This window comes from Pseudomonas flavocrustae, assembly GCF_029872515.1.
Taxonomy (GTDB): domain Bacteria; phylum Pseudomonadota; class Gammaproteobacteria; order Pseudomonadales; family Pseudomonadaceae; genus Chryseomonas; species Chryseomonas aestiva.
Genome location: NZ_JAPDIQ010000013.1, coordinates 1 through 55,082, shown reverse-complemented (window position 1 = coordinate 55,082; position 55,082 = coordinate 1). Strand labels below are relative to the sequence as shown.

At 66.4% G+C, this 55,082-nt stretch carries 54 protein-coding genes, 1 tRNA gene and 1 other RNA gene (1 of these 56 running past the window's edge); 26 read left to right on the top strand and 30 right to left on the bottom strand.

Annotated features, from left to right (window positions below; translation table 11 throughout):
• The 7 genes from OMP44_RS22235 to OMP44_RS22205 form a co-directional block, all read right to left on the bottom strand.
• A protein-coding gene (locus OMP44_RS22235; RefSeq protein WP_133863002.1) for a class I SAM-dependent methyltransferase crosses the window boundary here: on the bottom strand, positions 1–476 show its 5' portion. It extends 211 nt beyond the left edge of the window; only the first 476 of its 687 coding nucleotides appear in the window; the start codon lies at positions 474–476; its stop codon lies off the left edge, out of view.
• A 91-nt stretch (positions 477–567) separates the two neighbouring features.
• Complete coding sequence (locus OMP44_RS22230) at positions 568–1,857, bottom strand: sensor histidine kinase (protein ID WP_273863084.1); 1,290 nt, start codon at positions 1,855–1,857, stop codon at positions 568–570.
• 2 nt (positions 1,858–1,859) lie between these two features.
• Positions 1,860–2,534: a response regulator transcription factor gene (locus OMP44_RS22225; protein ID WP_133863004.1), complete on the bottom strand. Its 675-nt coding sequence runs from the start codon at positions 2,532–2,534 to the stop codon at positions 1,860–1,862.
• 175 nt (positions 2,535–2,709) lie between these two features.
• Positions 2,710–4,350: a chaperonin GroEL gene (gene groL / locus OMP44_RS22220; protein ID WP_133863005.1), complete on the bottom strand. Its 1,641-nt coding sequence runs from the start codon at positions 4,348–4,350 to the stop codon at positions 2,710–2,712.
• Between the two features lie 39 nt (positions 4,351–4,389).
• On the bottom strand, positions 4,390–4,683 hold the full coding sequence (locus OMP44_RS22215) for a co-chaperone GroES (protein ID WP_007161933.1): 294 nt from the start codon (positions 4,681–4,683) through the stop codon (positions 4,390–4,392).
• Positions 4,684–4,872: 189 nt separating this feature from the next.
• Entirely contained in the window at positions 4,873–5,331 is a 459-nt protein-coding gene (locus OMP44_RS22210) for an FxsA family protein (protein WP_133863006.1), read from the bottom strand.
• A gap of 151 nt (positions 5,332–5,482) precedes the next feature.
• Positions 5,483–6,490, bottom strand: coding sequence for a DUF481 domain-containing protein (locus OMP44_RS22205; RefSeq protein ID WP_133863007.1), 1,008 nt, complete (start codon positions 6,488–6,490; stop codon positions 5,483–5,485).
• Positions 6,491–6,730: 240 nt separating this feature from the next.
• Here OMP44_RS22205 and OMP44_RS22200 point away from each other — a divergent pair, with 240 nt between their 5' ends.
• Together OMP44_RS22200 and OMP44_RS22195 are read left to right on the top strand one after the other, a co-directional pair.
• Complete coding sequence (locus OMP44_RS22200) at positions 6,731–7,069, top strand: MGMT family protein (RefSeq protein ID WP_133863008.1); 339 nt, start codon at positions 6,731–6,733, stop codon at positions 7,067–7,069.
• A gap of 28 nt (positions 7,070–7,097) precedes the next feature.
• The gene (locus OMP44_RS22195) at positions 7,098–8,813 is read left to right on the top strand and encodes an AmpG family muropeptide MFS transporter (RefSeq protein WP_158889438.1); all 1,716 of its coding nucleotides are present in this window, start codon (positions 7,098–7,100) and stop codon (positions 8,811–8,813) included.
• Positions 8,814–8,820: 7 nt separating this feature from the next.
• Here the strand turns inward: OMP44_RS22195 and OMP44_RS22190 are convergent, their stop codons facing one another.
• Together OMP44_RS22190 and OMP44_RS22185 are read right to left on the bottom strand one after the other, a co-directional pair.
• Positions 8,821–9,657, bottom strand: coding sequence for a mechanosensitive ion channel family protein (locus OMP44_RS22190; RefSeq protein WP_405046463.1), 837 nt, complete (start codon positions 9,655–9,657; stop codon positions 8,821–8,823).
• A 104-nt stretch (positions 9,658–9,761) separates the two neighbouring features.
• Positions 9,762–10,241 carry a YajQ family cyclic di-GMP-binding protein gene (locus OMP44_RS22185; RefSeq protein ID WP_133863011.1) on the bottom strand — a complete coding sequence of 160 codons (480 nt, stop codon included), beginning with the start codon at positions 10,239–10,241 and terminating at the stop codon, positions 9,762–9,764.
• Between the two features lie 124 nt (positions 10,242–10,365).
• On the opposite strand from OMP44_RS22185, the gene OMP44_RS22180 reads away from it, so the two are divergent.
• The 4 genes from OMP44_RS22180 (at position 10,366) to OMP44_RS22165 (ending at position 15,147) form a co-directional block, all read left to right on the top strand.
• Positions 10,366–11,280 (top strand): putative 2-dehydropantoate 2-reductase, encoded by a 915-nt coding sequence (locus OMP44_RS22180; protein WP_280311309.1) that lies wholly within the window; start codon positions 10,366–10,368, stop codon positions 11,278–11,280.
• Between the two features lie 43 nt (positions 11,281–11,323).
• Complete coding sequence (locus OMP44_RS22175) at positions 11,324–13,345, top strand: sensor histidine kinase (RefSeq protein ID WP_133863013.1); 2,022 nt, start codon at positions 11,324–11,326, stop codon at positions 13,343–13,345.
• Between the two features lie 180 nt (positions 13,346–13,525).
• Positions 13,526–14,086 carry a cob(I)yrinic acid a,c-diamide adenosyltransferase gene (locus OMP44_RS22170; RefSeq protein ID WP_187978453.1) on the top strand — a complete coding sequence of 187 codons (561 nt, stop codon included), beginning with the start codon at positions 13,526–13,528 and terminating at the stop codon, positions 14,084–14,086.
• Positions 14,083–15,147 carry an ion transporter gene (locus OMP44_RS22165; RefSeq protein WP_187978452.1) on the top strand — a complete coding sequence of 355 codons (1,065 nt, stop codon included), beginning with the start codon at positions 14,083–14,085 and terminating at the stop codon, positions 15,145–15,147. Before OMP44_RS22170 ends, OMP44_RS22165 begins: the two co-directional genes overlap by 4 nt.
• On the opposite strand, the gene OMP44_RS22160 is transcribed toward OMP44_RS22165, so the two are convergent.
• From OMP44_RS22160 to OMP44_RS22150, 3 genes are all read right to left on the bottom strand, one after another.
• Positions 15,128–15,982, bottom strand: coding sequence for an ATPase (locus OMP44_RS22160; protein WP_187978451.1), 855 nt, complete (start codon positions 15,980–15,982; stop codon positions 15,128–15,130). The genes OMP44_RS22165 and OMP44_RS22160 overlap by 20 nt on opposite strands.
• 173 nt (positions 15,983–16,155) lie before the next feature.
• The gene (locus OMP44_RS22155) at positions 16,156–17,100 is read right to left on the bottom strand and encodes an NAD-dependent epimerase/dehydratase family protein (RefSeq protein WP_280311303.1); all 945 of its coding nucleotides are present in this window, start codon (positions 17,098–17,100) and stop codon (positions 16,156–16,158) included.
• Between the two features lie 81 nt (positions 17,101–17,181).
• Positions 17,182–18,069, bottom strand: a complete 888-nt coding sequence (locus OMP44_RS22150) for a LysR family transcriptional regulator ArgP (protein ID WP_133863018.1) — start codon at positions 18,067–18,069, stop codon at positions 17,182–17,184.
• Positions 18,070–18,168: 99 nt separating this feature from the next.
• Between OMP44_RS22150 and OMP44_RS22145 the strand changes: the two genes are divergently transcribed.
• Together OMP44_RS22145 and OMP44_RS22140 are read left to right on the top strand one after the other, a co-directional pair.
• Positions 18,169–18,768 carry a LysE/ArgO family amino acid transporter gene (locus OMP44_RS22145; protein WP_158889420.1) on the top strand — a complete coding sequence of 200 codons (600 nt, stop codon included), beginning with the start codon at positions 18,169–18,171 and terminating at the stop codon, positions 18,766–18,768.
• A gap of 62 nt (positions 18,769–18,830) precedes the next feature.
• Positions 18,831–19,796 (top strand): methyl-accepting chemotaxis protein, encoded by a 966-nt coding sequence (locus tag OMP44_RS22140; protein WP_187978449.1) that lies wholly within the window; start codon positions 18,831–18,833, stop codon positions 19,794–19,796.
• A 9-nt stretch (positions 19,797–19,805) separates the two neighbouring features.
• Here the strand turns inward: OMP44_RS22140 and OMP44_RS22135 are convergent, their stop codons facing one another.
• The gene (locus OMP44_RS22135) at positions 19,806–20,420 is read right to left on the bottom strand and encodes a pseudouridine synthase (protein WP_208694119.1); all 615 of its coding nucleotides are present in this window, start codon (positions 20,418–20,420) and stop codon (positions 19,806–19,808) included.
• A gap of 236 nt (positions 20,421–20,656) precedes the next feature.
• On the opposite strand from OMP44_RS22135, the gene OMP44_RS22130 reads away from it, so the two are divergent.
• A complete protein-coding gene (locus tag OMP44_RS22130) occupies positions 20,657–21,688 on the top strand; it encodes an MBL fold metallo-hydrolase (protein ID WP_187978447.1) in 1,032 nt (343 codons plus the stop codon).
• 49 nt (positions 21,689–21,737) lie between these two features.
• On the opposite strand, the gene OMP44_RS22125 is transcribed toward OMP44_RS22130, so the two are convergent.
• Positions 21,738–22,073: a protealysin inhibitor emfourin gene (locus tag OMP44_RS22125; RefSeq protein WP_017640065.1), complete on the bottom strand. Its 336-nt coding sequence runs from the start codon at positions 22,071–22,073 to the stop codon at positions 21,738–21,740.
• 12 nt (positions 22,074–22,085) lie between these two features.
• Positions 22,086–23,147, bottom strand: coding sequence for a M4 family metallopeptidase (locus tag OMP44_RS22120; protein WP_280311295.1), 1,062 nt, complete (start codon positions 23,145–23,147; stop codon positions 22,086–22,088).
• Between the two features lie 134 nt (positions 23,148–23,281).
• Here OMP44_RS22120 and OMP44_RS22115 point away from each other — a divergent pair.
• Positions 23,282–23,355: transfer RNA gene (locus OMP44_RS22115), tRNA-Gly, on the top strand.
• A gap of 94 nt (positions 23,356–23,449) precedes the next feature.
• On the opposite strand, the gene OMP44_RS22110 is transcribed toward OMP44_RS22115, so the two are convergent.
• The gene (locus OMP44_RS22110) at positions 23,450–25,627 is read right to left on the bottom strand and encodes a hybrid sensor histidine kinase/response regulator (RefSeq protein ID WP_348529690.1); all 2,178 of its coding nucleotides are present in this window, start codon (positions 25,625–25,627) and stop codon (positions 23,450–23,452) included.
• 245 nt (positions 25,628–25,872) lie between these two features.
• Between OMP44_RS22110 and cycA the strand changes: the two genes are divergently transcribed.
• Positions 25,873–27,255: a D-serine/D-alanine/glycine transporter gene (gene cycA, locus OMP44_RS22100; RefSeq protein WP_280311293.1), complete on the top strand. Its 1,383-nt coding sequence runs from the start codon at positions 25,873–25,875 to the stop codon at positions 27,253–27,255.
• A 15-nt stretch (positions 27,256–27,270) separates the two neighbouring features.
• On the opposite strand, the gene OMP44_RS22095 is transcribed toward cycA, so the two are convergent.
• From OMP44_RS22095 to OMP44_RS22085, 3 genes are all read right to left on the bottom strand, one after another.
• Positions 27,271–28,542, bottom strand: coding sequence for a Y-family DNA polymerase (locus tag OMP44_RS22095; RefSeq protein WP_280311291.1), 1,272 nt, complete (start codon positions 28,540–28,542; stop codon positions 27,271–27,273).
• Positions 28,535–28,966 (bottom strand): LexA family protein, encoded by a 432-nt coding sequence (locus tag OMP44_RS22090; RefSeq protein ID WP_133862066.1) that lies wholly within the window; start codon positions 28,964–28,966, stop codon positions 28,535–28,537. The genes OMP44_RS22095 and OMP44_RS22090 overlap by 8 nt, the downstream gene beginning before the upstream one ends.
• 96 nt (positions 28,967–29,062) lie before the next feature.
• Positions 29,063–31,081, bottom strand: a complete 2,019-nt coding sequence (locus OMP44_RS22085; RefSeq protein WP_280311288.1) for a methyl-accepting chemotaxis protein — start codon at positions 31,079–31,081, stop codon at positions 29,063–29,065.
• 175 nt (positions 31,082–31,256) lie between these two features.
• Between OMP44_RS22085 and OMP44_RS22080 the strand changes: the two genes are divergently transcribed.
• The 8 genes from OMP44_RS22080 (at position 31,257) to OMP44_RS22045 (ending at position 38,330) form a co-directional block, all read left to right on the top strand.
• A complete protein-coding gene (locus OMP44_RS22080; RefSeq protein ID WP_280311286.1) occupies positions 31,257–32,720 on the top strand; it encodes an N-acyl-D-amino-acid deacylase family protein in 1,464 nt (487 codons plus the stop codon).
• A 265-nt stretch (positions 32,721–32,985) separates the two neighbouring features.
• Entirely contained in the window at positions 32,986–33,765 is a 780-nt protein-coding gene (locus OMP44_RS22075) for a transporter substrate-binding protein (RefSeq protein ID WP_236712125.1), read from the top strand.
• A gap of 48 nt (positions 33,766–33,813) precedes the next feature.
• Positions 33,814–34,476, top strand: a complete 663-nt coding sequence (locus tag OMP44_RS22070) for an amino acid ABC transporter permease (protein WP_133862070.1) — start codon at positions 33,814–33,816, stop codon at positions 34,474–34,476.
• A 10-nt stretch (positions 34,477–34,486) separates the two neighbouring features.
• Positions 34,487–35,149: an amino acid ABC transporter permease gene (locus tag OMP44_RS22065; RefSeq protein WP_273863102.1), complete on the top strand. Its 663-nt coding sequence runs from the start codon at positions 34,487–34,489 to the stop codon at positions 35,147–35,149.
• Positions 35,146–35,922: an amino acid ABC transporter ATP-binding protein gene (locus OMP44_RS22060; protein ID WP_273863103.1), complete on the top strand. Its 777-nt coding sequence runs from the start codon at positions 35,146–35,148 to the stop codon at positions 35,920–35,922. The genes OMP44_RS22065 and OMP44_RS22060 overlap by 4 nt, the downstream gene beginning before the upstream one ends.
• Before the next feature lie 28 nt (positions 35,923–35,950).
• The gene (locus tag OMP44_RS22055; protein ID WP_273863104.1) at positions 35,951–36,337 is read left to right on the top strand and encodes a RidA family protein; all 387 of its coding nucleotides are present in this window, start codon (positions 35,951–35,953) and stop codon (positions 36,335–36,337) included.
• A gap of 14 nt (positions 36,338–36,351) precedes the next feature.
• Entirely contained in the window at positions 36,352–37,125 is a 774-nt protein-coding gene (locus OMP44_RS22050; protein ID WP_280311281.1) for an IclR family transcriptional regulator, read from the top strand.
• Positions 37,122–38,330 (top strand): amino acid deaminase, encoded by a 1,209-nt coding sequence (locus OMP44_RS22045; RefSeq protein WP_280311279.1) that lies wholly within the window; start codon positions 37,122–37,124, stop codon positions 38,328–38,330. Before OMP44_RS22050 ends, OMP44_RS22045 begins: the two co-directional genes overlap by 4 nt.
• Positions 38,331–38,468: 138 nt before the next feature.
• Here OMP44_RS22045 and OMP44_RS22040 read toward each other — a convergent pair whose 3' ends face one another.
• Complete coding sequence (locus tag OMP44_RS22040; protein WP_280311277.1) at positions 38,469–38,897, bottom strand: pyridoxamine 5'-phosphate oxidase family protein; 429 nt, start codon at positions 38,895–38,897, stop codon at positions 38,469–38,471.
• A 351-nt stretch (positions 38,898–39,248) separates the two neighbouring features.
• On the opposite strand from OMP44_RS22040, the gene OMP44_RS22035 reads away from it, so the two are divergent.
• Entirely contained in the window at positions 39,249–39,989 is a 741-nt protein-coding gene (locus OMP44_RS22035; protein WP_187981213.1) for an NPP1 family protein, read from the top strand.
• Between the two features lie 83 nt (positions 39,990–40,072).
• Here the strand turns inward: OMP44_RS22035 and OMP44_RS22030 are convergent, their stop codons facing one another.
• Positions 40,073–41,008, bottom strand: coding sequence for a DMT family transporter (locus OMP44_RS22030; protein ID WP_280311275.1), 936 nt, complete (start codon positions 41,006–41,008; stop codon positions 40,073–40,075).
• 138 nt (positions 41,009–41,146) lie between these two features.
• On the opposite strand from OMP44_RS22030, the gene OMP44_RS22025 reads away from it, so the two are divergent.
• Positions 41,147–41,650 carry an Lrp/AsnC family transcriptional regulator gene (locus tag OMP44_RS22025; RefSeq protein ID WP_133862081.1) on the top strand — a complete coding sequence of 168 codons (504 nt, stop codon included), beginning with the start codon at positions 41,147–41,149 and terminating at the stop codon, positions 41,648–41,650.
• A gap of 66 nt (positions 41,651–41,716) precedes the next feature.
• Here the strand turns inward: OMP44_RS22025 and hrpB are convergent, their stop codons facing one another.
• Both hrpB and OMP44_RS22015 read right to left on the bottom strand, forming a co-directional pair.
• Positions 41,717–44,221 (bottom strand): ATP-dependent helicase HrpB, encoded by a 2,505-nt coding sequence (gene hrpB / locus OMP44_RS22020; protein WP_280311272.1) that lies wholly within the window; start codon positions 44,219–44,221, stop codon positions 41,717–41,719.
• A gap of 43 nt (positions 44,222–44,264) precedes the next feature.
• Positions 44,265–44,340, bottom strand: a non-coding RNA gene (locus OMP44_RS22015) — sX9 sRNA.
• 127 nt (positions 44,341–44,467) lie between these two features.
• Here OMP44_RS22015 and OMP44_RS22010 point away from each other — a divergent pair.
• The 5 genes from OMP44_RS22010 to OMP44_RS21990 all read left to right on the top strand — a co-directional run bounded on the left by OMP44_RS22010 (position 44,468) and on the right by OMP44_RS21990 (position 48,530).
• On the top strand, positions 44,468–44,893 hold the full coding sequence (locus OMP44_RS22010) for a hypothetical protein (RefSeq protein WP_017639149.1): 426 nt from the start codon (positions 44,468–44,470) through the stop codon (positions 44,891–44,893).
• The gene (locus OMP44_RS22005; RefSeq protein WP_280311268.1) at positions 44,893–45,807 is read left to right on the top strand and encodes a cation diffusion facilitator family transporter; all 915 of its coding nucleotides are present in this window, start codon (positions 44,893–44,895) and stop codon (positions 45,805–45,807) included. Before OMP44_RS22010 ends, OMP44_RS22005 begins: the two co-directional genes overlap by 1 nt.
• Positions 45,808–45,888: 81 nt before the next feature.
• Positions 45,889–47,418: an FAD-dependent oxidoreductase gene (locus OMP44_RS22000; protein ID WP_280311266.1), complete on the top strand. Its 1,530-nt coding sequence runs from the start codon at positions 45,889–45,891 to the stop codon at positions 47,416–47,418.
• Positions 47,419–47,428: 10 nt separating this feature from the next.
• On the top strand, positions 47,429–47,899 hold the full coding sequence (locus OMP44_RS21995) for a metallophosphoesterase family protein (RefSeq protein ID WP_280311264.1): 471 nt from the start codon (positions 47,429–47,431) through the stop codon (positions 47,897–47,899).
• A gap of 10 nt (positions 47,900–47,909) precedes the next feature.
• A complete protein-coding gene (locus tag OMP44_RS21990; RefSeq protein WP_273863119.1) occupies positions 47,910–48,530 on the top strand; it encodes a flavin reductase family protein in 621 nt (206 codons plus the stop codon).
• A 59-nt stretch (positions 48,531–48,589) separates the two neighbouring features.
• Here the strand turns inward: OMP44_RS21990 and OMP44_RS21985 are convergent, their stop codons facing one another.
• The 7 genes from OMP44_RS21985 to OMP44_RS21955 all read right to left on the bottom strand — a co-directional run bounded on the left by OMP44_RS21985 (position 48,590) and on the right by OMP44_RS21955 (position 55,000).
• Entirely contained in the window at positions 48,590–49,528 is a 939-nt protein-coding gene (locus tag OMP44_RS21985) for a glutathione S-transferase family protein (protein ID WP_280311260.1), read from the bottom strand.
• Positions 49,516–49,836 carry a GIY-YIG nuclease family protein gene (locus tag OMP44_RS21980; RefSeq protein WP_208694098.1) on the bottom strand — a complete coding sequence of 107 codons (321 nt, stop codon included), beginning with the start codon at positions 49,834–49,836 and terminating at the stop codon, positions 49,516–49,518. The genes OMP44_RS21985 and OMP44_RS21980 overlap by 13 nt, the downstream gene beginning before the upstream one ends.
• A gap of 2 nt (positions 49,837–49,838) precedes the next feature.
• Complete coding sequence (pcsA, locus tag OMP44_RS21975; protein ID WP_280311394.1) at positions 49,839–50,531, bottom strand: phosphatidylcholine synthase; 693 nt, start codon at positions 50,529–50,531, stop codon at positions 49,839–49,841.
• Positions 50,532–50,795: 264 nt separating this feature from the next.
• A complete protein-coding gene (locus tag OMP44_RS21970; RefSeq protein ID WP_039976153.1) occupies positions 50,796–51,563 on the bottom strand; it encodes an amino acid ABC transporter ATP-binding protein in 768 nt (255 codons plus the stop codon).
• Positions 51,564–51,573: 10 nt separating this feature from the next.
• On the bottom strand, positions 51,574–52,674 hold the full coding sequence (locus tag OMP44_RS21965; RefSeq protein ID WP_187981196.1) for an amino acid ABC transporter permease: 1,101 nt from the start codon (positions 52,672–52,674) through the stop codon (positions 51,574–51,576).
• Between the two features lie 9 nt (positions 52,675–52,683).
• The gene (locus OMP44_RS21960) at positions 52,684–53,871 is read right to left on the bottom strand and encodes an amino acid ABC transporter permease (RefSeq protein WP_187981195.1); all 1,188 of its coding nucleotides are present in this window, start codon (positions 53,869–53,871) and stop codon (positions 52,684–52,686) included.
• Positions 53,872–53,971: 100 nt separating this feature from the next.
• Entirely contained in the window at positions 53,972–55,000 is a 1,029-nt protein-coding gene (locus tag OMP44_RS21955) for an amino acid ABC transporter substrate-binding protein (RefSeq protein WP_187981194.1), read from the bottom strand.
• Positions 55,001–55,082: the final 82 nt, after the last annotated feature.

Here is a 55,082-nt window from a genome sequence, read left to right as displayed (position 1 = left end):
TCCACCCACAACGACAGGATGACACTGTCGCGGGTCACCCGGTGGAACTCCTGCAGCAGTGCCAGTCGGTCCGCCGATTCGCCCACATGGTGAAACAAGCGCATACAGAAAATGCAATCTACAGAATTGTCAGACAGGTCGATAGCGAAAGCCGACGTCTGTAGCGTCTTCACTCGGGCCACGACGTCCGCCGGCTGCTGATCGCGGGCGGTGGCCAGCATGTTTTCCGAGTAATCGGCACCGATGATCAGGCGATTGCGCTTTTCCGCCAGCAGCGGCCAGAAGCGCCCTGCCCCACTGGGCAGATCCAGCACCAGATTGGGTTGGCCGGCGATGCTCAGGGCCTGCCGCGCCAGTTGCTGGTCGCGCCAGTTGGACAGACGCCGGGCCAGACCGTCCTGATGCTTCAGGTAATACTGGCGGGCGTGGTCGGCGTCGTACTTTTGCGAAAAGGGCAGGTCGATGGGCGCTTTCACGGAGGCGGCTCCTGAGGGAGTGGAGAAGTGCCGCCACCCTATCCGGGCCCCTGTCAAACCCCGGTCAAGCCTTTGTGAAATTTCTGTAACCTCAGTCCGCTAGTCTGTCGGTGCCGAGTGCTATCTCGAAGCGGCAACCGCCCGCCGTGCTTTCACCCAGGGTCACGTGCCAGCCCTGCAGCTGGCAGATCCTGCGCACCAGCGACAAGCCCAGCCCGAGGCCCTCGCCGCGCCCCTCCGCGCCCCGCACGAAGGGCTGGAACATCGCCTCGCGCTGCTCCTCGGGGATGCCGACGCCGCTGTCTTCCACCACGAAGCCGTCCGTCCCGACATGCAGGCCGATGTAACCCCGCTCGGTGTAATGCAGCGCATTGCGCAACAGATTGCTCATTACCGAGCGCAGAAAGGGCTCGTGCCAGAGCGCCTGGTCAGCCCCCGGCGCCACGCTCAGCCGCCACTGCAGGCCCTTGGCTTCCACCGCCGCCTGCCACTCCTGCGTTTGCCGCCGCGCCACGTCGGCCAGGGTGGCCCGCGGGGCCTGGGTGTCGTTGTCGCCCTGGTTGCGCGCCAGGGCCAGAAAGGTCTGCACCAGCTCCTGCATCTCCCGCGCCGCACGGGTCATCCGTTCCAGCGGACCCTTCGCCCGCGCTGGCAGATCCGGCGTGGCCTCGAGCAATTCGCAGGAGGAATTGATCACCATCAGCGGAGTACGCAATTCGTGGCTGACGTCACTGGTGAACAGCCGTTCCCGGGCCAGGGCAGCACGCAGGCGCTCCAGGGCATCATCGAAGGCCCCGGCCAGCTCGCCGACCTCGTCCTTGGCGTAGTCCGGCGCCAGGGGCGGGGTTACATCGAGCAACTGGTCACGCCGGCGCACCTGACGCGCCAACCGTACGACCGGGGCGATCACCCGCCGCGCCAGGGCCCAGCCCAGCAGCCAGGCCAGGGCCACGCTGATCAGGAAGCCGACCAGCACCACCTTGTAGAGCAGGCGTTCGCGCGCCTCGAAATCGCTCTGGTTCTGCAGCAGGACGAAGTGATTGCCCTCCAGCTCGGCCACATAGGCATAGAAGTACTGTTGATCCTCCTCCACTTCACTGAAGCCGGCCGGCAGCTCGCGCAGGTGCGCTGGCAGCTGTGCCACCTCGGTGAGAGGCACGAAATACAGGCGCATGTCCGGGTCCAGCACCGGCTGGCCGCCGCGCTTCATGTCGCGCTGCACCATGCGCTCCAGTTCATTGTGCAGATCGGTGGAGATCAGGCGTTCCTCGACGGTATGCACCGCGGCGACGATCCCCAGGGCAAAGACGCCACCCACCAGAAAGGTCATCAGCACGAAGGCGATGACGATCCGTCGCGACAGGCTCAGGTGATATTCCATGGCTAGTCCTGCTCGACCAGTTTGTAGCCCACGCCGTGAATGGTGCGCAGCAGCGGCTGCTCGAAGGGCTTGTCGATCACCTGGCGCAACTGGTGGACGTGGCTGCGGAGGCTGTCACTGTCAGGGTAGTCCTCGCCCCATACCGCTTCCTCCAGCACCTCGCGCCGCACCACATGGGGCGACTTCTGCATCAGCAGGGCGAGAATCTTGAGGCCGATGGGATTGAGCTTGAGCGGCTTGCCGGCGCGACTGACCTCCAGGGTATCGAGGTCATAGCTGAGATCGGCGACCTGCAGCTGCCGGCGCCCGCCACCCTTGGCCCGGCGCATGACCGCCTCGACGCGGGCGGCCAATTCGGACAGGGCGAAGGGCTTGACCAGATAGTCGTCGGCGCCGGAGCGAAAGCCTTCCAGACGATCGTCGAGTTGATCGCGGGCGGTGAGCATGATCACCGGGGTGTCGCGGCGGGCATCCTGGCGCAGCCGCTGGCAGAGGGTGTAGCCATCGATGCCGGGCAGCATGATGTCGAGGATCAGCAGGTCATAGTGCTCGGTCGCGGCCAGGTGCAGGCCCGACAGCCCATCCTGGGCGCAATCCACGCTGTAGCCCTTGAGACTGAGGTAGTCCAGCAGATTGCTGAGGATGTCGCGGTTGTCTTCCACCACCAGGATACGCATGTCGCTGACCTCTTGCCCGAGCCCACCGCGGGCCTCGTTGTCGTCTGTTCGGCACAGAGCCTAACCGGCCCCGGCGGCCTCGACCAGCGCGGGCGGGCCGGCGACCGGCCATAAAAAACCCCGGTGTCCGCGAGGAGCACCGGGGTTGGGCTCGGCCCGGGGGCCGGAGCGGGTGTTACATCATGCCGCCCATGCCACCCATGCCGCCCATATCGGGCATGGCCGGAGCGGAGTCGTCTTTCGGCAGCTCAGCCACGATGGCTTCGGTGGTGATCAGCAGACCGGCGATGGAGGAAGCGGCCTGCAGCGCGCTGCGGGTCACCTTGGCCGGGTCGATGATGCCGAATTCCAGCATGTCGCCGTATTCGCCAGTGGCGGCGTTGTAGCCGTAGTTGCCGCTGCCCTGCTTGACCTTGTCCAGCACGACAGAGGCTTCGTCACCGGCGTTGGCCACGATCTGGCGCAGCGGGGCTTCGACGGCGCGACGCAGGATGTTGATACCGGCGTTCTGCTCTTCGTTGATGCCTTTCAGGTCCTTCAGCGCGTCCAGGGCACGCACCAGGGCGACACCGCCGCCAGGCACCACGCCTTCTTCCACGGCAGCGCGGGTAGCGTGCAGGGCGTCTTCAACGCGGGCTTTCTTCTCTTTCATCTCGACTTCGGTGGCAGCGCCAACCTTGATCACGGCAACACCGCCGGCCAGCTTGGCCAGACGCTCTTGCAGCTTCTCTTTGTCGTAGTCGGAAGAGGTTTCTTCGACCTGGGCACGGATCTGCTTGATGCGGGCCTGGATGTCGACTTCCACGCCGGCGCCGTCGATGACGGTGGTGTTTTCCTTGTTCAGGACCACACGCTTGGCTTGACCCAGGTGCTCCAGAGTGGTGCTTTCCAGGCTCAGACCGACTTCTTCGGAGATGACGGTACCGCCGGTCAGGATGGCGATGTCCTGCAGCATGGCCTTGCGACGATCACCGAAGCCCGGCGCCTTGACGGCAGCGACCTTGACGATACCGCGCATGTTGTTGACCACCAGGGTGGCCAGGGCTTCGCCTTCGACGTCTTCGGCGACGATCAGCAGCGGGCGACCGGCCTTGGCGACAGATTCCAGCACCGGCAGCAGTTCGCGGATGTTGGAGATCTTCTTGTCGACCAGCAGCAGCAGCGGGCTGTCCAGCTCGGCCGACATGGTGTCGGGCTTGTTGATGAAGTAGGGCGACAGGTAGCCACGGTCGAACTGCATTCCTTCAACGACGGACAGTTCGTTTTCCAGGCCCGAGCCTTCTTCGACGGTGATGACGCCTTCCTTACCAACCTTCTCCATGGCTTCGGCGATGATGTTGCCGATGCTTTCGTCGGAGTTGGCGGAGATGGTGCCTACCTGGGCGATGGCCTTGCTGTCGGCGCAGGGCTTGGACAGGTTCTTCAGCTCGGCGACGACGGCAGCGGTGGCCTTGTCGATGCCGCGCTTCAGATCCATCGGGTTCAGGCCGGCGGCCACGGACTTCAGGCCTTCGGTGACAATGGCCTGGGCCAGCACGGTGGCGGTGGTGGTGCCGTCGCCGGCAGCGTCGTTGGCCTTGGAGGCCACGTCTTTCACCAGCTGGGCGCCGATGTTCTCGATGCGATCCTTGAGCTCGATCTCCTTGGCGACGGACACGCCGTCCTTGGTGATCAGGGGAGCACCGAAGCTACGCTCCAGAACCACGTTACGGCCTTTCGGGCCCAGGGTGGCCTTGACGGCGTCGGCCAGGGTGTTGACACCGGTCAGCAGCTTCTTGCGCGCGGAGTCACCAAATTTGACGTCTTTTGCAGCCATGTTCTGTTTCCTCTAAGAAATTCGAAAAGTGAGCGGGGATCAGCCTTCGATAACGGCCAGGATTTCGGACTCAGCCATCACCAGCAGTTCTTCGCCATCGACCTTGATGGCGTTGCTGCCGGAATAGGGACCGAAAACCACCTTGTCACCCACTTTCACCGCCGGAGCACGGACGTCGCCGTTGTCCAGCACGCGTCCAGTGCCTACGGCAACCACTTCACCGCGGTTCGGCTTTTCGGCAGCCGAGCCCGGCAGCACGATGCCGCCAGCGGATTTGGTCTCTTCTTCGCTGCGACGAATCACAACGCGATCATGCAGAGGACGAAGCGCCATTGTCGTATCTCCCAAAGTTCTAAGTGTTTCCAGCGCCGATGACTGCATCGGCAGTTTGTTTTTACCGGCTGCGCCGGGTGCGCCCTGTGCATGACAGGACGCGAAACCTGCTCGCCTTGCGGCGACAACCTTGCGGTGTCCGCTACATGAGGTTGTCGCCAGGCATTTCAAGGGCGGAGGACAAAATTTTTAGCGTTTTTGCTCGTCACGGTGCACCACTTCACCCTCGATCACCTCGGGGCGATGAGGCGCGCCCTGACCGGCGCCCGGCTGATAGCCCTGGGCGCCGGGATTGCGCCGGGTCACCCGGCCGATCACCGCGCCCAGCAGGGCCTTGCGGGTCACCGGCAAGAGGCAGACGAGCGCCAGAACGTCGCTGATGAAGCCCGGAAAGATCAGCAGGGCGCCGGCAATCGCCAGGGTCAGGCCCTGGATGACTTCCTGCTCGGGCATCTGCCCCTGGGCCAGGCGCATGCGGATGCGCCAGAGGGTGGTGAAGCCGGCGACGCGCAGCAGGGCGACACCGACCAGAAAGCTCAGCAGCAGCAGGGCGAAGGTGGCGAGCACGCCGATTTCGCTGCCGATCTTGATGAGTACGGCCAGTTCCACAAAGGGGAACAGCAAGAAGAGTAAGGCGGTCACGCGCATCTCAGGTCCTTCACGGTGGAAGCCGGTTGAAAGACAGGAGATGGAGGCGGTCGAGCCGATTTCAAGGTCGCCGCCAGGCGCCCGGCACAAACGACAAGGCCGCGAAAGTCGCGGCCTTGAGGGGGTTGCACAGGGTCAGGGAAATATCGGGTTACCAGGACACGCCGACACCGGCGGTGTACTCGGTCTGGTTGACGTTGCCCTCGGCACCGCTGGTCAGTTCCTTGGACGCCTTGAGGTTCAGCGACGCCCAGTTGGTCACCTTGTATCTCAGGCCGACATCGCCGTCGAAGGTGAAGTTGGCGGTGTTATCCAGCGGACGACCCAGTTCACCCGTGGTGAAGAACTGGATGGTCTGACCGTACAGATAGCGGTTGTAGTCCCACTTCATGCTCGCCGAGAGGAACTGGTCGGAGCCGCCGTCCGCATACTGGTAGCGATTGTGGTTGAGCAGGCCGGTGAGCGAGAAGGCACCCAGTTCGTTGTCCCAGAACTGGTAACCGGGACCGGTACCCAGGGTCCGCTGCTTGGCCAGCGCCTGGATCCAGTCGCGCTTGTATTCGGCGCGGCCCTGCCAGAAGAATTTCTCGTCGAAGAAGCGATCCAGGGCGTATTGCAGATCGTACTTGTTGGTCGAGACGGTATCGTTGGCCTTGTAGCGGTCGTAGCTGCCGTTGGCGTTGTGCCGCCACATGCCATGGCGCGCCTGGGTCTTGAAGTCGATGTCGTACTTCTGGCTGTCCTCGGAGGAGCTGATGTAGTCCAGGCCGGCGTCGATGTTGCCTTTCCAGGCGAAGTCGCGCAGGAAGGGCCGCGGCGGCACGATCTGGGTGATGCTGGCCAGGGGGACGGTCTGCTGGCCATCGGTGGTGGTGACCACCACCTGGCCGTCGTCGGCCGGCTTGAGGCTTTCCACCGGGAAATCGGGTTCGTACTTGCCGCGCTGGACGATGACGGGCTTGTCACGCTGCAGCGTCTTGATCTTGTCCCAGGACAGGGGAATGTTGCCGCCGTATTCGGTCTGCAAGAGCAGCTTCTTGCTGTCCAGCAGCTTGATGGTTCCGGTCAGACGATCGCCATTCTTGAGCCAGACGGTGTCGGCATGGGCGAAGGAGGCGAGTGACAACAGCGCGAGCGAGGAGAGCAATCGAAAACGCATGGGCACCAGGACACCTTTGGGTGGACTTGGGTGGAAAGGTAACGAAACGAGAGGGGCGCGATTATCCGGGTGCCAGAGGCTCGCGCAACCGTTCCTGGGTAAAAGTTAGGCAAGTTTCCGGAAATACTGCCCAAAGGTCGGGCGTCTTGGGAGAATGCGGCAGCTCGACACGTTTCAGCACCACCGTAACCAAACTTTTCGGCACACTGGCACTCTTCTCCCCCGGAGCAGCAGGGCGTCATGCGTGCACCCCCTCCCCTCGAATCCCGTCGCCAGGCCGTCTTCCTGGCACTGGCCGCCATTCCCGCGGGGCGGGTGGTCAGCTATGGCCAGTTGGCGGAACTCGCCGGGCTCGGTCGCGGAGCCCGCTGGGTGGGCTGGGTGCTGGGGCGTCTGCCGGAGGGCAGTGCCCTGCCCTGGCATCGGGTGATCGCGGCGGATGGCCGGCCGAGCCTGACCCAGGACAGCCCCTCTGGCCGGGAGCAACGCGAGCGGCTGCGGGCCGAGGGTGTACTGCTGCACGAGGACCGGGTGGACATGCGTCGGTACCGGTGGAATCCAGCTGAGAGTGTCGAGTAGAGTGCGCGTTTTTTCCGAGCCCAAGGGCATGTTTGCACGTTTCTGGCGTGAAGCCGTCACCACCTACAAGTCAAAGGCCTGCCTGGCCCTGCTGCTGCTGGGTTTCGCTGCGGGCCTGCCAGCCATGCTGGTGTTTTCCACCCTGTCGGTCTGGCTGCGCGAAGCGGGCGTGAGTCGCGAGACCATCGGCTATGCCAGCTGGATCGGTCTGGCCTATGCCTTCAAGTGGGTCTGGTCGCCCATGCTCGACCTGTGGAAGCTGCCGCTGATCGGCAAGCTCGGGCGGCGACGCTCCTGGCTGGTGCTGTCGCAGATTCTGGTGGGCCTGGGATTGATCGGCATGGCGCTGTGCAATCCGCAGCAGCACCTGGAGCAACTCATCGCCCTGGCCGTGCTGGTGGCCTTTGCCTCGGCCACCCAGGACATCGCCGTGGACGCCTATCGCCTGGAAATCGCCGACGACGATCGCCAGGCCGCCCTGGCCGCCTGCTACATGACCGGCTATCGCATCGCCGCCCTGCTGGCCAGCGCCGGCGCGCTGTTTCTCGCCGAGGAGCTGGGCTCGTCCCGGTTGGGCTACAGCCAGAGCGCCTGGGCCACTACCTACATGCTGTTCGCCCTCCTGGTGCTGCCGGGCCTGGTGACCAGCGTGCTGATTCGCGAACCCGAGCCGGTAGCGCCCATGGCCATGGCGGAATCGCGCTTCGGCTTCAATCACCAGCTGGTGGCGGTTGCCCTGCTGCTGGTGATGCTGATCTCCATCCCCGCCGCCATCAATGCCGCCATCGCCCAGGCCTGGCCACGCGCCCTGCTCTACAGCCTGTTCATCGTCGGCTGCCTGTCGCCCTGGGGCCGCTATTGCTCCAAGCCCCTGAGTGATCTCATGCGCCGCATGCGCGAGCCCCTGCGGTTGCGCGATGCGGCCAATGCCGAAGAACTGCCACGCTTCGACTTCGTCCACCAGATGGTCTCGGTGATCCTGCTGATCGTGCTGATCGTGGCCGCCACCGGCGGCCTGTCGGCCCTGGCCGGCGGCTACTGGCCGCGCGGTCTGATGTACGGCCTGATCGTCTGGCTGTGCCTGACCGCGCCGGGGCGCCGGCTGATGGCACCGGTGCTGACGCCCATCACCGAATTCATCCAGCGCTACCAGTGGCAGGCGCTGCTGCTGCTCGGCCTGATCTCCACCTATCGGCTGTCCGACACGGTCATGGGGGTGATGGCCAGCGTCTTCTATATCGACGTGGGATACAGCAAGGAAACCATCGCCGGGGTCAGCAAGATCTTCGGGGTGTTCATGACCCTGTTCGGCGCGGGCCTGGGCGGCGTGCTGATCACCCGGGTAGGCATCCTGCCGATCCTTTTCCTCGGCGGCGCCGCTTCGGCGCTGACCAACCTGCTGTTCGTGGTGATCGCCTCCACCGGCGCCAACGTGCCGCTGCTGATCGCCACCATCTGCGCCGACAACGTCAGTGGCGGCATGGCCACCTCGGCCTTTGTCGCCTACCTGTCGAGTCTGACCAACCTCAGATTCTCGGCCACCCAGTACGCCATGCTCAGCTCGCTGATGCTGCTGTTGCCGCGCCTGCTGGGTGGCTATTCGGGGGCCATGGTCGAGCACGTCGGCTACAGCTCGTTCTTCTCCCTGACCGCGCTGATGGGGGTGCCGACGCTGCTGCTGATCGCCGTGCTCTGGCTGCGTCAGCGGCGCGATCCCGCCGTCGTCAAGACCGGCGGGAGCTGAGCGGGACCTAGGCGGCGGGGCTGGACTCGCCCTGCGCCTCAGCGACCGGTGCAGTGTTGGCGAAGTGCACCACTCGCTGCGGGAAGGGAATGCCGATACCCACCGCGCCCAGACGGTCGCGGACCTGCTCGTTGAGCATGAACATCAGCGGCCAGTAGTCGCCGCTGTCGGTCCAGAAGCGCAGCGACAGGGTGATGGCGCTGTCGCCCAGGGCCGATACCACCACCTCGGCGGCCGGATCCCGATGCACCCGCGAGTCTTCCGCCAGCGCCAGCAGCACCTCGCGGCCCTTCTGCAGATCGGCCTCGTAATCCACGCCGACATCGAAGATCACCTTGCGCTTGGGCTGGCGCGAGTAGTTGGTGATGATGCCGTTGGACAGATTGCCGTTGGGAATGGTGACGGTCTTGTTGTCCCCGGTCAGCAGGATGGTGTGGAAGATCTGGATGGAATTCACCGTCCCCATCACGCCTTGGGCTTCGATGAATTCACCGACGCGAAAGGGGCGGAAGGTCAGGATCAGCACACCGCCGGCAAAATTCGACAGGCTGCCCTGCAGTGCCAGACCCACGGCCAGACCGGCCGCACCGATGATGGCGACAAAGGAGGTCGTGGCGATGCCGATCATGGACGCCGCGCTGACCGCCAGCAGGATCTTGAGGATGATGCTGACCAGGCTGCCGAGGAAACTCAGCAGCGCCGGGTCGGCGCCATGGTGGGCCGCCAGGCCGCTGGCCTTGGCCGAGACCTTGTTGATCAACCACCAGCCGATGGCCAGGGTCAGCAGCGCCAGCAGCACCCGGCCGGAATACTGCAGGACAATGGGCAGCCAGCCCGCGGTCATCGCCAGCAGGTGGTTGTATTGGTTTTCGATATCCAAACGGCGTCTCCTGTTACCTCTTCAGTCAGATGCCGCCGCGCTCGGCGGCGACCCTAAAGGGAGTCAGCTCAATCACGGAAGTTCTGGTATTGCAGCGGCATGTCCAGGGACTGGCCGCGCAGCAGGGCGATGACCTCCTGCAACTCGTCGCGCTTCTTGCCGGTGATGCGCACCTGCTCGCCCTGGATGGCGGCCTGAACCTTGATCTTGCTGTCCTTGATCAGGGCGACGATCTTCTTCGCCAGCTCCTTGTCGATCCCCTCGCGCAGGACGGTCTCCTGCTTGACGGACTTGCCGGAGGCATAGGCATCCTTGACCTCCAGGCACTGGACGTCGATCTTGCGCTTGGCCAGGTTGACCTTGAGGATCTCCAGCATCTGTTCGAGCTGGAAGTCGGCATCGGCGGTGAGGGTCACCGTCAGGTCCTTGGCTTCGAAGCTGCCCTTGCCGCGCAGGTCGTAGCGGCGATCAAGGTCCTTGATGGCGTTGTCGACGGCATTGGTGACTTCGTGCTTGTCCAGCTCCGATACCACGTCGAAGGAAGGCATGGATTTTCTCCTCGGTTGCGATGGGGCAGCCTTGACGCTGCGGCATGACCGACCATTATAACGACTGACCCTAGCCTTGCAGGAATCCAACCATGCCCCGCGAATCCACCCTGGAGTCACAGTTGTGAGCTGGCACGTACTGGGTGCCGGCAGTCTCGGCGGACTCTGGGCGGCGCGGCTGTTTCGCGGTGGCGAACCGGTCCGGCTGATCCTGCGTGACCGTACACGCCTGGCGCAGTATCGCGCCGGCGGCGGACTGCAACTCAGCGAAGGCGACACCACCAGCCTCTATCCGCTGCCGGCCGAGACGCCCGAGGCCGGCAATCCGATCCGCCGCCTGATCCTCGCCTGCAAGAGCTATGACGCCGAAGAAGCCATCGCCAGCGTCGCCGCGCGCCTGGAACCGGAGGCCGAGATCCTGCTGCTGCAGAACGGCCTGGGCAGCCAGGATGCCGTGGCCGCCCGGGTCCCGCGGGCGCGCTGCCTGAGAGCCAGCACCACCGAGGGGGCCTATCGCGAGACCGACTTCCATGTGGTGGCGGCCGGCGCCGGGCAGATCTGGATCGGCGACCAGCTCGGCAGCCATACCCCGCCACCCTGGCTGGACACCCTTACCCAGCTGGGTTTCCCGGTGCGCTGGACCGAAGACATCGACGCCCGGCTGTGGCGCAAGCTGGCGATCAACTGCGCCATCAATCCGCTGACCGTGCTGCATCGCTGCCGCAACGGCGAGCTGCGCCAGCACGCAGCGGAGGTAGCGGCGCTCTGCGACGAACTCGCGGCCCTGCTGGAAGCCATGGGCCTCGCCCCGGCGGCCCAGGGGCTGCAGCAGGAGGTCGAGGCGGTGATCGCCGCCACCGCCAACAACCGCTCTTCCATGCTGCAGGACGTGGAGCGCGGCCAGCGCACCGAGGTGAGCCATCTGCTCGGTCATGCCCTGCCGATCGCCGGACGGCTGCGCCTGCCGGTGCCGCATCTGACGGACCTCCAGCAGCGGTTGCGGACCCGGCTCGCGGAGCGCGGATTGCCCGAGGACTAGCTGCGGGCTACCCTGCCCGCTTCCCTGTTGCCGCGGCTGCGCCATGATCCTCGCCAAACGCCTGAAGAATCTCCCGGTCGGCCGCAAGTTGCTGGCCGCCCTGCTGGTGATGATGATCGCGGTGCTGGTGGTGGCCAACGTGACCTTCATCAGTGCCGCCTACTGGATCTCCCAGGAAAGCGTGGCGCCCCAGGCGCTGCAGACCCTGGGCCGGCTGTTCGCCAGCCCGGTGCTCAGTCGCGAGGTGCTGGCCTCGCCGGAGGCGGCCCAGGTGCAGTTGCGCCAGCTGGACGGCTATGCGCCGCTGCGCCTGGCCGCGGTCTACGACAGCCAGGGCCAGCGCCTGGCCGAGTTGCACAACGGCGATCGCCTGCAGGTACCCGCGCGCTTCGAAGAGCTGCAGACCTGGCGCCTGCGGGAATTCCGCACCAACCTGCTGGTGGAACTGCCGCGCCCCGAGGGCCCGCCCGGGCATCTGCTGCTGGTGGCCAGCAGCGAGCTGCCGGGCGCCTTCTACCGCGGCACCCTGACCGCCAGCCTGGCGATCCTGACCTTCAGCATCCTGCTCTGGCTGGTGGTGGCGCGACAGATCAAGCGACTCATCACCCTGCCGATCCGCGAGCTGGAAGAACTTTCCCGCCAGGTGACCCGCGAGGAAAACTACTCGCTGCGCGCCAGCAAGGGCAGCGAAGACGAACTGGGTCGCCTGGCGGAATCCTTCAACACCATGCTCGGCCGCATCCAGGGCCGCGAGCAGCAACTCAAGCGCGCCCGCGACGACGCCCAGTACGCCGTGCTGCAGGCCCAGAGCCTGGCCGAGGAGACGCGCCGCTCCAACCGCAAGCTGGAACTGGAGGTACAGGTCCGCGGCAAGATCGAGAAGAAGCTCACCGGCTTCCAGAACTACCTCAACAGCATCATCGACTCCATGCCCTCGGCGCTGATCGCGGTGGACGAGCAGTTCTACGTGACCCAGTGGAACCAGGAAGCCACCCACCTCTCCGGCACCCAGCTGGACGAAGCCCTGAACCAGCCGGTGTTTCTTGCCTTTCCCTCGCTCAAGCCGTTCCTGCCGCAACTGAGTCGCACCGCCGAATTGCTGCGGGTGGAAAAGGTGGAGCGGGTGACCTGGGCGCTGACCGATACCCCGCGCCACTACACCCTGACCTTCTACCCGCTGATGGGCGGCGCCGGACGTGGCGTGGTGATCCGCATCGACGACATCACCCAGCGCCTCAACATGGAAGAGATGATGGTGCAGTCGGAAAAGATGCTCTCGGTGGGCGGCCTGGCCGCCGGCATGGCCCACGAGATCAACAATCCCCTGGGCGCCATCCTGCACAACGTGCAGAACATCCGCCGCCGGCTGTCGCCGGAATTGCCGAAGAATCTCGAGCAGGCCGCCGAATCCGGCGTCGAACTCAATGCGGTGAATTGCTACCTGGAAAGCCGGCAGATCCCGCGGCTGCTCGACGGCATCCACCAGGCCGGCAGCCGCGCGGCCAAGATCGTCAGCCACATGCTGGCCTTCAGCCGGCGCAGCAATCGCAAGATGGAAGCCAGCGAATTGCCGCCGCTGATCGACCAGGCCATCGAGATCGCCGGCAACGACTTCGACCTGGCGGAAGGCTTCGACTTCCGCACCCTGTCGATCATCCGCGAATTCGATCCGGCACTGGGGCCGGTGCCGGTGATCGGCAATGAACTGGAGCAGGTGCTGCTCAACCTGCTGAAGAACGCCGCCCAGGCTATCCACCTGCGCGACGACGAGGAAGAAGGCGAATACGGCCGCATCACCTTGCGCACCAGGCTGCGCGGCGGCTGGGCGGAGATCCAGGTGGAAGACAACGGCATCGGTATCCCCGAGGATATCTGCAAGCGCATCTTCGAGCCCTTCTTCACCACCAAGGAGGTGGGCCAGGGCACCGGTCTGGGCCTGTCGGTGTCGTACTTCATCATCACCAACAACCACAAGGGGCAGATGGAGGTGCACTCCACGCCCGGCGTAGGGACCTGCTTCACCCTGCGCCTGCCGCTCATCCAGGCCGACTTCGACACAGCCTAGGCTTGTCTGAAAAGTGCCTGTGCTCGGCCATGCTGCGTTAAAAATCACCTGGATCGCCAGCCCGGTCGGAATGCTCATTTACTCTTCGTGAACTCCGCTTCCTCACCGATTTTTGCCTTGCCTGACCGTCGCTCGGCGACTTCTCAGACAAGCCCTTAGAACCTCATCAGGAGCTGCGCCATGGGTTTTCGCCTTACTGAGATCTACACCCGCCAGGGCGACGCCGGCGATACCGGCCTGGCCGACGGCAGCCGGGTACCCAAGGATCATCCGCGCATCGAGGCCATCGGCGCGGTGGACGAACTCAACAGTGCCCTGGGTCTGCTGCTCGCCGAGCTGGCGGACGATACCCGCCTGGCCGAGGTGAGCGACGCCCTGGCACCCTGCCAGCACCGGCTGTTCGATCTCGGTGGTGAATTGGCCATGCCCAGCTATCGCGCCCTGCAGCCGGTGGAGATCGAGCGCCTGGAAGGCGCCATCGATCACTGGAACGCCGAACTGGGGCCGCTGGAGAACTTCATCCTGCCCGGCGGCTCGCGCGCCGTGGCCCAGGCCCATGTCTGCCGCACCCTGGCCCGCAGTGCCGAGCGGCGCTGCCGCAGCCTGCACGCGGTGGAGCCGCTGGAAGGCCAGGGCCTGCCCTATCTCAATCGGCTGTCCGACCTGCTGTTCGTCGCCGCCCGAATCGTCGCTCGGCGCCAGGGGCTGAGCGAGGTGCTCTGGCAGGCCGCACGGCCATGAGCGCGCCGGCCGCACCCGCCGCGCCACCACCGCGCCGCCACGAGGGCCTGCTGGCGCTGTGGGACGGCCTGATCCTGATCCTGGTCTGCGTGAACCTGGCGCTGATCCTGTTCGACAGCCTCTATGCCCTGGGACCGCTCAACCAGGCCCTGGCCGCGGTGCTGCCCGGCTTCCACGCCTTCTATGGCGAACGCATCCATGCCCATTTCACCCGCATCGACCTGGTGTTCGTCGCCTTCTTCCTCGCCGATGTGCTGCTCGGCTGGCTGGTGGCGGTGGTCGAGCGCCGCCATGCCCGCTGGTACCACTATCCCTTCATCCACTGGTACGACGTGCTCGGCTGCATTCCCCTGGGCGGCTTCCGCCTGCTGCGGGCGCTGCGCATCGTCTCGCTGCTCCTGCGCCTGCAGCGCCTGGGGCTGATCGACATGCGCGGCTGGCGGCCCTATCGGCTGTTCAACCACTACTACCAGCTGCTCATGGAAGACCTTTCGGATCGGGTGATGATCAAGATCTGCGGCGAATTGCAGGACGAACTCAACACCCGCGACGACTTCTCCCAGAGCGTGATCGACCGCGTCATCCGCCCGCGCAAGCAGCGGCTGATCGACGGCATGGCGCTGCGCATCCAGGCAATGGTGGAACAGGGCTACAGCCAGAATCGCGCCACCCTGGAACGCCTGGTCGGCGACGTGGTGCAGGGCGCCCTGGACGAGAATCCCGACTTGGCCCGGCTCAAGCGTCTGCCCATGGGTGAGCGCCTGGCCGACACCCTGGACGGGGTGCTCACCGATATCGTCAACGGCCTGGTCCGGGAAGCGGCGGCCAGTCTGCGCACCCGCGACTTCCGCGCCCTGGCCAGTCGCCTGGCCGATCACGGCTTCGATCAGAGTCTGCCCAGCGGCGCCCAGGACAATGCCCTGGACGAGGTGCTGGTGGAGATCCTCGAGGTATTCAAGCAGAAGGTCCTGCAGCGCCGGCTCGATCAGCTCGATGGCGAACTCTGGCCGCAGGAGTGGCAGCGCAACGAGATCGATCCGATCAACGCGCCCCGGCGCTGATCTGCTGCTGCAGATTCTGCACTTGGGTCTGCAGGGTGGTGATGTTGCGGGTGGTCTGCAGGCGGAAGGCGTCGAATTCCTTGCTGTCCGGGCCCACCGGGCGGGCGTCCAGTTCGCTGCGCAATACCAGCAGGTCCTGCTGCATCTCGCCAAGCGCCTGGTTCTGGGCGCTGGGTTTCTTCAGCGCGGCGATGTCGGCCTGCAGCGCCTTGTTCTGCGCATTGAGGCTGGCCACCTGCTCGCTCAGGCTGGCGGTCTGCGCCAGGCCGTTCTTCAGTGTGGTCTGCTCCTCGGCCAGGGCCTTGAGCCGGGTATCCACCTCGTCGCTGCCGGTCTGCACCGTCTGCACCGCGGTGGAGAGGTTCTGCAGACGGTTGTCCTGGGCCTGCTGGTTGTCCGTCACCCCCTGCTGCTGGCGGGTGAGTTCGGCGACCTTGGTCTGCAGCGTCTTGACCTGCAGCAGCAGGGCCTCGCGACTGGTGGTGCCGGAGGATTCACTCTCCACCAGCTTGCCGGAGATGTCCCTCAGGCGACCCTGGGCGTCTTCGCTGATGCGCGCGAAGTTTTCCTGGGTGGCCACCACCTGCTCCTGCATCAGCACCAGTTGCTGATGACTCCACCAGGCGACCCCGGCCAGGGCCAGGGTCAGGGCCGCGACCAGCACCCACAGCGGCGCGGTGGAGGGCCCGCGGCGTACCGGGCGGGAGTGACCGGCAGCGGGTTCGCGATAGACCTCTTCGGCTTCGACCGGACGCCGACTGCCGGGACGGCGATCGTCGCGCTCCGGAGTCAGACTCGGGACGTTATCCATTTCATCGAGAAGATCGTTGCGCATGGCAGACCTGTGAGCAGAGGCAGGAAGACGGAATCGCGGCCAGTATAACGGCCGTCGCCATGGACGCGAGGCAGCCGGCACGCGGATTGGCCCCGGGAGCGTGCGCCGAAACGCAGTCTGCGTCGATAGCAAAGCGCCAGCATGCCCTGCCCTGGGTGCGCTGAGGATTGCCGCTAGACCGCTCCGCTATGGGCCTGGGGCGCCCGCGGGCGATATTCTTCCAGGGCGCTCCAGGAACTGGCCTCGGGCAGGTAGCCGAAGGCCTCCTGGGCGGCGCGGATGTCCAGGGTGAAGGCGCTGTCGAGCAACTCGGGCCAGCAGGATTCATGACCCGGGGTGCGCAAGCGGGCATAGAGGCGCCGGGGATCGAAGGCCTTGCGCTCGACGACTGGCGGCAGCTCGAAGCGGCGCAGCAGGAAGTTGATCGCGTCCCAGCACACCAGGGGCTGGCCATCGCTGAGGTTGAAGACCTTGCCGTGGGTGGCGGCGGGTTGCCTGAGCAGCAAGGTCACCAGGGCCTTGCGCAGGTTGCCGGCGCTGGTGAAGTCCCAGCGATTGAGACCGTTGCCGCTGCGTCCCAGCTGCCTGGCCTTGGCCCGCTCCAGCAACCAGCGCGCCCAGTCGCGATCGGCCAGGCCGAGCACCTGGGCCGGCCGCAACACCGTGACCTGGGGGCCGAATTCACCGGCGGCCAGGGCCAGGCGCTCCAGTTGCAGACGGCGCTGGGCCTCGCGGCTCCTGGGCTTGGCCGGCACCTGGTCTTCCTTGAGCGCTTCGCCGCCGCTTTCGTAGAGGCGCGCGGACGACACATAGACGAATTGCGCGACCTGCTGCTGCAGGGCGGCTTCGATCAGCACCTGACCATGATCCAGATCGGCGGCGCTCGGCACGCCGGCCACGTCGGTGCAGTGGGCGATGGCGTCGATGTCGTCGCACAGCGCCACCACCTGCGCGGGCTGGTCGAGCAAGGCCGGGTGGTAGTCGGCGCCGCGTTCGACCAGGGTGTCCAGGGTCGCGCCGGGGCGGCCGTGCACCCGCACCAGTTGGCCGCGGTCGAGCAGATCGCAGGCCAGACCCGCACCGAGCGCCTCGCTGGCGCCCGTGATCAAGATACGCATGTCGCTGGGATTCCCGAACCTGTCCGCGGTCGCCGAGGGCGACCCAGGGACCAGTGTAACCAAAGCCTTCGACAGGCGCCGCTAGTCGCGCACCAGCCACTGACCGGCGACGCCCTCCAGATGGCGGGTCAGCGCCTGCAGGGCGACACCGCCATTACGCCAGTGATGCCAGAACAGCGGGACATCCACCCAGTGACCGGGCGCCAGATCCACCAGGGCACCACTGGCCAGGGCGGCCGCACTCTGGATATCGGGCAGCAGACCCCAACCGATACCACTGAGGGCCATCTGCTGGAAACCTTCGGCGGACGGGCAGAGGTGGTAGTCGAAGGGCGCGGTGACACCGAGCTGCTCCAGATAGCGGTGCTGCAGGCGGTCGTCCGGACCGAAGACGATGGCGGGCGCGCGCACCAGGGCCTGGGCGATCGGCCGCCCTGTCAGCCAGCGGGCACAGAAATCCGGACTGGCCACGGCGCGATAACGCATGGCGCCCAAGGATCGCACCCGGGCGCCCGCCAGGGGCTGACCGCTGGCGCAGAGGCAGGCCGCCACCTCGCCCGCGCGCATACGGCGCAGCACCACGTCCTGATCCTCTACCACCAGATCCAGCAGCAGCCCCTGCTCCACCAGCCAGGGGCCGACCGCGGCCGGCCACCAGCTGGCCAGGCTGTCGGCGTTCAGGGCGATACGGAGCCGCTGCGGCGCTTCTTCAGCCAGTCCCGGCACCTCGCTGCCCAGATCGGCTTCCAGCAGCCGGACCTGCTGGATATGGCGCAACAGCCGCAGACCCGGCGCGGTAGGCTGGGGCGGTGTCTCCCGCACCAGCACCGCCTGGCCTACCCGGGCTTCGAGCAACTTGATGCGCTGGGACACCGCCGATTGCGACAGGCCCAGCCGGCGCGCCGCCCGCTCGAAGCCGCCCTCTTCCACCACCACCGCCAGGGCTTCCAGCAACTTGTAGTCGATCATCGATTCAGCTAATGCTGCATAAGGAATATTGGTTTTTCTTATACACCCAGACCCGGCAAGGTGGCAGCCATTCCTGGACAACAAGGCGACACCCTTGCAATGAACAGCTACTTTACCGGCCTGCTGACCATGGCCAGTCTCATCATGGCGCTGGGCGCCCAGAACACCTATCTGCTGGCTCAGGGGCTGCGCCGCGAGCACCATCTGGCCATCGCCGCCTTCTGCCTCACCTGCGACGTGATCCTGGTGGCCGCCGGCGTGCTGGGCCTGGCCGCGCTGATCCAGCACAGCCCGCTGCTGGTGGACATCCTGCGCTGGGGCGGCGCGGCCTTTCTGCTCTGGTACGGCGCCCAGGCGCTACGCCGGGCCTGGCGGCCGGCGGCCATCGACAAGCTGGAGACCACGAGTCCGCGCAGCCGGCGGCAGGCATTGCTCGCCGCGGCGGCCGTCTCCCTGCTCAATCCCCATGTCTATCTGGACACGGTGCTGCTGGTGGGCTCCCTGGGCAGCCAGCAGGCCGCGCCCCTGGCCTATGTGTTCGGCGCCGCCACCGCCTCCATGCTGTGGTTTTTCGGACTTGCCCTGGGCGCGGCCTGGGCCGCACCCTACCTGGCCCGTCCGGGGGTGTGGCGACTGATCGATCTGCTGGTGGCCGGGGTGATGTTTGCCGTCGCGGTGCAGTTGCTGGTCTCGACCTGAGGCTGGCCTTCGCCCGGCGAGCGCCCTAAGCTGCGGCTCTGCGTTTCCTGTCGAGAGTCCCTATGCCCTTCGCCCGCTCGCTCCGCAGCCAGAGCCTGCTCCTGTTCGGCGGCAGTCTGCTGCTGATGCTGCTGATCGCCCTGGCCGGCTTCGCCCTACTTTCCCGCGAACTGCACCGCTACCAGCACCTGATCGAGGGCCCGCTGGAGCGGCTGGTGGAGATCGACGACACCCACCTGACCTTCAAGATCCAGGTGCAGGAGTGGAAGAACTTTCTCCTGCGCGGTGGCGATGCCGACACCGCCGAGCGCTATTGGCAGGCCTTTCTAACCCGCGAAGCCGAGGTCGATCAGCGACTGCAACAGCTGGCCACCCGCGTCGACCCCGAGTTGCAACCGCGACTCCAGGCGCTGCGGACCCAGCACGGGCGTCTGGGCGAGCGCTATCGCGCCGGCCATGCCGCCTATCTCGCCCATGACCGCGATCCACGCCGCGGCGATGCCGAGGTCCGCGGTATCGACCGCGAGACCGCCGAAGGCTTCGCCGCCCTGGTCGATGAACTGCACGGCCGTACCGCCGCGCAGATCGCCACCATCCGCGCCGAGGCCCAGCGCGACATCCTGCTCGCCGGCCTGGCCCTGCTGCTCTGTGGCGGCGGCCTGCTGTTCCTGGGGGTCAGGCTGGTGGAGCGGCGGCTGGTGGACCCGCTGGTGACCTGCGCCCGGCAACTGGGGCTGCTGGCGCGCGGGCGCTTCGGCGAGCGCCTGCCCGGCGGGCGCGATGACGAACTGGGCCGCCTGACCCTGAGCACCAATCTCCTGCGCGACGCCGCCGTCCAGCACACCCACGAGCTGCGTCATCAGGCCAGCGAGGTCAGCGCCCTGAGCGCCCTGCTGGCCAGTCAGCTGCTGACCGAACCGGGTCAGCCCGCGCGCGCGATCGATCCACAGGTCCTGAAAGAGGTCAGTCGCCGCCTCGCCGACATCGCCGGCGATCTGCAGGAGGCCGCCAGCCAGCGGCAGGATTGAGCTGCGGCGCTAGAGCTGCGCCGGTACCTCGCGCCATTGCCCCGGCGCCAGGTCGTCCAGCGTCCAGGGGCCGATGCGTACGCGCACCAGGCGCAGGGTCGGCAGGCCCACCGCGGCGGTCATGCGCCGCACCTGGCGATTGCGCCCTTCGCGGATGGTCAGCTCGATCCAGGCGGTCGGCACGCTCTTGCGAAAGCGCACCGGCGGATCGCGCTCCCAGAGCACCGGCGGCTCGGCCAGCAGGCGCGCTTCGGCCGGCAGCGTGGGGCCGTCATTGAGTTCGACCCCCTGGCGCAGGCACTGCAATTGCGCTTCGCTGGGGGTGCCTTCCACCTGGGCCCAGTAGGTCTTGGGCAGCTTGTGCCGGGGATCGGCGATGCGCGCCTGCAGCTGGCCATCGTTGGTCAGCAGGAGCAGGCCTTCGCTGTCACGATCCAGACGGCCAGCCGGATAGACACCCGGTACCACGACGTAGGCCTTCAGGGTCGCGCGGCCATCGGCGTCGGCGAACTGGGTGAGCACATCGAAGGGCTTGTTGAGCAGCAGCAGCCGCGGCGTGACCGGCGGCGCCTTGGCCTGGCGACGGGGCCGCTGGCCGGGGGTGGAACGGGTATTTCGCGACATGGGGATCGACGGCGGCTAGTAAGGGCCTGTTCAAAGGCTCGCGAGCTAGAGCCAAACAAGGCGAAAATGTCTGAGGAAGCGGATCGTACTCGCGCTCGATTTTACAAAAGTAAATGAGCATTCCGACCGGGCTGGCGATCCAGGACCTTTTCAACGCCGTTTGGCCGACGCGCAGCAGACTTTGAATAGGCTCTTAGGGGTAATCTGGGCCATCCAGTCTATTCGTCCGAGGTCCCATGCGCATCTTTCGTCCGCTGTGGCTGATCCACCTGCTCACCCTGGCCGGTTGCGCCTCGTCGGCCTACGAAGGCCCGCGCACCGACCACTTCGACGGCGAGCGCTTCCACAACCTGGCGCCGCGCGAGGACAAGAGTCTCTGGACGGTGCTGAAATGGCAGTTCACCCGCACCCGGCCGGAATGGACCTGGCAGGAAGGGCCGGCCGTGCCGACGCGGCCAGCGGCCCGGGTCGAGGGCGGCGAATTACGGGTGACCTTCGTCAACCATGCCACCCTGCTGATCCAGCATCAGGGCCTCAACATCCTCGCCGACCCGGTCTGGTCGGAGCGGGTCAGCCCCTTCAGCTTCATCGGTCCGCGACGCTATCACGCCCCCGGCGTGGCCCTGGATGACCTGCCGCCGCTGGATCTGATCTTCGTCAGCCACAGCCACTACGACCATATGGATCTGGCGACCCTGAGGCGCCTGGCCGAGCGCGCGCCCCTGACGCCGGTGGTGACGCCCCTGGGCAACGCCGAGCTGATCCGCCGCGAGACCGGCTTCGTCACCGTCAGCGAACTGGATTGGTGGCAGAGCCTGCCGCTCAAGGAGGGCCTGCGTCTGCACCTGGTACCGGGCCAGCACTGGTCGGCGCGCAGCCGCTTCGACACCAATCGACGGCTGTGGGGTGGCTTCGTGCTGGAAGCGCCGAGCGGACCGGTCTATTTCGCCGGCGACACCGGCTGGGGCCCGCATTTCGCGCAGATCCGCGAACGCCTGGGCGCACCGCGCTTCGCCGCCCTGCCCATCGGTGCCTACGAACCGCGCTGGTTCATGCAGGACAGCCACCTGAATCCCGACGATGCGGTACGTGCCCATCAGGCGCTGGGCGCGGCCAGCAGCCTGGGTATCCACTTCGGCACCTTTTCCCTGAGCGACGAAGGACAATTCGCCCCGCCCCGCGACCTGGCCCATGCCCGGGCCCTGCATGGTCTGGCGGACGCGGCGTTCCGGACACTGGCGCCGGGCGAGGTCTGGTCGGTTCCCTGAGGTTCTATACGAACAGGGCCTGTGCGCGGTGAGGCTCCGTTGAAAAGCGCTACTCCACCAACCCCTTGTCCCAGAGCCGCACCAACTCACTGGGCGCCCGGTCTTCGGGGATCAGCAGGGTCAGTTCGTCTTCCTGCTCGGCAGGTTGCGGGCGAAAGCGCAGCTCCACCTTGAAGTAGCGCTGATCGCCGCGCCCGACCTGGGTCGGTTCGCCAGATTCCGGCAGGCAGCGTTCCAGCACCGAGCAGATGCGCCCGCGCTGGGCGCTGTCGTACTGGCCGAATTCGATCTCCCGCGGCTTGCTCAACGCATGCAAGGGGGCGAAGCCCCCCTGTCGCGAGAGCCGCACCACGGTGTCCTTGCCCAGCGGGGGAAGTTCGCGCATCGCCTTGCTCCTCTAGCTAAGGGTGACACCCACGCCCGCCCAGGCCTCCTCGACCGCACGGACCTCGGCCGACTCGGCGCCGAAGCGACGACCGGCGTTGGAGACCGTCAAGCGGGCGAAGGCAGCGAAATCCGCATCGTTGGCCAGGCGGCTGTCGCAGAGGGTGTCGTACCAGATCGGCCCGGCCTTTTCCCAGGCGTGACCGCCCAGGGCCAGCGCGGCCAGGTAGAAGGCCCGGTTGGGAATGCCCGAATTGAGGTGGACACCGCCATTGTCTTCGCGGGTCTCGATGTAGTCGCGCATATGGCCAGGCTGGGGATCCTTGCCCAGAGTCGGATCGTCGTAGGCGGTGCCCGGCTCGGCCATCGACCTCAGACCCCTGCCCTTGATCTTCTTGGTCAGCAGCCCGGCGCCGATGATCCAGTCGGCCTCGGCAGCCGTCTGCTTGAGCTTGTACTGCTTGACCAGGATGCCGAAGACATCGGAGACCGACTCGTTGAGTGCGCCGGACTGGTTGAAGTACACCAGCCCCGCCTCGCTCTCGGTGACGCCGTGCACCAGCTCATGAGCGATGACGTCGAGAGCGATGGTGAAACGGTTGAAGATCTCGCCGTCGCCATCGCCGAACACCATCTGCTCGCCGTTCCAGAAGGCATTCTGATAGTCCTGGCCATAGTGGACGGTGCCGGCCAGCGGCAGGCCCTGGCCATCGATGGAATTGCGCCCGAAGACCTCGTTGAAGAAGGTGAAGGTGGCGCCCAGGTAGTCGTAGGCCTCGTCCACCGCCACATCGCTCAGCGCCGGCTGGCCTTCCTGGCGCACCAGGCGCCCGGGCAACTGCATGGCATTGCCGGCATCGAAGATGCTGCGCTGCGGACTGGCGTCATCGGTACGCGGCAGCGGCCCGATCGGCGCCTGGCGCACCCCGGGCCGACCGGGATTGTGCAACAGACTCTGGACGTGGCTCAGGGTGGTCAGGGCGCAGGAACGCTGGTGTTCATCGCCATGATCGATGATGCGGCCAAGAATGTAGGGGGGAATCACTCCCTGGTAGGTGCCCGGATAACGAGACATGCGCGACCTCCTCCTCTGGGGGACAAAGGTCCCCGATCACCGCAGCGTGCGGTCCTGTCCGTTGGACCACGAAACAGCCGGACCACTCCCGCCTCTTCACCCGGAGGCAGGCTTCTGGTACAAAGGCACCCCACGCGGGCGTCGTATAATGGCATTACCTGAGCTTCCCAAGCTCATGACGAGGGTTCGATTCCCTTCGCCCGCTCCAGATTTCAGGCGGCCTCCAATCAGTCCTTGCGGACACGCTGATTGGGGGCCGTTGCGTTTCCGGGCTCTGCCAAGGGGTTTTGCGTGCGCGAAACCTACCCCGCTACCAGGCTCCTCACCCGCTGCGCCAGGGCCTCCACCGCGAAGGGCTTGGTGAGGATCGCCATGCCCGGCTCCAGGTGGCCGTCGCTGAGCAGCGAGGTTTCGGCGAAGCCGGTGATGAACAGCACCTTGAGCGCCGGACGCTGGACCCGGGCGGCGTCGGCCAGCTGGCGACCGTTCATGCCGCCGGGCAGGCCGACGTCGGTGACCAGCAGATCGATACGGGCATCGGAGTGCAGCACTTCCAGGCCGCCGGCGCCGTCGGCGGCCTCGATGATGACGTAGCCCAGTTCGCGCAGCAGATCGGTCACCAGCATGCGCACCGTGGGTTCGTCGTCGACCACCAGCACCGTGGCATGGGCACCTTCCAGCAGACCGGGCTGGCCCGCTGCCAGAGGCGAGCCGCATGGTCGCCCCACCGGTCGCAGGGGCAGGTAAAGGCAGACCGTAGTGCCTTCGCCTGGCATCGAGCGCAGCCGCAGCTGGCCGCCCGACTGGCGGGCGAAGCCATAGATCATCGACAGTCCAAGGCCCGTGCCCTGCCCCATCGGCTTGGTGGTGAAGAAGGGTTCGAAGGCCTTGGCGGCGACCTCCGGCGGCATGCCGCTGCCGGTATCGGTCACGCTCAGGTGCAGATAGCGCCCGGGGGCCAATTCGAAATCGCGGCTATCCCCTTCGCCGAGGGTGCGATGACTGGCGGCGATGAGGATACGCCCGCCGTTGGGCATGGCGTCGCGCGCGTTGATGCACAGATTGAGCAGGGCGTTTTCCAGCTGGGACTGGTCCACCAGCAAGGGCTGGTCGTCCGGCAGACTGGTGAAGTGCACCTGGATGGCCGGCCCCACGGTGCGCTGCACCAGGTCGAGCATGCCGCCCACCAGCTGGTTGACCACCGTGGCCTCCGGGGCCAAGGTCTGGCGGCGGGCGAAGGCCAGCAGCCGGTGGGTCAGGGCCGCGGCGCGCTTGGCGCTGCCCTGGGCGGCCAACAGGTATTTTTCCAGCTCGGTGAAGCGCCCCTGGCCGATGCGCAGACTCATGAGGTCGAGGCTGCCGGAGATCCCCGCGAGCAGGTTGTTGAAATCATGGGCCAGGCCGCCGGTGAGCTGGCCGACCGCTTCCATCTTCTGCGACTGGCGCAGGGCTTCTTCCGAGCGGCGCAGTTCCTCGGTGCGCTCTTCGACGCGCTGCTCCAGGGTGGCGGTCAGGTCGCGCAACTCCGCCAGGGCACGGTCGCGCTCGTCGGCCAGGGCACGCCGGGCATCCACGTCCAGCAGCACGCCGGGGAAGCGCAGCGGGGTACCGTCCGGAGCCAGTTCGACGTGGCCGTTGGCCTCCAGCCAGTAGTAGCGGCCGTCGCTGCGGCGGACCCGGTACTGGTGGGCATAGCGCCCACCGCGCGCGATGACGTCGGCGATGGCCGCGGCCAGGCCGGCCTGGTCGTCCGGGTGGACGGTGGCCACCACCTGCGCCAGGCTCAGGCCATCGCGGCCCAGCGCCGGGTCGAGGCCGAAGTTGATGGCGAAGGCCTCGTCGACGGTGAATCTGTCGGTGGGCAGGTCCCAGTACCAAGTGCCGATGATGGCACCGGCGGCGAGGGCCAGTTGTACACGCTCGGCGGCGGCCAGCACGCTGCTCTCCGCGGCGCGCGCGCTGTCGCGCTCGTCGATGCGCGCCGAGAGTTCCTGTTCGAGGGTCAAGTTGTGCCGGCGCAGGGCGGCCTCGGCCACATCGCGCTGGTGGTGGGCCTGGACGCCGGCAGTGGTCTCGGTGGTGATGTTGAGCATGCCGACGATGGCCTCACCGTCACGCAGCGGGCTGTAGGAAAAGCTCCAGTAGGTGTCCTCGGGATAGCCGTTGCGGGTCATCACGAAGTGCTTGTCGACGAAGTGCAGTGCCTCGCCGGACAGCGTCCGCTCGATCAGCGGCGCGATCTCGTCCCACAGTTCCGCCCAGACCTTATCGATCGGCTGCCCCAATGCGGCAGGATGTCGCGCGCCGAGAAAGGGGGCGTAAGCCTGGTTGTAGATCAGCGTCTGCTCCGCGCCCCAGGTGGCGCACATGGCGAAGGGGGACGCCATCAGCAGGTCGTAGGTAGTCCGGAGGGCCACGGGCCAGCTGGCGCGCGCGCCCAGTGGCGTGGTTTCCCAGGCGAAACTTTCGAGATAGGACAAGGGACGACTCACTGGCAGAGGCACTGAGGGATCTCGTGGCCGTCCGGGTCCGCTGCAGGAGCCCGGATGGCCATGATAGGCAGGTACGAGCCTGCCTGCCAGAGTTCCAGGTGACCGACGGCGCCGCCGCCCCCATCAGTGGCAGGCCGGCCCTGCGGCATGCTGTCCCGGTGAAACGACTGGCACGTCCGCCGTGCATCTCTTACCGTGTGGCCCCCGCTGTCGCTGTCAGGTATCCGCTCGTCATGTCCGCGTCTTCCACCCCGCCCGAGGGGCTGCAACGCAGCCTGTCCAATCGCCATCTGCAACTGATCGCCATCGGCGGCGCCATCGGCACCGGCCTGTTCATGGGCTCGGGCAAGACCATCGCCCTGGCCGGCCCCTCGATCCTGCTGATCTATCTGATCATCGGCAGCGCCCTGTTCTTTGTCATGCGCGCCCTGGGCGAACTGCTGCTGTCGGACCTGGACTACAAGTCCTTCATCGACTTCTGCACCGATCTGCTCGGCCCCTGGGCCGGCTTCTTCTGCGGCTGGACCTACTGGTTCTGCTGGATCGTCACCGCCATCGCCGATGTCATCGCCATCGCCGCCTATGCCCAGTTCTGGCTTCCAGGCCTCGCCCCCTGGATCCCGGCGCTGCTCTGCGTGCTGCTCCTGCTGGGGCTCAACCTGGTCACCGTGCGGCTGTTCGGCGAGCTGGAGTTCTGGTTCGCGCTGATCAAGATCGTCGCCATCTGCGCGCTGATCGTCACCGGCTTCGGCCTGGTGCTCTGGGGCTTCCAGTCGCCCTCGGGCAACGTCGCCAGCCTGGCCAATCTGTGGAACGACGGCGGCGTCTTTCCCATGGGGCTGGGCGGTTTCTTCGCCGGTTTCCAGATCGCCGTCTTCGCCTTCGTCGGCATCGAACTGGTGGGTACCACCGCCGCGGAAACCGCCGATCCGCGACGCAACCTGCCGCGGGCGATCAATTCCATTCCGCTGCGCATCCTGGTGTTCTATGTGCTGGCGCTGGTGGTGATCATGGCGGTGACGCCCTGGCGCCAGGTGGTGCCGGACAAGAGCCCCTTCGTCGAACTCTTCGTGCTGGCCGGCGTGCCCATGGCCGCCAGCCTGATCAATTTCGTGGTGCTGACCTCGGCCACCTCCTCGGCCAACAGCGGCATCTTCTCCACCAGCCGGATGCTCTATGGCCTGGCCCGCGAAGGTCATGCGCCACGCGGCCTCACCCGCCTTTCGCGGGCGGCGGTGCCGGCGCGCGGGCTGGTGCTGTCCTGCCTGTGCCTGCTGCTGGGTACGGTGCTGATCTACCTGATCCCCAACCTGGTCACCGCCTTCACCCTGGTCACCACCCTGGCCGCGGTGCTGTTCATGTTCGTCTGGTCGCTGATCCTGCTGGCCTGGCTGGCCTATCGCCGCAACCGTCCGGAGCGCCATGCCGCCTCGGCCTTTCGCCTGCCCGGCGGACGCTGGGTGTGCTACGGGGTGCTGGCCTTCTTCGCCGCGGTGCTGGTCCTGCTGACCCTGCAGGACGACACCCGCCAGGCGCTGCTGGCCAGTCCGCTGTGGTTCCTGCTGCTGGGCGTGGGCTACTGGTGGCGCAGGCGGCGGGCGGTACGCGCCGGCTAGACCGGCGCTGGGCGCTCAGCCCACCGTCCAGAGTTCATCGAGCCGGGTGGTGTAGCGCGGGCTGAGCAGATCGCGGCGCATCTGCCAGGCGGGATCGCGCGGAATCCGTGCCGGTCTCAGGGTCTCGCGACCGAACCGGCCGTTGATGGCGTCCAGGGTCGCCATCAGTCGGGCAGCGGCCGGATCCGGGGCGGCGGCGAAGAGATCCGCCGCCACCTCGCCACGGCCGCAGAGATCGAGCAGCAGCACCTCGGCCTTGGCATAGCCGAAGCCGTCGCGAAAGATCTCGCGCAGGCCCGCCTGGGCCTGGTCGTTGAGCACCCGGGTGTCGTCGCTGGGCGCCAGCAGGTTGAGCAGGGCGGCATTGGCGTAGCGGCCGTCGTCGGCGCCGTGCATGCCGGTCTGGATACTGACCCTCAGGGTGCGACAGAGCGAGCCCTGGGCGCGCAGCTTTTCCGCGGCGCGGGCGGTGTAGCTGGCCACCGCCTCGGCCAGGGCGCCGAACTGGTACTGGCGGCGCCCGAACATGCGACTGCTGCAGATCGTCTGCCGTGGCGCTTCCAGTTCCTCCAGGCTCAGGCAGGCCAGTCCGCGCAATTCCCGTGCGGTCTTTTCCAGCACCACGCTGTAGCGCTGGCGCAGCGACCAGGCGTCCTGCCCGGCCAACTCCCAGGCCGTGGTAATGCCCTCCCCGCGCAGGCGCGCGGCCAGGCGTCGGCCGACCCCCCAGACGTCTTCGATGGGCGAATGCTTGAGCACCCAGTCGTGCACTGCCGGGTCGCGCAGATCCAGCACCCCGCCGGTGCGCGCCGGCCAGCGCTTGGCGGCGGCATTGGCCAGCTTGGCCAGGGTCTTGGTGCCGGCGATGCCGACGCTGACCGGGATGCCCGTCCACTTCTGCACCCGCGCTTGCAGGCGCTGGCCGAGGGCATCCAGGGGTTCGGGCAGGCCGGCCAGATCGGCGAACACCTCGTCGATACTGTAGCGCTCCAGGCGCGGCACCAGGGTCGCCAGGGTGCGCATCACCCGATCGCTGAGATCGCCATAGAGGGCGTAGTTGGAACTGAAGGCCTCGACCTCGCCGCGCCGGGCCAGTTCGCGCACCTGGAACCAGGGCGCGGCCATGGCGATGCCCAGGCGCTTGGCCTCGGGCGAGCGGGCGATCACGCAACCGTCGTTGTTGGACAGCACCACCACCGGCCGCTGCGCGAGATCGGGGCGGAAGACCCGCTCGCAACTGCAATAGAAGGCGTTGCAGTCGATCAGCGCCAGCACCGACTCAGCCATGGCCGAAGCGCCGCAGGCTGTGGGTGGCGACGCCCCAGACCTCGAAGTCGTCGCGCTCGCCGATAACCAGGGGCGCATAGGCGGGATTTTCCGCCAGCAGGACGAAATGGGCGCCGCGCCGGCCGAGGCGCTTGAGGGTGGGTTCGCGATCGCGTACCGCCACCACGATGTCGCCGACCCGTGCCGGCCGGGCGCGATCGACGATCACCAGATCGCCGGCGAAGATCCCGGCGCCGGTCATGCTGTCGCCACTGACCTGGATGACATAGGTGTGGGGCGCGCGCAGGTCGACCAGTTCGTCCAGCGAGACCTGGCGCTCCAGATGATCCTGGGCCGGCGAGGGAAAGCCGCACGGCAGGCGAAAATCATAGAGCGGCAGCCGGGTCTCGGACGACTCCAGGCAACCCAGGACGGTAACGGACATGACAAGGCGCTCCTGCGGATAACTGTCTATTTATACAGTTATCCGCAGCTGCCGTGTTGTAAAGTCCGACCTAACCCTCGCCGATGAGCGGCGCCCTCAGGCGCTGAGGCGAAAGCGCGAAACGATGCCGCGCAGGTCCTGGGAGAGACCGGCGAGACGCTCGGCGGTGCCGGCATCGGCCTCGATACCACTCAGGACCTGCAGGGTGCTGGCGCGGATGCCGGTGGTGTTGCGGTTGATGTCCTCGGAGACCGCGGCCTGCTGTTCCGCGGCGCTGGCGATCTGCACGTTGACGTCGACGATGCGCTCCACGGCGGCGCCGATGCTGGTCAGGCTGACGCTGGCCTGCTCGGCCGCCGCGACGCCGGTCAGGGCATGGCCGCGACTGGCCTGCATCTGCCCGACGGCCTCGCCGGTGGCGGCCTGCAACTGCTCGATGATGCGGCGGATTTCCTCGGTGGAGGTCTGGGTGCGCGAGGCCAGGGTGCGGACCTCGTCGGCCACCACGGCGAAGCCACGGCCCTGCTCGCCGGCCCGGGCGGCCTCGATGGCGGCGTTGAGCGCCAGCAGGTTGGTCTGCTCGGCGATGGTACGGATTACCGCGATGACCCCGCCGATGGCCTGGCTGTGGCTTTCCAGGGCCGCGACCTTGGTGGCGCTGAGGTCCACCTCGGCGGCCAGGGCCTCGATGGCCTGTTGCGTCTGCTGCATCACCCGGGTGCCTTCCCGGGTGGCCTGATCGGCCTGCTGGGCGGCGGCCACGGCACCTTCGGTGTTGTTGGCGACGTCCGCCACGCTGGCGGTCATCTCGGTGATGGCGGTGGCCACCTGGTCGGTTTCGCCCTGTTGCGTCTGCATGGTCGAACGCGCCTGGCCAATGGAGCCAGCCAGAGATCCCGAGGCCTCAGCCACCGCGTTGGAGGCCTGATCGACCTCCCGCAGCGAACGACCGAAGGCCTCCAGCATCGCGTCCAGGCTACGGCCGATGTCGGCGATCTCGTCACGTCCGCGCAGGGCGGCGCGGCGACTCAGATCGCCCTGGGCAGCGGCGGCGGTCACCCCGACCAGTTCGGCGATCCCCTGGCGCAGCGCCTGGTAGATACCGGCGAAGGTGTAGATCAGCAGCAGCAGGGCACCCAGGATCAGGCCCACTACCAGATTACGCAGCGTGGTCGCATGGACCAGTCGCTCGGCCAGCAACTGGGAGAGCTGGCCCTGCGCCTCTTCCTGCACCTTGTAATAGCGGGCGACCACGGCATTGCCCTGGGTACCCAGGGCGCGCCCGGAGACCGTACCCTCGTTGGTCATGGCCGCCTGCATGCCCTGGCGGAAGTTGGCATAGTCATCCGCCGCCTGGGCCAGGGAGCCCTTGAGGCGCTGGGCCAGCTCCGGCGCCTGACGTGCCAGGAGTCTGAGACCCTGCTCCAGTTCGTCGGCGCTCTGCCGTTCCTGGCTCACCACGCTGCGCGCCAGATTCAGACTGGCGGGATCGAAGCGATTATTGGCGCTCAGGCCAAAGGCCAGGCCACGTAGCTGGCCGATGAGGTTGATTTCCCGCGGCAGGCGCACGGAGGTGATGTCGATGAGAAAGAGACTGGTGTAATCCGAGTCCAGCGCCAGGCCGGAGGTGGCCGAGACGTAATAGAAGAGATTCAGGGTCTGGGTCAGTTGCTCGTTCCAGGCCTCGAACACCTCCAGTGAGGTGCCCGTAGTCCCCTGCATCAGGCGCTCGGCGCCCCGTCGCAGCTGGCTCAGGCGATCCCCGGTTTCCAGCTGGGTGCCGAGTTCGCGGTCCAGCCGGCCCAGATCGTCATAAGCCTTGAGCAGGTTGTCACGGTTGTTCTGCCAGTCCTGCTGGGCGGAGGCATCGCCATCCTGGAGCCGTTTGGTCAGGGCGCGCTGCAACATGCTCAGGCGAGCGACCGGGGTCAGTTGCGTCAGATAGCGCTGACCGTCGATTTCCTGCACCAGGCCGACGCGCTGTTCCTGGATATCCTGATAGAGATAGACACTGAGGAAGATCAGGGGCACCAGGACGATGGCCGCCAGACAGGCGAATTTGGCGGGGAATCTCAAGCGATTCATTAGACTTACGACAGGGGTCAACAGATTCATGGCGAGCTCACGGGCGGCAGGAGGGATCACTCGGGCTGTACCGCCCAATTTGTGACCTAATAGACAAAGTATTCTGTAACAGTTCTATCGTTATCGGCCTGCCGCTTCGCTTATATGGCGCTTTGCCACCCGACGGTCGAAACGTGCCCCTCAACGGTTGCAGGATGGCTCTAGCATGCATGATGTAGTGATTCTCAATGCCCTTGTGCTGGATGGTCGAGACCGTCCGGGCCGGGTACTCGACGTGGCGATTTCCGGCGAACGCATCCAGGCGCTGGGGGAACTGGCCGGGCAACCGGCACGGGAGGTCCGCGATGGCAGCGGCCTGGTGCTGGCCCCCGGTTTCATCGATGTGCATACCCACGACGACACCATGGTCATCCGCCGGCCACAGCAGCTGCCCAAGCTCAGCCAGGGGGTCACCACCGTGGTGGTCGGCAACTGCGGCATCAGCGCCGCCCCGGTGAGGTTGCGCGGCGAACCGCCGGATCCACTGAATCTGCTCGGCCCGGCCGCGGTCTTCGGCTACCCCACCTTTGCCGCCTACCGCGCGGCGGTGGAGCAGGCGCGGCCCGGCGTCAACGTGGCCGCCCTGGTCGGCCACACGGCGTTGCGCAGCAATCATCTGGACGATCTCCAGCGTGCCGCCACCCCCGCCGAAATCGCCGCCATGCGCCTCGAATTGCGTGAAAGCCTGGCGGCTGGCGCCCTGGGGCTTTCCAGCGGGCTGGCCTATGCCTCCGCCGCGGCGGCGCCGACCGCGGAGGTGGTCGAATTGGCCGCGGAGCTGGACGCCGTGGGCGGACTCTATGCCACCCACCTGCGCAGCGAATTCGCCGCGGTGCACGAGGCCCTGGACGAAGCCCTGGACATCGGTCGTCAGGCACGGGCGCCGGTGGTGGTCTCCCACTTCAAGTGCGCCGGGGTGGACAACTGGGGCCGCGCGCCGGAATTGCTCGGCGCCCTGGAGCAGGCCGCCCATCGTCAGCCGGTCGGCTGCGACTGCTATCCCTATGCGGCCAGTTCCTCCACCCTGGATCTCAGGCAGGTCACCGATCGCCACCGCATCACCATCACCTGGTCCACCCCGCATCCCGACTGCGGCGGCCGCGACCTGGCCGCCATCGCCGCCGACTGGGGCCTGGATCTGCAGGAAGCCGCCCGTCGCCTGCAACCGGCGGGCGCCGTCTACTACGGCATGAGCGAGGCCGATGTGCAGCTGATCCTCGCTCATCCGCTGAGCATGATCGGCTCCGACGGCCTGCCCGAGGATCCCTTCCCCCATCCGCGGCTCTGGGGCGCCTTCCCGCGGGTGCTGGGTCATTTCAGCCGCGACCTCGGCCTCTTTCCGCTGCACACCGCCGTGCACAAGATGACCGGCCTGTCCGCCGCCCGCTTCGGCCTCAGCGGGCGCGGCCTGATCGAGCCGGGCGCCCAGGCCGACCTGGTGCTGTTCGATCCCCGGCGCATCCGCGACGTGGCCGACTTCAGCGACCCGCAACGGCCTGCCGAAGGCATCCACGCCGTCTGGGTGAATGGCCGCCTGGCCTATGTCCCGGACCAGGCCATTGGCGAACGCCATGGGCGCTTCCTGCCACGCGCCGGCGATCTGCGGCACGGCTTCCCGCGCCCTTGCTAAGCGCTACCGGGTAACGCCTCGCCCTGGTGCGTCCTCGTTACCTTCCGCCACCTCCCGGTGCCCTCTGAGGCACCGGGAGCACCCTCTGCTGCCTGTCGCTCAAGCCAAGCCCTTGATTTGCAACGCCGGGCGAATAGCTGGCACAGTCACTGCAATCTATTCCGTTGTTACGAACAAACTTCCGCTATAACGGAAACGGAGAGACGCTATGACAGGCAAGACGAAGGGGTGGAAAACGCTGGCGCTGCTGGTCGGCCTGGTCGCCATGACCGGCGCCCAGGCGGCCAAGCTGGATGACGTGCTCAAGCGCGGCCATCTGGTCGTGGGTACCGGCAGCACCAATGCCCCCTGGCACTTCCAGGGCGCCGACGGCAAGTTGCAGGGCTTCGATATCGATATCTCCAAGGTCATCGCCAAGGGCCTGTTCAACGATCCGGAAAAGGTCGAATTCGTCGTGCAGGGTTCGGATGCGCGCATTCCCAACCTGCTCACCGACAAGGTCGACATCAGCTGCCAGTTCATCACCGTGACCGCCAGCCGCGCCCAGCAGGTCGCCTTCACCCTGCCCTACTACCGCGAGGGTGTGGCCCTGCTCCTGCCGGCCAACAGCCGCTACCAGCAGATCGATGACCTCAAGGCGGCCAAGAGCGACCTGACCGTGGCCGTGCTGCAGAACGTCTATGCCGAGGAACTGGTGCACCAGGCCTTGCCCGGCGCCAAGGTCGACCAGTACGACAGCGTCGACCTGCTCTACCAGGCCCTGGGCACCGGTCGCGCCGACGCCGTGGCCACCGACCAGTCCTCGGTCAAGTACCTGATGACCCAGAATCCCGGTCGCTACCGCTCGCCCGACTACGCCTGGAGTCCCCAGACCTACGCCTGTGCGGTCAAGCGCGGCGACCAGGACTGGCTGAACTTCGTCAACACCGCCCTGCACGAGGCCATGACCGGTGTGGAATTCCCCACCTACCAGGCTTCCTTCAAGAAGTGGTTCGGCGTCGAGCTGCCGTCCCCGGCGATCGGCTTCCCCGTCGAGTTCAAGTGATCCTGGCCCTGGCGCGGCCCGTCCGCGCCCTCTAGGTAGACGTCGAGCATGAACTACACCCTCAACTTCGCCCCCGTGTGGCAGAACCTGGACCACCTGTTGGCCGGGCTCGCCCTCGGCCTGCAGCTGGCGCTGGTGGGCATCGCCATCGGCTGCCTGATCGGCCTGGCCACGGCCTTCGCCCTGCTCTCACCGGTGCGGGCGCTGCGTTGGCTGGCAGCGGGCTACGTCACCCTGGTGCGCAACACCCCGATCCTGGTGCTGATCCTCCTGCTGTACTTCGCCCTGCCCAGCATCGGCATCCGCCTGGACAAGCTCAGCTCCTTTCTCATCACCCTGGCGCTCTATGCCGGCGCCTACCTGGCCGAGGTGTTTCGCGGCGGCCTCATGGCCATTCCCAAGGGCCAGCGCGAGGCCGGTCTGGCCATCGGCCTGCGCGAATGGCAGATCAAGGCCTACGTCATCATTCCGGTGATGCTGCGCAACGTGCTGCCGTCGCTTTCCAACAGCTTCATCTCGCTGTTCAAGGACACCTCCCTGGCGGCGGCCATCGCCGTGCCGGAACTGACCTACCAGGCGCGCAAGATCAACTTGGAAAGTTACCGGGTCATCGAGACCTGGCTGGTGACCAGCGCCCTCTACATCCTCACCTGCTACGTCATCGCCCTGCTGCTGCGCCAGCTGGAGCGGCGGCTGAGCCTGACCCGCTAGGAGCCCGATCGTGTACGAAGCCCCTTCCTGGTTCCTGGAATTGTGGAACGCCCGCCAGACCCTGGCCGCCGGTTTCGCCACCACCCTGGCCTGCTCCGTGCTGGCGGTACTGGGCGGCACCCTGCTCGGTACCCTCGGCGGCCTGGCGCTGACCTACGGGCGCTGGCCGCTGCGCCTGCCGTTCCGCATCTATTCCGACCTGATCCGGGGTACCCCGGTGTTCGTGCTGGTGCTGGCCTGCTACTACATGGCACCGGCCCTGGGCCTGCGGCCCACGCCCTTCCAGGCCGGCACCGCGGCGCTGCTGCTGTTCTGCGGCTCTCATGTGGCGGAGATCGTCCGCGGCGCCCTGCAGGCCATTCCGCGTGGCCAGCACGAGGCGGCCAAGGCCATCGGCCTGACCTTCGCCCAGAGTCTCAAGGAGGTGCTCCTGCCCCAGGCGCTGCGCCAGATCCTGCCGACCTGGGTCAACGCCTCCACCGAGATCGTCAAGGCCTCCACCCTGCTCTCGGTGATCGGCGTGGCCGAGTTGCTCCTGAGCAGCCAGCAGGTCATCGCCCGCACCTTCATGACCCTGCAGTTCTATCTGTTCGCCGGGCTGCTGTTCTTTCTCATCAACTTCGCCATCGAGCGGCTCGGCCGCTATCTGGAAAAACGGGTGACCCTGCCATGACCGATTCCAACGTCCCCCTGCTGAGCATCAATGACCTGCACAAGAGCTTTGGCGCCGTGGAGGTGCTCAAGGGCATCGACCTGTCCCTGGATCGCGGCGACGTGGTCACCCTGATCGGCTCCAGCGGCTCGGGCAAGACCACCCTGCTGCGCTGCGTCAACCTGCTGGAAGACTTCCAGGGCGGCAGCATCCGGCTGGCCGGCGAGGCCATCGGCTATCGCGAGGAAGGCGGTCGCCGCCAGCGCCTGCCGGAGCGCGAGATCGCCCGCCAGCGCTCGCTCACCGGCATGGCCTTCCAGCAATTCAATCTGTTTCCCCACCTCACCGCCCTGGAAAACGTCACCCTCGGCCTGCGCAAGGTCAAGAAGATGGGCAAGGACGAAGCCGTGGCCATCGGCGAGCAGTGGCTGCGCCGGGTCGGCCTGATCGAGCGCCGCGATTATCATCCCGGCCAGCTTTCCGGCGGGCAGCAGCAGCGGGTGGCCATCGCCCGCGCCATCGCCATGAATCCCAGTCTGATGCTGTTCGACGAACCCACCTCGGCGCTGGACCCGGAGCTGGTCGGCGAGGTGCTGGCGGTGATCAAGGACCTGGCCCAGGACGGCATGACCATGCTGCTGGTGACCCACGAGATGAGATTCGCCTACGAGGTGTCCGATCGCATCGTCTTCATGAGCCAAGGCCGCATCGAGGAGCAGGGTCCGCCCCGCGAGCTGTTCGAGCGGCCGCGCTCCACCCGTCTCGCCGAATTCCTCGGCCGGACCTCTTTCTGAATCCTTCCCCCGTAACAGGAGCAACCTTATGAGCATCACTCGATACGGCGCCGGCGAACGCGGCGCAGGTGGTCAACCCCTGCCCTTCGCCCGCGCGGTGGAAGCCGATGGCTGGCTGCACGTCTCCGGCCAGGTGGCCATGGAGAATGGCGAGATCATCGACGGCGGCATCGTCGCCCAGACCCACAAGACCATGCAGAATCTGATCGCCATCCTCCACGAAGCCGGCTACGGTCTGGAACACGTGGTGCGCGCCGGCGTCTGGCTGGACGATCCGCGCGACTTCTGGAGCTTCAACAAGGTGTTCGCCGAGTACTTCGCCGGCAACGCCCCGGCGCGCGCCTGCGTGCAATCCTCCATGATGGTGGACTGCAAGGTCGAGATCGACTGCATCGCCTACAAACCCAAGAGCTGAGACAACCCGGAGCCATGACCGAACCTACCCGCCAGCGCGCCCGCGGCCTGGACCGCGCCTTCGATATCCTCGATCACCTCAAGCGGGTGGGTCGGCCGCTGCGACCCAACGAGATCGCCGCCGGCCTGGGCATTCCCAAGTCCACCGTCTACGACCTGGTCGGCCTGTTGCTGGAGCGGCACATGCTCGATGCCGTGGGCCACGACGGTCAGGTCTACCTGGGCCGCGAGCTGTACTTTCTCGGCCAGGCGCACCTGCGCCACTTCGATCTGGCCCGCGAGGCCGGGCTGCTCTTGGACGACATCGTCGCCCAGACCCGCGAGACCGCCCAGCTGTGCCAGCTCAACGGCCGCAAGTACACCGTCTCGCTGATGAAGGAAGGCGCCCGCGCCTTTCGTATCTCGTCCAATGTCGGCGAGGACGCGCCCATTCCCTGGACCGCTTCCGGACGACTGCTGCTCGGTCATCTGAGCGATGCCGAGATCCTCGCCCTGATCGATCCGGACGACTTCATCCTGCCCGACGGCAGCCGCCTGGCCCCGGCGACCTTTATCGCCGAGATCCGCAGCGCCTGCGCCGCAGGCTTCTTTTCCTTCGACAGCATCGCCGACACCTACACCCACTGCTTCGCCGCCCCGGTGCAGGACGCCAGCGGCCTGAGCATCGCCACCCTGTGCATCGTGGCGCCCCGCGCCGACGCCCAGGCCCACCATGCCGAGTACCGCCAGGTGCTGGTCGACAGCGCCCGCCGCCTGTCCCGGCGCCTGGGCGGCCAGGAGAATCCATGACCCCTCTCAACGCCCCCGAGAAAGGCGCCGCCAGTCCTGGCGCCAGCCTGCTCAGCGACATCGCCCTGCCCGCCCTGGTCATCCACCAGGACGCACTCGACCACAACATCGCCTGGATGCAGGCCTTCGCCAGCGAGCGCGGTGCCGAACTGGCGCCTCACGGCAAGACCAGCATGGCGCCGGCGCTGTTCCAGCGACAACTGGCCGCGGGTGCCTGGGGCATGACCCTGGCCACCGCGGTGCAAACCCGCGCCGCCCAAGCCCATGGCGTGCGCCGGGTACTGATGGCCAATCAGCTGGTGGGCGCGCCGAACATGGCGCTGATCGCCGAATTGCTCACCGCCGATCCGGACTTCGACTTCCATTGCCTGGTGGATCATCCCGACCAGGTCACCGCCCTGGGTGTCTTCTTTGGCGCACGCGGCCTGGCGCTGCAGGTGATGATCGAATACGGCGTACCTGGCGGCCGTTGCGGTTGCCGCAGCGAAGCCGAGGTGCGTGAACTGGCCCGCGCCATCGCCGGGCAACCGGCGCTGCACCTGACCGGCATCGAAGGCTACGAGGGGGTGATCCATGGCGCCGAGGCGGCCACCGACATCCGCGCCTTCGCCGATTCCCTAGTGCGCCTGGCGGAGGAATTGCGCGGCCAGGGCGCCTTCGCCCTCGACCGCCCCATCGTCACCGCCTCGGGTTCGGCCTGGTACGACCTGATCGCCGCCGCCTTCGACCAGCTGGAAGTGCGCGAGCGTTTTCTTGCCGTCATGCGCCCCGGCAGCTATGTGGTCCATGACCACGGGATCTATCGCGATGCCCAGTGTGGCGTCCTGGCCCGCACCGGTCTGAACGAGGGCCTGCAACCGGCGCTGGAGGTCTGGGCGCATGTACAGTCCATGCCCGAACCCGGTTTCGCCATCCTGGCGCTAGGCAAGCGCGACATCGCCCACGATGCCGGCCTGCCGCTGCCACTGCGCCGCTACCGACCGGACCAGACCGCTGCCGACGCCGTAGACGTCAGCGGCTGCACGGTCACGGCCATCATGGACCAGCACGCCTTCATGGTGGTGGCCCCGGGGACAGCGCTGGCCATCGGCGACATCATCGCCCTGGGCACCTCCCACCCCTGCCTGACCTTCGACAAGTGGCGCCAGGGCTGCATCGTCGACGAAGGTCTGCAGGTCGTGGAGACCTTCGCGACCTGCTTTTAGGCTTGTTTGAAAGGTCGTCGAACGAGGGTCAGGCAAGGCAAAAATCTGTGAGGAAGCGGAGTTTACGAATGGTAAATGAGCATTCCGAACAGATTTTTAACGCAGCATGACCGAGTGCAGGCACCTTTCAGACAAAGCCTAGGGGCGCAGCTCGCCCTCTTCCTCCCCATCCCAGTAACGCACGCGCTCGGCATGCACCTTGATGAGGATCATGCCGGGCGTGTCGGTGCCCTGGGGAAACCAGCGGTCCAGACTCTTGGTCCAGTGCGCCTCGAATTGCGCCTTGTCGCGGATCAGCTCGGCATGCCCCTCGATGCCGATGAAGAGGCCGGGCTTGCCGAGCAGACTCTTGCCCTCGCTGAAGCTCAGCCCCACCGCCGGATCCTGCTCGATGTCGCGGATCTTGGCCGAGTCCTCGTAGGCATAGAACCAGGAGTCCCCGTCATATTCGACGTCGCCGTTGTTGCTCATCGGCCGGCTGGTCAAACGCCCGGTGCCGGTGGTCAGCATGCAGAAATCCAGATCGCGCATCGCTTTGGAAAGGTCGTGCAGGGTCTTGTCGGCCATGGGGGTCGCTCCGGTTGGACGGGCAGGCAGTGCCCGTCTGCATTCAGACCGGGGGCGGCGGCCGCTTGGTTCCGGCGCGGCGGTCGCGACCGGGCTTTTCGGACGGAGGGCGTTCAGTGGAAATGACCTGCACTCATGCAGATCGGTCATCCCCCTGTCGCCTTATGCCAACGCTCCCTTTCTTAGGCCGCACCTGCCATTCAAGTGTCACCGCCGTTAAATAAAACCAACAAGCGCGCCAGGGAAAATCCCAGCGGACCAAGTTCGACTTGGTTGCCGATACAGCAACTTTCGGCAAGCACCCCATCTTCGAATGAACGCCACCCCTACTACTTAGCGGAGAGATTCTTCATGAGCAGTAAGATCTCGCTATTGATGGTATCCACGACACTCTGCCTGACGTCACCGGTATTCGCCGCCGTTATCAACCACGATCAGGTACAACAGATCCGTGCCGACGCCACCGCCGTCGAATACTACTATCAGCCGATGATTGCCGACGGTCCGGACTCCTGCAACAACTATCCGGCGGTGGATTCCGCGGGCAATGTCAGCGGCGGCCTGCATCCCTCGGGCGCTCCGGATGGGCATTGTCGCGGCACCAATGGCCAGGTCTATTCGCGCATGGCCGAATACTTCAAACACTGCGCGATCATGTATTCCTGGTATTTCCCGAAGGATCAGCCGCCGAACTATCTGGGCGCCGCGGGCGGTCATCGCCATGACTGGGAAGATATCGTCGTCTGGACCAATGAGTGCAAAGTCGGCTCGCCCATATTGAAGATAGACTATTCCACCCACGGCAAATATCAGGTGAACTTCAATCCCCCCGTCTGGCGCGGCCGCAGCGGCTATCTCGCCCAGGGCGTCCATCCCAAGGTCACCTATCATGCGACCTACAAGGGCTTCGCCGACCACTCTCCCGATGCCACCAACGACATGGGGCGCAGCCAGCCACTGATCAGCTGGAGCCGGATGCCGGTACCCGCCAAGAACACCCTGAACAGCTATGACTTTGGCGCGGCAAACGTACCCTTCAAGGATGGCGGGGCCTTCTGGTCCAACCTGCAGAAGGCCTGGCAGACCCAGTGACCCTGTGGGGTAGCTGGGGCTCCCTGGCTGCGTGGCCGCAGGCGTCCAGCCAACGATGTGCTGGCGACTGCGGAGACACCCCGCTAGCGACGCCCGGTCCGCGTAGCCAGGGCCGAGACCCCGACCCCCAGGATCACCAGACCGAGCCCGGTGAGAAACAGCTGGGAGACGGTCGCGCCAAACGCCAGACAGGAGAAGGCGGTACCCACGAGTGGCACCCCCAGGGTGAAATTCGACATGCCGAACGTGGAGATCCTCCGCCCATGCTCCGCCGAGATGACGAAGCAGGCCGACGTCGCGATCGGACCGATGAACAACAGTGCCTCGACCAGCGTTCGATCCCAGACGATGGCGACCGGCGGCCCCTCGACGAGGTAGGCGGCAATGGCCAGGGGAATGGTGGCCAACAGCATCTGCCAGGGCGCCAGGAGCAGGGCCGGGGTTACCCAGCGGTGGCGCTTCACATGCAGGATGACGATCGCCCAGCTCACCGCCGCCAGCAGCAGGAAGGCCGCCCCCACAAGGGTGTCCGGCTGCGTCCAGTCGAGCTCTCCAGGGGAGCAGACCGCGACGACGCCCGCCATCCCCACCAGCAGCCCGGCAAGCTGCAGCCGGGTCGGCGCTTCACGAAACAGCACCCAGGCCACGACCACGCACCACAGCGGCGTGGTGTAGGCCAGGAGCACGGCCTTGCTGGTGTCGACATGCACCATCGCCACCATGCCGAGTCCGGTAAAGGTCATCATCTGCAACAGGCCAACGCTGGCGACGATGGGCAGGTCCTGCCGGGTGGGCCGCCTGAGTTGCCCGCGCACGCCGAGATAGGCGAACAGGCAGAGCGCGGCACTGGCGAATCTGAGGGTCGCCAGCCAGAGCGGCGGCACGCTATGCAGGGCAAGCTTCGTCACCGGCCAGCTACTGCCCCACAGCAGCACCATGAGTCCCAGGCACAGGTAGGTGGAGGAGATGCCCCGGCCCTTGATGCGGCTTTTCGCCAGATGCTGGATTGAAACGCTCATGGTGCCACCCTGTCGCAAGCAGATTTCCCAGGGTCATGATGCGGCGATACCCGCGAAAAAACGCACCTATCTGTTCCTCTAAAAAGATAATATGGGTAATTTTTACCCACAAAATGAGCAGCATAGGAAAATCTCACCATGAGCCGAGCGACGCTCGATGAGGCCAGCCTGCGTATCCTCGATGCGCTTCAGGAAAATGCGGAGCTCAGCAATGCGGAGCTGGCCGACATCGTGGGCCTTTCCGCTTCACCCTGCTGGCGACGCGTCGCGGAAATGAAGGAGCGTGGCGTCCTGCGCGGCGCCGTGACACTGGTCGATCCGGCAGCGCTCAACCTGGCCATCAACGTCTTCGTGCATGTGTCGCTCAAGCTTCAGGACAAGCAGTCCCTGGAGATCTTCACCAATGCGATCAAGGAGCGCCCGGAAGTGATGGAGTGCTACCTCATGAGCGGCGAGGCGGACTTCATGTTGCGGGTGGTGAGCGAAGACCTGAGCAAATACCAGACGCTCCTACTCGACTGCCTGACGTCCATCCCCGTCGTGGCCAGCATCAGATCGAGCTTTGCCCTGAGCCAGGTGAAATACACCACGGCCCTGCCCACCAATCATCTGCGAAAGCGTCCGGCCGGCAGCAACGGTTGAGCGTTCGGGAGCGCCAGGCCAGTCAGGCGGCTGCGCCCCACGTTCTCGCCCGCTCCGGGGTTTACTTCACGTCCCCCGCGGCTTGGCTCGCGCCGTGGGTTCGGCGATCAAGGGATCGTCCGGCCAGTAGTGTTTGGGATAGCGGCCCTTGAGATCCTTCTTCACCTCGCCATAGGTATTGGCCCAGAAACTGGCCAGGTCCTGGGTGACCTGCACCGGTCGCCGCGCAGGCGAGAGCAGGTGCAGCTTGACCGCCAGTCGTCCACCGGCGAGGCGCGGGGTGTCGGCCAGGCCGAACAGCTCCTGCAGCCGTACCGCCAGCACCGGCGGCTGCTCGCTGTAGTCCAGGCGGATGCTGGAACCGGAGGGCACCGCCAGGCTGCGCGGCGCCAGCTCGTCCAATTGCCGCGGCAGCGGCCAGGGCAGCAGGCCCTGCAGCATGGCGGCCAGGTCCAGAGTGGCGAAGTGGGCCAGCCGGGTAACGCGCTCCAGATAGGGCAGCAGCCAGTCTTCCAGGCTGACCAGCAGGGCGGCGTCGCTTACATCCGGCCAGTCGCTCGTCTGCTTCTGCTGCAGGTCCAGCTGGCGCAGCAGCGCCACCCGCGCCTGCCACTGGCGCAAGTCCGGCGTCCAGGGCAGCAACTCCAGGCCCTTGCGCCGCACCAGCCCGAGCAGCGCCCGGCTGCGGGCGGCGGCGTCCAGATTCTTCAGCGGCTCGCGACTCAGCACCAGTTGGCCGATCCGCCGCTGGCGTTCCGCACGCAGCACCCCCTCGCGTTCATCCCAGTCCAGTTCGTCGTGACTCACCACCTGCTCGGCCAGCGGCCCTTCGAACAGCGCCGGATCCAGTTCGGCGGCGAGGTAGATGCGCTCTTCGCGCTGCCCCTGGCGACTGCCCAGGTCGGCCACCACCAGCCAGGGCGATTTCATCAGCCCATCCGGCTCGCCAAAGCTGGCGGCCCGGCCATTGGCCAGGCGATAGTCCTGGCCGCCGGCCTTGCGCTGCTGGGCGATGCGATCCGGATAGGCGCAGGCCAGCAAAGCGCCGGTCCAGCGCGGGTGTTCGGGATCGGCCACCGGCTGCCCGGCCGGGCCGCGCAACAGGCCGCGATACTGGCGGATCAGCTGACGAATGCGCGCCACGCCGCCGCGCGGCCCCCGGCCTTCGCCCGCCAGCAGCAGGAGACGGGTGTGCAGATCGGCGCCCTGCCCCGGGGTCAGGTCGCGCTCGCCCAGCAGCGCGGCGATCTCGCAGGCACGCTCGGCCAGGCCCCAGGCCTGACCGCGCAACAGCAGGTGGGCCAGCCGCGGATGGGCCGGCAGGCCGCTCATGGCCTGGCCGTGAGGCGTGAGCACGCCGTGGTCGTCCAGGGCGCCCAACCGCAGCAGCAGATCGCGGGCCTGGGCGAGGGCGGCAGCGGGCGGGGGATCGAGCCAGGCCAGCTCCTCGGCGTTCATGCCCCAGCGCGCCAGTTGCAGGGCCAGACCGGCCAGATCGGCCTGGAGGATCTCGGCGCTGTCATAGGCCGGCAGCTGCTGATGCAGCTCTTCCGACCAGAGTCGATAGCAGATCCCCGGTTCCAGGCGGCCGGCGCGACCCTGGCGCTGGGTCGCCGAGGCACGGGAGATGCGGCGGGTGGTCAGGCGGGTCATGCCGCTGCCGGGATCGAAGGCCGGCACGCGCGCAAGGCCCGCGTCCACCACCACCCGCACCCCTTCGATGGTCAGGCTGGTCTCGGCGATGTTGGTGGCCAGCACCACCTTGCGCGTACCCGCCGGCGCCGGCTCGATGGCCGCGCGCTGGGCGGCCAGCTCCAGCTCGCCGTGCAGCGGACAGAGCAATACCCCCGCGGGCATCTGCTCCGCCAGGCGCTCGGCGGTGCGGCGGATCTCCGCCTGGCCGGGCAGAAAGACCAGCAGGCTGCCGGTCTCCTCGTCCAGTGCCTGCAACACCGTGGCGGCCACCCGCGCCTCCAGGCGCTCGTCCTGGCCGAGCGGTCGGCTCCAGCGGGTCGTCACCGGAAACATGCGCCCCTCGCTGCGCACCACCGGCGCTCCGCCCAGCAAGGCAGCCAGGCGTTCGCCTTCCAGGGTTGCCGACATCACCAGCAGCTTGAGCGGGGTGTCACGCAGCAGCTCGCGGCCGCTCAGGGTCAGCGCCAGGGCCAGGTCGGCGTCCAGGCTGCGCTCGTGGAATTCGTCGAAGATCACCAGGCCGACGCCCTCCAGCGCCGGATCGTCCTGCAGCCGTCGGGTGAGGATGCCCTCGGTGACCACCTCGATGCGGGTGCGCGGGCCTACCCGGCTTTCCAGGCGGATGCGATAGCCCACCGTCTCGCCAACGCCTTCGCCCAGTTCCGCGGCCAGGCGCTCGGCGGCGGCGCGCGCCGCCAGCCGGCGCGGCTCCAGCAGCAGGATGAGCTGACCGGCCAGCCAGGGCTCATGCAACAGCGCCAGGGGCACCCGGGTGGTCTTGCCGGCCCCCGGCGGCGCTTCCAGCACGCAGTCATCGCGGTGGGCGAGGGCCTGGCGCAGCTCGGGCAGGACAACATCGATGGGCAAGGGCGTCATTGGGCACGGCCGGTGGTCTCAACGGGGCGGGCAGTATAAGAGCGGCTAACAAAATGTAGCGAGCGGCTGTCAGGCAGGTGCGCGCGGCGCGCAGAAACCGCAGTGTACGAGTGGTACATGAGGATTCCGAGCACTGCACGCGCCTGTATGGCAGACGCGCAGTAGTTTTGTTTGTCGCTCCAAAGCGTCTCGCCCGCCGTGATTCCGGCCGCTATAGTGGCGGCCTCATCCAACCGGAGGTTGTCTATGTCGATGCGTACCCGCGCGGTGTGTGGCGTCCTCGCCGCAGCCCTGTTCACCCAGCTGACCGCTTGCGGTTCGCTGTTCTATCCCGAGCGCCGCGGCCAGATCACCGGCAGTGGCCGGATCGATCCGGGCATCGTCGCCCTCGATGCCATCGGCCTGCTGTTCTACATCATTCCCGGCCTGATCGCCTTTGGCGTGGACTTCGCCACCGGCGCCATCTACCTGCCCGACAACAAGCGCGCCGAGGTCGATCCCAGCGAGCTGAACAAGGCGGTCAACCCGGATGGCAGCGTCGATCGCGCGCGCCTCAAGGCCATCATCCAGCAGGCCACCGGCCACAACCTGCCGCTGGACGATCCGCGCCTGCTGCAGCGCAGCGGCAGCAACGAGCAGCTCGCCAGCCTGGGCCTCGCCCCGCGCGCCTGATGAGCGACCCGCACGGCACCGAGCGGCTCCTGCGTCGCGCCACGGCCGCCTCGGTGGCGGTGGCGACGACGCTGATCCTGGCCAAGGCCGTGGCCTGGTGGTTCAGCGGCTCGGTCAGCCTGCTCGCCGGCCTGACCGACTCGCTGCTCGATGGCCTGGCCTCGGTGTTCAACCTGCTGGCGGTGCACTACGCCCTCAAGCCGGCGGACGACGACCACCGCTATGGCCATGGCAAGGCCGAGTCCCTGGCCGGCATCGCCCAGGCGGTCTTCATCGGCGTCAGCGCCGTGCTCATCGCCTGGCAGGCCATCGGGCGGCTGCAGCAACCCGAACCCCTGGGTGCCCATGCCCTGGGCATCGCCGTCACCCTGTTTTCCCTGGCCCTGACCGCCGTGCTGGTGGCCTACCAGCAGCACGTCATCCGCCTCACCGACTCCACGGTGGTTCGCGCCGACGCCCTGCACTATCGCTCCGACCTGCTGCTCAATGTCGGCATCCTGATCGCCCTGGCGCTGACCGGCTTCGGCTGGTACTGGCTGGATCCGCTGTTCGGACTGGCCATCGCCCTCTATATCCTCTGGAGCGCCTACGGCATCGCCCGCGATTCCTTTGGCGTGCTGATGGACCAGGAACTGCCCGCCGACATCAGCGAACACATGCTGCAGCTGGCCTGCCAGGTTCCGGGGGTGGAAGGTGCCCACGACCTGCGCACCCGCCTCTCCGGCAATCACTGGTTCGTGCAAATGCACCTGGAGTTGCCGGGCGAGATGAGCCTGTCCCGTGCCCATGTGCTGTGCGATGAGGTGGAAGCCGCCATCCGCGCCGAGTATCCCCAGGCCGAGGTGCTGGTCCACGCCGATCCGCTGGACGCACCCGACGTTCCGCACCGTCATCCGTTGCCGCCCGCCTCCTGAGCGGAACCTGGCGCCGTTGCGCTCTCTCGAATCTGCTGAGCCTGATTCGAGAGAGCGCCCCAGACGGCGCCGGAGTCCACCATGAAAACCATGCACCCGGTCGCGCGCCTTGCCGACCTGCGCGAAGACCGCGGCACCGCGGTCGAGATCGAAGGCACCGAAATCCTGCTGCTGCGCGTCGGTGACGAGGTACGTGCCTTCCAGGCGCAGTGCCCCCATGCCGGCGCGCCGCTGGCCGAGGGCGCGGTCTGCCAGGGCCGCCTGGTCTGTCCCTGGCACAAGGCGAGTTTCGCCGTCGACGATGGCCACCTCTGCGAACCACCGGCGCTGGATGCCTTGCAACGCTATCCGGTGGACGTGCGCGACGGCGAGGTGCTGGTCGGGACCGAGCCCCTGCCCGCGCAGACGGCGGAGCCCCAGTCCGACGATCGCCTGTTCATCGTCATCGGTGCGGGCGCCGCGGGCACCGCCGCAGCGGCGGCCCTGCGAGAATTCGGCTTTGGCGGCCGCCTGCTGCTGATCGGCCGCGAACCGGGTGAGCCCTATGACCGGACCGCCCTGTCCAAATTCGTCCTCCAGGGCGACAAGGCCCCCGATGAAGCCCCACCGCTGCGCGAGGCCGACTTCTTCCGCCAGCAGCGCATCGAACGCCTGCACGCCGAGGTGACGCGCCTGGATCCCCAGCTCCGCCAGCTGGAACTCGCCAACGGCCAGACCCTGAGCTACGACGGCTGCGTGCTCGCCAACGGCGGCGAACCCAGGCCCCTTGACGTGCCCGGTGCCGAGCTCAAGGGCGTCCACCTGCTGCGGACCCGCGCCGACGCGGCCGCCATCCTGGCCAATCTGCCTGAAGAAGGCCGCGTGGTGATCGTCGGCGCCAGCTTCATCGGCCTGGAAGCCGCCTCCGCCCTGCGCAAGCAGGGCCTGGCGGTGGACGTGGTTTCCCCCGTTTCCCTGCCCTTCGTCAAGCAGATGGGCGAGACCCTCGGCCAGCATTTCAAGACCCTGCACGAAGCCAATGGCGTGACCTTCCATGCTCCCAACGAGGTGGTGGGCTTTACCGGCGACGACCAGGTGCGCCAGGTCAGCCTCAAGGACGGCACCCACCTGCCCGCCGACCTGGTCCTGGTGGGTACCGGCATCGCCCCGGCGACCGCCTTCCTGGCCAATCTACCCCTGGCCGAAGACGGCAGCGTCCCGGTGGATACCCAGCTCCAGGCCACCGCGGGCCTCTACGCCGTTGGCGATCTGGCGACCTTTCCCTTTGCCGGTCAGCCGACCCGCATTGAACACTGGCGCCTGGCCCAGCAACACGGCCGCCTGGCGGCGCGCAATCTGCTCGGCCACGCCGAACGCTACGCGGACGTGCCCTTCTTCTGGACCCTGCATCACGGCAAGCGCTACGAATACCTCGGTCATCCGCGCCAGTGGGACGACATGCACCTCGACGGCAGCCTGGGCGACCAGACCTTCGTCGCCCTGCTGCTGGCCGAAGACCGGGTAGTGGGCGTAGTAGCCTGCCAGCGGGAACGAGCCACCGCCATCCTGGCCCAGCGTATGCGCCAGCCGCTGGGACGCGCCGAGGCCCTGGATATCGTCCAGGCCAACTAAAGGAGTCGACATGGCCAATCCCTATCGCGTCGGCCTGATCGCCGATACCCATGGCCTGCTTCGCCCCCAGGCGCTGGAAGCCCTGGCCGGCAGCGACTTCATCCTGCACGCCGGTGACATCGGCAAGCCCGACATCCTCGACGCCCTGCGCGAGCTGGCGCCGCTGGCGGTGGTCCGCGGCAACAACGACGACCTGCCCTGGGCCGACGACATCCCGGAGCGCGTCACCCTGACCCTGGCCGACGTCGACATCCATATGCTGCACATCCTGCCCGAGCTGGATCTGGCGGCCGCCGGTGCCAAGGTGCGGGTGGTGGTCAGCGGCCATTCGCACAAGCCGCTGATCGAAGAGCGGGCTGGCGTACTCTACATAAACCCCGGCAGCGCTGGCCCGCGGCGCTTTCGGCTGCCGATCAGCGTCGGCCGCCTGACCCTGGATGCCGGCCAGCTCCAGGCCGAGATCCTGGAACTCACCCCCTGAAGGAATCCCGATGAGCATCGATTACCACTTCTACGAACCCAGCCAGGGCCACGGCCTGCCCCATGATCCCTTCAACGCCATCATCGCGCCCCGTCCCATCGGCTGGATCTCCTCCCATAGCGAAAGCGGCGTTCTCAACCTGGCGCCCTACAGCTTCTTCAATGCCTTCAACTACAAGCCCCCGCTGATCGGCTTTTCCAGCCAGGGCTACAAGGACAGCGTGGCCAATATCGAGCGCACGGGCGAGTTCGTCTGGAACCTGGCCACCCGTGAACTGGCCGAGGAGATGAACACCAGCAGCGCCATGGTCGGACCCGAGGTGGACGAATTCGCTCTGGCCGGCCTCGAGCCTGCACCCTCCAGCGTCGTCAAGGTGCCGCGGGTCGCCCGGGCCCAGGTGGCCTTCGAGTGCAAGCTGAGCCAGGTCGTCCGCCTCAAGACCGCTTCCGGGGACGAACTGGATCAGTGGCTGGTGCTGGGTGAGGTGGTCGCCGCCCATATCGACAAGCGCCTGCTCAAGGATGGCATCTACCAGACCGCGGCTGCCCGCCCCATCGTGCGCGGCGGTGGCCCGGCCGACTATTTCGAGATCACCGAGGCCGCACTGTTCCGCATGCGTCGCCCCGACTGAGCGGTCGGCCCTGGAATGCAAAACGGCGCCCCAGGGCGCCGTTTTGCATTCCAGGCTCACTAGCCTGCGGCGCTGACGCGAAAATTCAGTCGCGGGAAATGCACCTGGAGCGCCCCCAGTTGCGCGTCGTGGCGACGGATCACCAGGGCTTCGCTGTCGGCATGCACCAGCTCGCCCACCACGGGATCCACCCCATAGTCGGTCGCCGCCACGCTCACCCGGTCACCCCAGGCGAAGCCTTCCACGGCAACGGCCTGGTCGCTCGGCAAGACCAGCGGCTCCGCGGTCCTGGCGATCTCCAGCGCCTCGGCGGCGCCGAGTTCCTCATGGGTACCATGACCGAACCCCAGCACCCGGGCGAACCAGGCGGCGATCTCGGGACGCTCGTCGATCAGGGGCGCCAGTTGTGGTGTGCTCTTGAGAAACCAGAAGTTGTGCGCCAGGGCGATGTCGGCCAGCGAAGGCGTGCCGAAGAGGAATTCGCCAGCGCTGCGCCCGAGCTGGGTTTCCAGCCGGGTCAGCAGGGTTGGCAGCTGTTGCCGGGCCTGCTCGGGTGTCAGACGACTCAGGCTGCCACCACTGAACAGCGCCTTGCGGTCATCCATGAAGGCCTGGGCCTGCCCCGGCGGCAGACTTGCCAGGCGCGGCCCCATGATCTCCGGCTGGAACATCAGCGCCACCGCATGCTGGAACAGTACCGAATCCGCCCAGCCAGCAAAGGCGGCCACGACCGCTTCCTGACCTTCCGGAAACAGCGCCGGTACCGCCTTCTCCGCCTCCAGCCGGCGGGCGATCAGCGCCGTGTCGCAATAGACATCGGCCCCCACCTGCAGCACCGGGGTCTTGCGATAGCCGCCGGTGAGCGCCACCAGCTCGGGCTTGGGCAGCATCCGCGGAATGATCACCGAACGCCAGGCCAGCCCCTTGAAACCCAGCAGCAGGCGCGCCTTCTCGGCGAAGGGCGATTGCCAATAGTGATGCAGAATCAGCTCGGACATGACAGCACTCCTGAATCAGCCACGGGCGAGGTGCCGGACAGGGCCAGCACCAGGGCTTCCTTGGCTCGTTTGGGTAGCTTCTTGATCTGGATTTCGCGGCGCAGGGCGGCCGACTTGTCGCCGCAGGCTTCCACATAGACCAGCGCCTGGGCCGGGCTGGAAGCGAAGAAGCGGGCACCGCGGCCACTGCGGTGCTGGGCGAAACGGCGCTCGGGATCATCGCTGATGCCGCAATAGAGCGCCTGATTCTCGGCGCGCACCAGGTAGACATACCAGGTGCGCGCGGGTGGCAGGGGGTCGTCGCTCACCGTCAGGCGAACCACTCCCGGGCGGTACGCCAGACGCACACGCCGACGAAATAGATGCCGCTGGCGAACCAGAGGACCATCAGCCACAGCGGCTTGTCGGGATGCACGAACACCATTATGGCGCTGCTGAGCAGCCAGATGGAGGTCACGGCGATGTTCAAGGCCATCAGCTGACGCACGCGGAAGGGATGCAGGAACTTGACCCGGGTCAGGGTCAGGGCGGCCAGCACCAGCACCACCGCCATGCTGAACCAGGGCGCCAGGTCCAGCACGTAGAAATACAGCGCCACCACATTCCAGGCCGCGGGAAAGCCGACGAAATAGTTGTCGGCGCTCTTCATGTTCACATTGCAGAAACAGAACAGCGACGACAATAGGATGATGCCCACCGCAACCAGCTCGAAGTGCGGCGGCAAGGGAACGAAGCGATAGATGAAGATCGCCGGAATGAACACATAGGTCAGGTAGTCGACCACCAGGTCCAGCGCCGAGCCGTCGAAATGGGGCAGGACCCGCTTGACTTCGAACTTGCGCGCCAGGGTGCCGTCGAGCCCGTCGACGAGCAGGGCGATGCCGAGCCACATCAGGCAACCCTTGGGTTGACCGTCGACCAGAGCGAGCAGCGCCAGAAGCGCGAGGATCACACCACTGGAGGTCACCGCATGGGCGCCCCAGGCCTTGGCTTTTGTCAGCATGAGCGGATGGGAAATGGAGTTCACGGGCGTCTCTCTATGATGACGGCTTCGACTGTCCAGCGCACCGCCTGTTCTGGCAATACGCTACGAAATCGACAATGAAGCCGGTGAACGGCAAGGCGGGCCTTGACCGCCGACCCCGGAAACCGGGCGCCAAACATCGAGGATACCGCGCCTTGCCGTCCTTTGCCCGCCTTCCCGCCGAACGCCCGTGACTGGGTTCGCAGGACGACCGGGGCGGAGCACGTCCGCCCCGGTCGCTTCCTAGTGCAGGATCTGGCCGAGGAAGAGCCGCGTGCGCTCGTTCTGCGGGTTGTCGAAGAACTGGTCCGGCGCGGCCTGTTCGACGATCTCGCCCTTGTCCATGAAGATCACCCGGTTGGCCACGGTGCGGGCAAAGCCCATCTCGTGGGTCACGCAGAGCATGGTCATGCCGTCCTGGGCCAGGCCGATCATGGTGTCCAGCACCTCCTTCACCATTTCCGGATCGAGCGCCGAGGTCGGCTCATCGAACAGCATGATGCGCGGCTGCATGCACAGCGCCCGGGCGATGGCCACGCGCTGCTGCTGGCCGCCGGACAGCTGGCCCGGAAACTTGTTGGCCTGCTCGGGAATGCGCACCCGCTGCAGGTAGTGCATGGCGATCTCTTCGGCCTGCTTCTTCGGCAGCTTGCGCACCCACATGGGCGCCAGGGTGCAGTTCTGCAACACGGTCAGGTGCGGGAAGAGGTTGAAGTGCTGGAACACCATGCCGACTTCGCTGCGAATGGTCTCGATCTGCTTGAGATCGTTGGTCAGCTCGGTACCGTCGACGATGATCTGGCCCTTCTGGTGCTCTTCCAGGCGATTGATGCAGCGGATGGTGGTGGACTTGCCCGAGCCGGACGGTCCGCACAGCACGATACGCTCGCCCTGAGTAACGGTCAGGTTGATGTCCTTGAGCACGTGGAACTGGCCGTACCACTTGTTCACGTCCTTCAGCTGGATCATGACCTTGCTGCTGTCGACCGGCTGCTTGTTGCTTACATTCATCTATTGACTCCTAACGCTTGTGGCCGGTGTTCAGCTTGCGCTCCAGACGGGCGGAGTAGCTGGACATGGCGAAACAGAAAATCCAGAAGACCAGGGCGGCGAACACATAGCCTTCGGTGGACAGACCAGGCCAGGCCGGGTCGGAGGTGGCGCGCTTGATGCTGTTGAGCAGGTCGAACAGGCCGATGATGACCACCAGGCTCGAATCCTTGAACAGCGCGATGAAGGTGTTGACGATGCCCGGGATCACCAGCTTGAGCGCCTGCGGCAGGATCACCAGGCCGGTGGTCCGCCAGTAGCCCAGGCCCATGGCCGCAGCGGCTTCGTACTGCCCCTTGGGAATGGCCTGCATGCCACCTCGCACCACCTCGGCGATATAGGCCGCCTCGAAGATGATCACCATGACGATGGCGCGCAGCAGCTTGTCCAGGTTCATGCCATCGGGCAGGAACAGCGGCAGCATCACCGACGACAGGAACAGCACCGTGATCAGCGGGATCCCCCGCCAGAACTCGATCATGGTCACGCAGATGACCTTGATCGCCGGCAGCTTGGAGCGGCGCCCCAGGGCCAGCAGGATGCCCAGCGGCAAGGCGCCGACGATGCCTACCGCGGCGATCACCACGGTCAGCATCAGGCCGCCCCACTCGCTGGAGGGCACCACGCGCAGACCGAGACCGCCATACAGCAGCCAGAAGGCCACCAGCGGATAGATCACCAGCAGGGCCAGGCCGTAGCGGGCCTTGTGCTTGAAGCTGTCGAGAAACAGCGGAATCGCCCCGATCACGGCGATCACCACGGTCAGATCCACGCGCCAGCGCTGATCGCCAGGGTAGAAGCCGTACATGAACTGCCCGAAGCGCTCCTTGATGAACACCCAGCAGGCACCGCCTGGCACGCAATCGGCACGGGTGCTGCCGCTCCAGGTGGCATTGATGAAGGCCCAGTTCACCACCGGCGGCACGATCAGCCAGACGAGGTAGAGACCGAACAGGGTCAGGAGGGTATTGCCGATGCTGGAAAACAGGTTGCCCCGAATCCAGGCCAGGACACCGACGCTGGAAGGCGGCGGCGGCAGGTCCGGTTTGAAAGTATGGGTCTGGTTACTCATACGCGCTCCTTAACGCTCGATCAGCGCGATGCGCTTGTTGTACCAGTTCATCAGGATGCTGATGCTGATGCTGATGGCCAGGTAGACGCTCATGGTGATGGCCATGGTCTCGATGGCCTGACCGGTCTGGTTCAGAACGGTGCCGGCGAACAGCGCCACCATCTCCGGATAGCCGACGGCGGCACCCAGCGACGAGTTCTTCATCAGGTTCAGATACTGGTTGGTCAGCGGCGGAATGATCACCCGCAAGGCCTGGGGAATGATCACCAGCCGCAGGGTCAGCCCCGGACGCAGCCCCAGCGAACTGGCCGCCTCGGTCTGACCGTGGCTGACCGCCTGGATGCCGCCACGCACCGTCTCGCCGATGAAGGCCGCGGTGTAGACCGACAGGGCCAGCGCCAGGGACACCAGCTCGGGGATGATCACCCAGCCGCCGCGCAGGTTGAAGCCCTGCAGTTCCGGCACCTCCCAGTGCAACGGCCTGCCGAAGACCAGGGCCGCCAGCAGCGGGATCCCGATCAGCAGCGCCAGTACGGTCCACAGCACCGGGAAGCGCTGGCCCGTGGCATGCCGCCGTTTGCGCGCCCAGCGCACCACCACCACGCTGGCGACGATGGCGATCAGCAGCGCGATCAAGCCGGGCAGGAACCCGGCATCGGCGATCGGCGCGGGCATGTACAGACCGCGGTTGTTGACGAAGAAGGCTTCGCCCAGGCTCAGACTCTGGCGCGGACCTGGCAGGGGCGCGAGCACGGCGAAATAGAAGAAGAAGATCAGCAGCAGCGGGGGAATGTTGCGGAAGGTCTCGATGTAGACCGTGGCGACCTTGCGCAGCAGCCAGTTGTTCGACAGCCGGGCCACACCCACGGTGAAACCGATGATGGTCGCCAGGAAGATACCGATGACCGACACCAGCAGGGTGTTGAGCAGTCCGACCAGGAAGACCCGCCCGTAGGTGTCGCCTTCGCTGTAGGGAATCAGGTGCTGGGGAATGCCGAAGCCGGCGGTATTGTTCAGGAAGCCGAAGCCGGAGGTGATACCCCGGTTGGCGAGATTGGCCTGGGTGTTGGTGAACAGGAACCAGCCGAAGGCCACAACGGCGATCACGGCCACGATCTGGAACAGCCAGGAGCGTGCCTGCGGATCGGTGAGCAGAGACCCACGGACCGGCGAGGACGGTTTGCTAACGTTTTGCATCTACTAGAAGCCTCATTAAATTCTCGCCCCACAGCGCGGGGAACGCTGCAGGGCGAGAATCTGCACATCCGGAAGGTGGTCGGCGACTAAGGCGCCGAGATCAACGGACCGGCGGGGCGTACTGCAGACCGCCTGCATTCCACAGGGCGTTGAGGCCACGCTTGATCTTCAGATCGCTGCCCATGCCGACGTTGCGCTCGAAGACTTCGCCGTAGTTGCCGACCTGCTTGACGATTTGCACCGCCCAGTCTTTCGGCAGCTTCAGATCCTTGCCGAATTCGCCATCGGCACCCAGCAGACGACGTACGTCAGGGTTCTTGGAGTCCTTGGCCTGGGCCTCGACGTTGGCGGAGGTCAGACCCAGCTCTTCGGCGTTGACCAGGGCGAACAGCGACCACTTGACCACGGTCAGCCAGTCCTCGTCACCACGACGGACGGCCGGTGCCAGGGGCTCCTTGGAGATCACCTCGGGCAGCACGACATAGTCGTCGGGCTTGGACAGCTTGTTGCGCTGGGCGTACAGCTGCGACTGGTCGGAGGTCAGGACGTCACAACGACCCGCTTCCAGCGACTTGGCGCTCTCGTCCGAGGTGCTGTAGGTGATGGGGGTGAACTTCATGCCGTTGGAACGGAAGTAGTCGGCCAGGTTGAGTTCGGTGGTGGTACCGGCCTGGATGCACACGGTGGCGCCGTCCAGTTCCTTGGCGCTCTTCACACCCAGCTTCTTGTTCACCAGGAAGCCCTGGCCGTCATAGTAGGTGACCCCGGCGAAGATCAGGCCCATGCCGCCATCGCGGGAGCTGGTCCAGGTGGTGTTGCGCGACAGCACGTCGATCTCGCCGGATTGCAGCGCGGTGAAGCGCTCCTTGGCGGTCAGGGGAGTGAAACGAACCTTGGTGGAGTCACCGAAGACCGCAGCGGCCACGGCGCGGCAGACGTCGACGTCGATGCCCTTGTAGTCACCCTTGGAATCGGTGTAGGAGAAGCCCGGCAGGCCATCGCTGACGCCGCATTGCACGAAACCTTTGTTCTTCACCGCATCCAGGGTAGCGCCTGCGTGAGCCATGCCGGACAGGCCAAGAGCAGCGGCGGTGGTCAGAATTGCCAGGGTAGACTTCACCATCTTCATCGATAAGCTCCACTTTGTTTATGAATTACGTTCCAGTCGCACGGCAGCACGATGTCTCTCGCCTGATTGCCGTGGAACCCGC

Bases quoted from the DNA above. Each gene is read 5' to 3' on its own strand.
- groL (WP_133863005.1), bottom strand. From the start codon at position 4,350: ATGGCTGCAAAAGACGTCAAATTTGGTGACTCCGCGCGCAAGAAGCTG.
- OMP44_RS22215 (WP_007161933.1), bottom strand. From the start codon at position 4,683: ATGGCGCTTCGTCCTCTGCATGATCGCGTTGTGATTCGTCGCAGCGAA.
- OMP44_RS22095 (WP_280311291.1), bottom strand. From the start codon at position 28,542: ATGGCTGAGTCGGTGCTGGCGCTGATCGACTGCAACGCCTTCTATTGC.
- OMP44_RS21960 (WP_187981195.1), bottom strand. From the start codon at position 53,871: ATGCAAAACGTTAGCAAACCGTCCTCGCCGGTCCGTGGGTCTCTGCTC.
- OMP44_RS22230 (WP_273863084.1), bottom strand. From the start codon at position 1,857: ATGGAATATCACCTGAGCCTGTCGCGACGGATCGTCATCGCCTTCGTG.
- cycA (WP_280311293.1), top strand. From the start codon at position 25,873: ATGTCCGCGTCTTCCACCCCGCCCGAGGGGCTGCAACGCAGCCTGTCC.
- OMP44_RS22005 (WP_280311268.1), top strand. From the start codon at position 44,893: ATGAGCGACCCGCACGGCACCGAGCGGCTCCTGCGTCGCGCCACGGCC.
- OMP44_RS22075 (WP_236712125.1), top strand. From the start codon at position 32,986: ATGACCGGCGCCCAGGCGGCCAAGCTGGATGACGTGCTCAAGCGCGGC.
- OMP44_RS22080 (WP_280311286.1), top strand. From the start codon at position 31,257: ATGCATGATGTAGTGATTCTCAATGCCCTTGTGCTGGATGGTCGAGAC.
- OMP44_RS22050 (WP_280311281.1), top strand. From the start codon at position 36,352: ATGACCGAACCTACCCGCCAGCGCGCCCGCGGCCTGGACCGCGCCTTC.
- pcsA (WP_280311394.1), bottom strand. From the start codon at position 50,531: ATGCTGACAAAAGCCAAGGCCTGGGGCGCCCATGCGGTGACCTCCAGT.
- OMP44_RS22010 (WP_017639149.1), top strand. From the start codon at position 44,468: ATGTCGATGCGTACCCGCGCGGTGTGTGGCGTCCTCGCCGCAGCCCTG.
- OMP44_RS22170 (WP_187978453.1), top strand. From the start codon at position 13,526: ATGGGTTTTCGCCTTACTGAGATCTACACCCGCCAGGGCGACGCCGGC.
- OMP44_RS22205 (WP_133863007.1), bottom strand. From the start codon at position 6,490: ATGCGTTTTCGATTGCTCTCCTCGCTCGCGCTGTTGTCACTCGCCTCC.
- OMP44_RS21965 (WP_187981196.1), bottom strand. From the start codon at position 52,674: ATGAGTAACCAGACCCATACTTTCAAACCGGACCTGCCGCCGCCGCCT.
- OMP44_RS22030 (WP_280311275.1), bottom strand. From the start codon at position 41,008: ATGAGCGTTTCAATCCAGCATCTGGCGAAAAGCCGCATCAAGGGCCGG.
- OMP44_RS22165 (WP_187978452.1), top strand. From the start codon at position 14,083: ATGAGCGCGCCGGCCGCACCCGCCGCGCCACCACCGCGCCGCCACGAG.
- OMP44_RS22190 (WP_405046463.1), bottom strand. From the start codon at position 9,657: ATGACCGCGGGCTGGCTGCCCATTGTCCTGCAGTATTCCGGCCGGGTG.
- OMP44_RS22185 (WP_133863011.1), bottom strand. From the start codon at position 10,241: ATGCCTTCCTTCGACGTGGTATCGGAGCTGGACAAGCACGAAGTCACC.
- OMP44_RS22085 (WP_280311288.1), bottom strand. From the start codon at position 31,081: ATGAATCTGTTGACCCCTGTCGTAAGTCTAATGAATCGCTTGAGATTC.
- OMP44_RS22125 (WP_017640065.1), bottom strand. From the start codon at position 22,073: ATGCGCGAACTTCCCCCGCTGGGCAAGGACACCGTGGTGCGGCTCTCG.
- OMP44_RS22145 (WP_158889420.1), top strand. From the start codon at position 18,169: ATGAACAGCTACTTTACCGGCCTGCTGACCATGGCCAGTCTCATCATG.
- OMP44_RS21990 (WP_273863119.1), top strand. From the start codon at position 47,910: ATGAGCATCGATTACCACTTCTACGAACCCAGCCAGGGCCACGGCCTG.
- OMP44_RS22135 (WP_208694119.1), bottom strand. From the start codon at position 20,420: ATGTCGCGAAATACCCGTTCCACCCCCGGCCAGCGGCCCCGTCGCCAG.
- OMP44_RS21970 (WP_039976153.1), bottom strand. From the start codon at position 51,563: ATGAATGTAAGCAACAAGCAGCCGGTCGACAGCAGCAAGGTCATGATC.
- OMP44_RS22210 (WP_133863006.1), bottom strand. From the start codon at position 5,331: ATGCGCGTGACCGCCTTACTCTTCTTGCTGTTCCCCTTTGTGGAACTG.
- OMP44_RS22060 (WP_273863103.1), top strand. From the start codon at position 35,146: ATGACCGATTCCAACGTCCCCCTGCTGAGCATCAATGACCTGCACAAG.
- OMP44_RS21985 (WP_280311260.1), bottom strand. From the start codon at position 49,528: ATGTCCGAGCTGATTCTGCATCACTATTGGCAATCGCCCTTCGCCGAG.
- OMP44_RS22025 (WP_133862081.1), top strand. From the start codon at position 41,147: ATGAGCCGAGCGACGCTCGATGAGGCCAGCCTGCGTATCCTCGATGCG.
- OMP44_RS22000 (WP_280311266.1), top strand. From the start codon at position 45,889: ATGAAAACCATGCACCCGGTCGCGCGCCTTGCCGACCTGCGCGAAGAC.
- OMP44_RS21955 (WP_187981194.1), bottom strand. From the start codon at position 55,000: ATGAAGATGGTGAAGTCTACCCTGGCAATTCTGACCACCGCCGCTGCT.
- OMP44_RS22200 (WP_133863008.1), top strand. From the start codon at position 6,731: ATGCGTGCACCCCCTCCCCTCGAATCCCGTCGCCAGGCCGTCTTCCTG.
- OMP44_RS22225 (WP_133863004.1), bottom strand. From the start codon at position 2,534: ATGCGTATCCTGGTGGTGGAAGACAACCGCGACATCCTCAGCAATCTG.
- OMP44_RS22150 (WP_133863018.1), bottom strand. From the start codon at position 18,069: ATGATCGACTACAAGTTGCTGGAAGCCCTGGCGGTGGTGGTGGAAGAG.
- OMP44_RS22120 (WP_280311295.1), bottom strand. From the start codon at position 23,147: ATGTCTCGTTATCCGGGCACCTACCAGGGAGTGATTCCCCCCTACATT.
- OMP44_RS22055 (WP_273863104.1), top strand. From the start codon at position 35,951: ATGAGCATCACTCGATACGGCGCCGGCGAACGCGGCGCAGGTGGTCAA.
- OMP44_RS22140 (WP_187978449.1), top strand. From the start codon at position 18,831: ATGCCCTTCGCCCGCTCGCTCCGCAGCCAGAGCCTGCTCCTGTTCGGC.
- OMP44_RS22130 (WP_187978447.1), top strand. From the start codon at position 20,657: ATGCGCATCTTTCGTCCGCTGTGGCTGATCCACCTGCTCACCCTGGCC.
- OMP44_RS22045 (WP_280311279.1), top strand. From the start codon at position 37,122: ATGACCCCTCTCAACGCCCCCGAGAAAGGCGCCGCCAGTCCTGGCGCC.
- OMP44_RS22035 (WP_187981213.1), top strand. From the start codon at position 39,249: ATGAGCAGTAAGATCTCGCTATTGATGGTATCCACGACACTCTGCCTG.
- OMP44_RS22195 (WP_158889438.1), top strand. From the start codon at position 7,098: ATGTTTGCACGTTTCTGGCGTGAAGCCGTCACCACCTACAAGTCAAAG.
- OMP44_RS22160 (WP_187978451.1), bottom strand. From the start codon at position 15,982: ATGCGCAACGATCTTCTCGATGAAATGGATAACGTCCCGAGTCTGACT.
- OMP44_RS22175 (WP_133863013.1), top strand. From the start codon at position 11,324: ATGATCCTCGCCAAACGCCTGAAGAATCTCCCGGTCGGCCGCAAGTTG.
- OMP44_RS22155 (WP_280311303.1), bottom strand. From the start codon at position 17,100: ATGCGTATCTTGATCACGGGCGCCAGCGAGGCGCTCGGTGCGGGTCTG.
- OMP44_RS21995 (WP_280311264.1), top strand. From the start codon at position 47,429: ATGGCCAATCCCTATCGCGTCGGCCTGATCGCCGATACCCATGGCCTG.
- hrpB (WP_280311272.1), bottom strand. From the start codon at position 44,221: ATGACGCCCTTGCCCATCGATGTTGTCCTGCCCGAGCTGCGCCAGGCC.
- OMP44_RS22070 (WP_133862070.1), top strand. From the start codon at position 33,814: ATGAACTACACCCTCAACTTCGCCCCCGTGTGGCAGAACCTGGACCAC.
- OMP44_RS22090 (WP_133862066.1), bottom strand. From the start codon at position 28,966: ATGTCCGTTACCGTCCTGGGTTGCCTGGAGTCGTCCGAGACCCGGCTG.
- OMP44_RS22040 (WP_280311277.1), bottom strand. From the start codon at position 38,897: ATGGCCGACAAGACCCTGCACGACCTTTCCAAAGCGATGCGCGATCTG.